This window comes from Lentzea sokolovensis (genome assembly GCF_033949975.1).
Lineage (GTDB): Bacteria > Actinomycetota > Actinomycetes > Mycobacteriales > Pseudonocardiaceae > Lentzea > Lentzea sokolovensis.
Genome location: NZ_JAXAVU010000007.1, coordinates 227,669 through 285,339 on the forward strand (window position 1 = coordinate 227,669; position 57,671 = coordinate 285,339).

Below are 57,671 nucleotides of genomic sequence, written 5' to 3' on the forward strand. Positions count from 1 at the left end.
TACGGCACGCCCACGCGGTGCGCGAGCACCACGTGCTCGCGCGTCTGCGGCATCGTGCCGTCCTCCGCGGACACCACGAGGATCGCGCCGTCCAGCTGCGCCGCCCCCGTGATCATGTTCTTCACGTAGTCGGCGTGGCCGGGCATGTCGACGTGCGCGTAGTGACGCGTCGGCGTCTCGTACTCGACGTGCGCGATGTTGATCGTGATGCCGCGGGCCAGCTCCTCCGGCGCCCGGTCGATCCGGTCGAACGCCGTGAAGGTCGTGCCCGAAGGGTCCTTTTCGGACAGAACTTTGGTGATGGCCGCGGTCAGCGTGGTCTTGCCGTGGTCGACGTGCCCCATGGTGCCGATGTTGAGGTGCGGCTTGGCGCGCACGAACTCTTGCTTCATTGCCCTGTGTCCCTGGGATGTGCAGCTGGAGGTTCAGAACCGATGGACCGCTACAACCCTCCTCCAGTGGTCCTGAAGGATGGACTGGAGAAGGGTCAGAGTCGGGCGCCGGCCAGCTGTGCCAGGACAACGGCGAGCGCGTCCGCAGGAACACCTGCGTACGTGTTGTGCTCAGCCGTCAGGAACATGCGTCGATGGTGACAGGCGGGCTAATTCGTTGTCACCTGGTTTTTCGCGAGCCCGATCAACGCCCGCGCGGCCGGGCTGTGCGGACCCTCCGCGCGCCACGCGAAGGCGAGCCTGCTGTGCGGCACGGGATCGGTGATCCGCACGGCGTGCAGATCCCCCACCATCGACGCCGCCAGGATCGCCGGACCGAGCCCGCGCTGCGCCAGCGTGATCACCATCGGCGGTGCGGAGGCCTCGAACGCGATCCGCGGCCGGCGCGATCCGCAGGCGGCGTCCAGCGCGCCGCGCAACCCCGTCCCCGGCGGCAGGCTGATCAACCCGCGCTCCAGCAGCTCGTCCAGCGGCACGGACTCCCTGCCGTGCCAGGGATCCGACGCGGAGACCGCGGCCACGAGCGGTTCGTCGGCCAGCACCCGGACCGACAACCCCTCCGGCTCCGGTCCCGCGTACCCGACGAGGGCGAAGTCCAGCCGACCGTCCACGAGGGACGAGATCAGCGTGTCGGAGTTGGCTTCCGACAACGTGATCTCGACGGCGGGGAACGACGAGTGGAACGCCGACAGCAGCTCGGGCAGGTCCATGATCCCGCAGGACACGACCATCCCGACGCGCACGGCGCCTCGCACCAATCCGGCCATCTCCTCCACGGTTCGCCGCGCCGCCTCCACCGACCCCAGCGCCGCCCGTGCCAACGGCAGGACCGCCGCACCGACGTCGGTCAGCGTCACGGTGCGCCCCGACCGGTCCAGCAGGTCGTGCCCGAGCTCCCGCTCCAGCCGCCGGATCTGCGCGCTGACCCCGGGCTGCGCGACGTGCGCCCGTTCCGCCGCCCGCGTGAACGAGCCCGACTCCACGACCGCGACGAAGTACTCCAGCTGCCGAAGCTCCATAACCAATGATTATAGAAAGCAGCACAACTAGATCTTGGACTTATGAGACCAGGCCAGCAACCCTGGAGACATGGAGATTTTCTACCCGGGAGACACCGGCTACGACGAGGAACGCAGCGGTTTCCAGACCGGACTCCGCCACGAACCACAGGTGATCTTCGCCGTGGAGAACGCACAGGACGTCGAAGAAGCCGTCGGTCACGCCAAGACTCACGGCCACGAGTACGCGATCCAGAGCACCGGCCACGGCCTGACCACGGCCACGACCGGCGTCCTGATCTCCACCAGGCGCATGAACAACGTCGAGATCGACGTCGAGACCAAGACCGCCAGGGCCGAGGCGGGCGCGGTGTGGCAGCAGGTGATCGAGCAGGCCGCCCCGCACGGCCTCGCCCCGCTCAGCGGCGACGCGAGCGACGTCGGTGTCGTCGGCTACACCCTCGGTGGCGGATTCAGCGTGCTGGCCAGGGAGTTCGGCTTCGCGAGCGAGCGCGTCCGCCAGACCGGCAGGGTGGGCGACGTCGTCACCGCGCTGGAGTTCGAACTCCTGCCGATCGACGAGGTCCACGCGGGCGAGATGTTCTTCGAGGCCCAGCACGCACCCGAGGTGTTCGAGGCGTTCCACGGCTGGGACCTGCCGGATCACGTCACCCCGGCGCTCACCACCCTCGGTGACGTCGTGCGCATCACCTTCGCGAGCACGAAGCCGTTCGACGTCAACCATCTCCGCGTCGCGCCCACGGTGAAGGAGGAGTTCAGCGCGAAGCCGTTCGCGCAGGCCGCCGGAAAACCACTGCCGCCGCACACCTACCAGGGCGACAACGTCCTGCTGAGCGACCTGCCACTGGAAGCGCTGCACAACGCCAGGGAGGCCGCCGCGCACTCCAGTGCCGAGATCTTCTTCGGGGTGCTGCCGCTGGGAGGAGCTCTCAACACCGAGGCCACTCACCTCATCAAGCTCATCTCGCCCCAGTTGGGCGTCGAGAAGCAGCACGAAGAGGTGTTCGACCAGGTGCGACCGTTCGTGGTCGGACGGTCGCGGAATTTCCGTTACGCCGTAGGCTGACCTGTATGACCAGTGTGGTTCTCGTGGAGGACCACGACATGGTGGCCGAGGCGATCGGGCAGGCTCTGGAACGGGCCGGGTTCACCGTGATCGCCCGTGCGTCCAGTGTCGCCACTGCTCTCGCGGAAATAGTCCGCGGGAGGCCCGACGTCGTCCTCCTCGACCGCAGACTGCCCGACGGCGACGGCACCGCGCTGATCCCTGAGTTCGTCAGGGCCGGCGCCAAGGTGCTGGTGCTGACCGGCGAGGCGACGGCGTCGGTCGCCGCGCGCGTCGCCGAGGCCGGTGGCGCGGGGCTGATCCTCAAGTCGGCACGGCTGGACGACCTGGTCGAGGCCGTGCGCATGGTCGCGGCGGGCGAGGTCGTGTTCGACTCGCGGCTGCTCGCGGGCGTGCTCGACCGGCTGACCGGCAGGGTCAAGACCGCCGGTGCCTCGCTCACCGCGCGCGAGCAGGAGACGTTGTTGCTGCTCGCGGACGGCGTGGGCACCGACCAGATCTCGACCAGGCTCGGCGTCGCCCGCAACACCGCGCGCAACCACGTGCAGCGCGTTCTCGACAAGCTCGGCGCGCGCTCGCAGCTCGAAGCCGTGTCGATCGCCCGCCGCGAGGGCCTGCTCGACTGATGCACCTGCACCAGACGGCCTGATCTGTCTGCGTCTGCCCTGACCAGCGCGGTTGGTGGACCGTGATGGAGTGGTCATGAGTCCGCTCACCGAAGCCGTCTTCTCCCTCCCGGAGAACGACCGGCGCGGCGGCGTGGCACTGGCCAGGGACTTCGCCCGCCGCGCCGCGCTCGTCTGCGGCTATCGCGGCAACCACGAGGACGTCGTGCTCGTCGTCAACGAACTCGCCACCAACGCCGTCCGCCACGGCAGCGGCCGCCCCGTCGTGCGCCTCTTCGTCGGCGAGTACCAGGTGCTGGTCGAGGTCGCGGACGACGCCACCGACCACGGACCACGTGCCGGCGGCTGGGGCCTGCAACTCGTCGCGACGCTCGGCGAGAGCTGGGGTGTCACCGAACGGGCAGGTCAGAAGGTCGTCTGGTGTGAGCTGACCGCGTAGCCACCATGATGAGGCCGTGCAACCGGAAGCGTGGCGCGACAGCGATCTCTTTCGGCTGCTCGTGCAGGGGGTGCGCGACTACGCCATCTTCATGCTCGACCCCGGCGGGCACATCGTGAGCTGGAACGCCGGCGCCGAGCGCATCAAGGGCTACACCGCCGAGGAGATCATCGGACGGCACTTCTCGGCCTTCTACCCGCCGGAGGACGTCAGCTCGGGCAAGCCGGAGTGGGAGCTGCGGGTCGCGAAGGCCGACGGGGCGATCGAGGACGAGGGCTGGCGGGTGCGCAAGGACGGCACGCGCTTCTGGGCGAACGTGATCATCACGGCGCTCCACGACGACGCCGGTGAGCTGCGCGGGTTCGGCAAGGTCACCCGAGACATGACCGAGCGGCGGCGCGCCGAGCAGCAGCTCACCGACCGGCGCCGGCTGCTCACCCACCTCGTGGAGGCGCAGGAGAAGGAACGGCAGCGCATCGCGTGGGACGTCCACGACGACACCATCCAGGCCATGGTCGCCGTCGACATGAGGCTGCAGCTGCTCGCCCGCAAACTGCCGGAGGAGCACCGCGAGATGGTCGGGCAGCTCGACGGAGCGGTCCGCGCCACCATCAGCAGGCTGCGCAACCTGGTGTTCCGCGTGCGCCCTCCGGGTATCGAGCGCCAGGGTCTGCGCGACTCGCTGGCCGCCTACCTCGCCGACACCTCCATGGTCGGGGAGATCCGGTACGGGCTCGAACGCGAGCCGGGCGACGACGCGGCCATCACGATCTTCCGCATCTGCCAGGAGGCGCTGACCAACGTCCGCAAGCACGCGCGTGCGTCGCTCACCGTCCTCGACCTGTCCACTGTGGACCGGGGATTCCTGGTCCGGGTGATGGACGACGGCGTCGGGATCCCCGGCCTCGACCAGAACACGAGTCACTTCGGCCTGATCGAGATGCGCGAACGGGCGGTGGCCATCGGTGGCTGGTGCACCGTGACGGCGCGCGAGGGCGGAGGCACTCTCGTCGAGTTCTGGCTCCCGGACGTGCGGCCGTGATCGTCCGCGTGCTGATCGCCGATGACGATCCCCTGATCAGGGACGTCCTGCGGGACGTGCTCGACGACGAGCCGGACCTGGAGGTCGTGGCGGTCGCCGCCGACGCCCGCGAGGCCGTCGAACTGGCCGAACGGCACGCGCCGGCGGTGGTCGTGCTCGACGTGCGGATGCCGTTCGGCGGTGGCTCGCACGCGGCGTCCGAGATCCTGCAGCGTGCGCCCGGAACGCGGATCCTGGCGTTCTCCGCCTACACCGACCCCGGCGCCGTCGACGAGATGCGCCGGGCGGGCGTCACGGACTACCTGGCGAAGGGTGTGCGCAACACCGAACTGGTCGCCGCCGTCCGGAGGTTGGGGGGACGATAGGTTGTGATGGGGAAGCAACGGCCGTAACGTCGGGGCGATAGCCGGGTTCAGCAGCGTGCTCGGAGTCCGAGTCTCGTGCGCCTTCGGCCACCGGGGAGTGCTGGTGAACGAAGAAGAGTTCAAGGAATCGCCGCTGCTCACGGTCCGTGTCGCGACTGTCGCCGGGATCGCGGTCATCGCGGTGGAAGGCGAGATCGACGTCGACACGGCCGACGAGGTGCTGGACGCGGTGCGTCGCGCCTTCGAGAGCGCAGGGCCCGCGCTGATCGCCGACCTGACGGAGGTCAGCTTCTTCGGCTCGACCGGCATCTCAACGCTGATCTCGGCCCATGAGCACGCCGACGAGCTGGGCAAGAAACTGCACGTCGTCGCGCCGCAGCGGGCCGTGAGACGACCGTTGCAGGTCACGGGGGTGGCCGACGTCCTCGCGCTGCACGACTCCGTCGAGGAGGCGTTGTCGGCGCTGAAACCGGTGCCCAGCGAGTAGGCACCGGTCCGCACGTCGTCAGCCGGCCAGTTCGGCCAGCTTCGGTACCACGTCGCCGGGGTGCGGCATGGCCGCGATCTCCGCGGCGATGGCGGCGTTCGCGGCCTGTACCTCGTTGTCCTTCAACAACTTTCGTGCGGTCTCGTGCACGGCGTCCGCTGTGAAGTCCTCGCCGACGAGACGGCCGCCCAGCCGGGTGTCCTCGACGATCTCGGCGTTGCGGAACTGGTCGGCTCCCTGCGGCAGCACCAGCTGCGGCAGGCCGTGCGTCATCGCGGCGACCGTGGTGCCGGCACCGCCGTGGTGCACGACGAGATCTGCGTGCGCGAGCAGATCCGCCTGAGGCACCCACGGGAGCACGTGCACGTTGCCCGGCACGTCGGTCAGCACGGACGGATCGACCTGCGGCCCGGTCGCGACCAGCACCTCGGCGTCCACGCCCGAGAGCCCGGCGATCGCGGTCCGCAGCACGTCCGGGTTCGAGAACGCGGTGCCGAACGTCAGGTAGACGAGCGGCCTTTCGTGCGCCACGACCCAATCGGGCAATTCGCCCGGCTCGGCGAACGGAACAGGACGCATCGGAATTCGATCCACGTCCGCAAGAAAGTCCAGGTTCTGCAAAGACGGCGGGAAGACGTCCAGATAAGTCGATCCGAGTCCGTAATGCTGCCCATCGGGCAACGTGATACCGAGTTCGGTGACGTACTCCAGAAGGAGGCCGCTCATTGCCTCCGGAATGAGGGATTCGTCCATCTTGCCGAATCCGTGGCACACCGTCGGAATCCCGGCGCGCATGGCGGCGAGGCCCGCGCCGGGGTTGATCAGCTCGAAGACGACCAGGTCTGGTTTGTCCCGTTCGAGCACCGGCTCCAGATCGTTCACGAAGGCCCTGGGCAGCACGGACCCGAACGCGTCGACGGCCGTCTGGCGCAACATGTCACGCCGGAACTCGCCCGTGCCGTGCAGCTCGTTGGCCTGGCGGAACGCCTCCCAGATGCTGATGCCCGCGTCGACCACCGTGAACCCCAGCTTTTCCACGGTCGCGTGGAATCCGGAGTCGACGGCGTAGAGAACGTCATGTCCTTGCGCTCGCGCGGCGATCGCGAGCGGAAGTATCGGGTAAACGTGTCCGTGTGAGCCTAGGCTCGAGAAGAGAATGCGCACCCGGCCAGATTAGGTGCTGTTCTATTGTTCCGGGAGTCGATCCCGCGAATCGTGACCCCGATGCCAGAGACTTTCCCACCGCCGGGCTACCTGGGCGGGCGACGGCATCGCCGCGATCTCGGCCCGCACCTCGCCCGCGGCCCGCTGCAGCTTCGAGTCCTCGATGAGCCGGGTGAGCAGCTCCGGCGTGATCTCCCGCGGCTCCGCCCGCAGCCCGGCCCCGCGCCCGGTGATCGCGGTCGCGTGCACGGTCCGGTCGCCCGGCCCTGGCTCGACGAGCTGCGGCACTCCCGCCGCGAGCGCGCCGAGCAGCGTCCCCGCGCCGCCGTGGTGCACGATCCCGTCGCAGAACGGCAGCACGCGCGGAATCGGCACCCACCCGACCGTCCGGACGTTGCCGGGCAGACTCTCGGTGCGTTCCGGGCGCACCAGCACGAACTCGGCGTCCACCCGCTCGGCCGCCTTGACCACGGCCGCCATCATCCGCCCGGCACCAGGACCGGGCGCGGTGCTCCGGCTGACGAGGATGCGCGGCTTGCCGGACGGTTCGGCCAGCCACCGCGGCACCTCGCCGTCACCGCTGTACGGGACGAACCGCATCCGTTCACCGCCGGGAAACTCCGCGAGCGAAGGCGGCGCCGTGCGCAGAACCGTTGCGGGAGAACGAACTCCGGCCTTCATCCGCGCGCCGACCGCGGCCGTCAGCTCCAGCCCGTCGAACAGCGACACGTCGTGCACGATCGAGGGCACGCCCAGCGCGGACCCGGCAGCGGCCAGCGGTTCGTGCACCACGACGTCCGGCTTCCACGTGCGGGCAAAGGCCTGCAGCGGCGCCGTCATCGCGTCGCCGACCGTGCCGAACAGCCGTGACACGAAGTCGAGCCGGCCGCTGCCACGCAGTTCCCTCTTGGCCACCAACGGATGCGTCAGCATGATGCGCAGCGCGATAGGTCCGAAGCGGACGTTCGCCGGGACCACGTCCTCGACGCGCAGACCGGAGTCGCGCACCCGCAGCGCCTCGCCGCCCGTGGCGACCACGACCTCGTGGCCCGCCTCGCGCAGTGCCAGGGCCAGCGGCATCAACGGAAAGACGTGACCCAGCAGGGGAGCGGCGACCACGAGAACACGCATAGTTCCAGGCTACGGCTCCACCAGCCGGCGCACGGCGTCCTCGACGGTCCGCCGCCGTTCCCCGTGATCGGCGCATCCCGCGGCGGTCGACCACATCGACGCGATCGCCAGCACCAGCTGCAACACGTGCTCGGCACTGAACCGCGACGACACCAGTCCGGCCTCCTGCGCGGAACGGATCGCCTCGACTTCGGCGACCCGGCTGACGCGGCCGCGCCGCTCCAGCCGTTGCCAGGTCGCGAGACGGGCGAACTCCGGGTGCCGGTGCTGCAGGTCGTACAGCCGACCGGCGTATCCGGGCAGGTCACGGGCGTCGAACTCCACGGCGACCGCGCTCACCACCTCGGACTGCACGGCGTCGAACAGCTCGTCCTTGCCGCCGTAGTAGGTGTAGGCGAGTCCCGCGGAACACCGCGCGATGCGGGCGATGCGTTCCATCCGCGCCCCGGCGATCCCGTAGGCGGCGAACTCGACGAACGCGGCGTCCAGCAACCGGCGGCGGGTGCGTTCCCGATCGCGGCTGGGCATGAAAACAGACTAGGGCCGCACCCCGTGAAGGGATGCGGCCCTGGAGAACAGGAACTACTTGGCCATGTCGAACCAGTTGAAGGCCTCGACCATCTGACGGGTGGTGTCGCTGACGTAGCGCGGGCCGGTCAGTTCCCAGCGCGTCACGGTGCGGTAGGTGCCCGGCTCCAGCGACTCGTCCTCGCGGGTGTTCTCGTCGTCCTTGACCGGCACGTACTCCTTGATGGACCGCTTGGTCAGGGTGACGTCGAGCGACTCGTACGCGGACTGGGTGTAGAGGTAGTTGCCCTGGCCGCTGTCACCGGCGCGGCCCGGGTCGGCCAGCTTCAGCTGGATCGTGTTGCCGCCGAACGAGCCGGTCGCGGACACCACCGTGATGATGTGGCCACCACTGCGCTGCAGCGAACCGGTGGTGGGGCCGGCCTTGTAGCGGCCGTACACGAGCTGCAGCGGGCCCTCGTTGAGCTTCTTCGCGAGCTCACCGGCGAAGTCCGGGTTCTCGTGGGTGCTCACGGCGCCGGTGGAGGTGGTCCACCCGGCGTCACGGGCGGGCTTGGTGGCGATGTTCCACGCGGTGCGCAGGTTGGTGAGGTTGGTGCCGCCGTTGTACTTGGCGTCGACGCCGATGCGCCCGATCGAGTTGGTGATGACGCTGTAGTCGGCGGGGTCCTTCGGGTTGAGGTTGCCGACCTTGGTGGTCAGCCAGCCGACGGGGGCGTCCTTCTCGTGGCCCCAGTAGTGCAGAACGTTGTAGAGCGAGGCCGGGCCGCAGTAGGCGCCACCGTTGTTCTCGAGGCCGGCCCGGTGCTGGTCCACGTCGCTGACGCCGCACTTCTTGACGTTGAACTCGCTGCCGGCCAGGTCGGAGGCACCGACGCACGGCGGGGGCGTGCCGATGATCGGGTCCGCCACGGCGGTGGCGGGAGCGACGACGGCGGTGAGAGCGGCGGCGGCGATCAGAGCGTTGCGGATCATTTCGGTTTCCCCTTTGAGTTCCTGTGTTCCCCTGCGGTGACACAAGATTCGCCGAGGCGAACCCCCAAAGGCATGAGGGGAGATCCCTCAACCCTTCAGCGGAAAAGATGGGTGTATCAGGGACACCCCCACGCTGCTCTGTCTTAGGCGAGGACGCTGGCGAGGTCCCTGCGACCTGCGATTCCGAGCTTCGTGTAGATCCGCCCGAGGTGGTTCTCGACGGTCTTGGGCGTCACGAACAGCTCCTGCGCGATCTCCCTGTTCGCCCGGCCCGCCGCCGCCAGGTCGGCCACGCGTCGTTCGGACGCCGTCAACGCCTCCGCGCCCAGGGTGATCTGGCGGCGCGGCCGGTCACCGAGTGCCTCCAACGCCTCGACCGCACGGGTCTGGAGCGCCGCCGAGCCGCAGTTCCCGGCCAGTTCGATGGCGCGGTGCAACGGCTCGCGCGCGTCCGTCCGGCGTCGGGCGACCCGCAGCGCCTCGCCCAGGTCCACCAGCGATCGGGCGAGTTCCAGGCGTGACGGCGAGGCTTCCAGCACGGTCACGGACTCGGTCAGCAGTTCCAGCCGCGCGTCCGCGTCGGCGTTCGAGAGCAGTCGCAGGGCCGCGCCGACTTCGGTCGCCGCGCCCCACTTGCGGGCCACGTCGAGCTGTTCGGTGGCCAGTTCCAACGCGAGTTCGTGCTGGTTGAGGAGCAACGCGGCGCGGGTGGCCACCGCGCGCCACGGGATCGTGGGCGGATCGACGTGCACCTGGTGCATCGCGTCGCGCTGACGGTAGGCCTGGGACATCGCACGCCGTGCGTCGCCTTCGGCCAGTGCGATCAACGCGCGCACCTCGTGCAGCCAGATCATCGGCATGGTCAGCCGGGCATCGGCGTGCTGGCTGTCGAACGCCGTGATGAACGCGCCGGCAGCCGCGACGTCGCCCCGTTCGAGCGCCGCGTAGACCGCGAAGTGCGTCGAGGTCGCGCGCAGGCTGATCACCTCGGACACCGGGTCCTCGTGCGCGACGGCGGCCAGCGCTCCCTCGGCCTCGGCCTCGACGACCTGCATGTTGCCGCAGCGCCAGTTCAGGAACAGCGACGCGTTCGCCACCATCGCGAACTCGATCGGCGAGCCGTGCGCCCGCACCTTCAGCCTGGCCCGTTCGATCTCGTGCCGCGCGGTGTCCACGCCGTCCGCGGCCATCAGCGCGAGCAACGCCACCAGCCACGCGACCATCGCGTCCGTGCTGCCCGTCGCGTCGTCCAGGTAGGCGCCGTTCGCGAGCGCGCGCGTCGCGGTCGTGGCGACCTCGTCGTGCGGCCACACCTCGTAGCGGCCCATCTGTGCGAGGAGACCGAGCAACGTGCGTTCGTCTGGAGTGCCGCCCGCCAGTCCCGCGTAGCCGCTGAGGTGTGCGGACGCGACCTGGCGTTGGTCAGGCAGGAACGAGCGGAACACCGCCAGCCGTGCTTCGAGGTGCAGCCGCGACTCGCCGTCCGGGCGGGCCTCGATGGCCTCGGTCAGTTCCGCGATCGCCGCCGCAGGGCCTTCCAGCGCGGCCGTCGCCGAGGCCGCCGCGGCCACCAGTTCCGCGTCCGGCAGGCCTTGGGCCGCGGCCTTCAGGTGCCGGTGCGCGTTCACGGCGTCGCCGACCCGCAGCAACGCGCGCCCGAGTTCAGCCCGCAGTCCCGCGTCGCCGGGCTTCTCGTCCACCGCCCGCGCCAGATGTCCTGCGGCGGTGCGGGGATCTCCGGCCGAGAGCAACGTCGCCGCGGCCTTTCTCAGCACCTCGGCGGCGTTCGGCAGTGTCCCTTTGGGAGCGTGGACGAGATGCGCGGCCACTCGGTCGGCCGAGGCGTGCGACTCCTGCAACGACTTCGCGGCGCGCGCGTGCAGCGAGGCGCGCGCGATCGGCCCGAGACCGGTCAGCACCGCCTCACGCACCACGGGGTGCACGAACTCCAGATGGTCGCCGGTGATCAGCACGTTCGCGGCCGTCAACGCCTCGACCGCGGACGGGAGATCGCCGACCTCCGCCAGTTCCGCCGCCTGCCACGGATCGGCGTGCGTGCCGAGCACGGCGACCGCTCCCGCGAGCGCCACCGCTTCGGCGGGCAGCCTTCCCAGCGTGGCGCGGAAGACGGTGCTCGGGCCGAGCGTGCCGACCTTCTCCGCCGTCGCGGCGTCGTCCAGCGGCAGCCCGAGCGCCGCGAGTTCGTCGACCAGGACGCCGGACAGGAACGGGTTCCCGCCGCTGGCCGCGTGCAGTGCGGTGATCACTTCGGGGTGCCCGCCGACCAGGGCGCTGAGCGCGTCCGTGGTGAGCGGGCGCGGCAGCAACCGGTCGGCGGACACGCTCAGCTGCGCGAGCGGCCCGAAGTTGTCCATCGGCGGCCTGGTCGCGACGACCAGCGCGATCGGCAGGTCCGCGATCCGGCGGGACAGGTAGACGAGGAACTGCAGCGACGAGTGGTCCGCCCAGTGCGCGTCGTCCACCGTGATCAGCAGCGGGCGGGTGGACGAGAGGTCCACCGCGACCCACCACAACGAGTGCAGCGTGCGGGCCAGTTCGGCCTGACTGGGGTCGAGCGCGGCGTCGTCCAGGGCTTTCAGCGCCGCCCCTGACGGCCCGGCGAGGATCTTCTCGCGCAGTTCGCCGGAGTACCGCGACACCGACCGCTCGACCATCTGCCGGACGACACCCCACGCCATGGCGCTCTCCAGAGCGTCACCAACAGCTTGCAGTCGCCCGAACCCGCGCTCTTTGGCCAGCTCGCGGCATTCGTGCACGAGCCTGGTCTTGCCGATGCCCGCACGGCCCTCGATGACGACGACGCGACCCTCACCACGGGTGGCTGCGTCCAGAGCTTCACGAATGTGCGCGATCTCGGAGTCACGTTCAAGTGGTTCACGCACGAATTGATCGTAGCGGCCGTCTCGCGGGCTACATGCAGGTCATCGACTGCGCAGAAGGGCGACTTGATGCTCCATCCGAGTGATCGTCAGTTGGTGCAGGCGCCTTCGTCGGCGTTGTCGCCCCCGCTGAGGGCCTTGTCGACGAACGCCTTGGCCGTGGCGGGGTCGACCTCGTACCCGAACCCGGTCTCCCGCTGGACGGGCGCGTCGGTCGGCAGCGTCGTCACGCCGATCCCCACCGGACCGGTGAACCGCTGCGCGAACTCCAGCACGTCCCAGCCGTCGTCCACCTTGATCGACCCGCTGACGCCGCCCGCGAGTGCGAGAGCCTTGTCCTTGGTGATCTGCGAGGCCAGCCCGACGAGGAACATCTGCTGCCGCTTGGCCCGGTCCAGGTCGCCGTTGGGCAGACCGTGGCGCTGGCGCAGGAAGGCGAGAGCCCGATCGCCCTGGAGCACCTGCTTGCCGGCCGGGAAGCCGACCTTGGTGATCGGGTCGTTCGTCGCCGCTTTCAGGCAGACCTCGACCCCGCCGACGAGCTGCGAGATCGGGCCGAAGTCCGACATCTTCACGGCGGCGTAGTGATCGACCTTCGCGCCCGTCGTCTTCTCGACGGCGGCGGTCAGCTTCTTCGGGTCCTGGGCGAACAGGCCGTTGATCTTCGCGCCGTCCACGTAGAGGTCCCGTGGCAGCGACACGACCATGACCGCCGCCCCGTCCCCCCGGAACCGCGCGAGCATCAACGCGTCGGTGTTCCCGACGTCGTCAGCGCCGATGAGCAGCACGTTCTGCGCTTCCGCGGCACCGGGCGACACCGCGGGCGGCGCGGCCTCGGTCTTCTTGATCGTCGTCGGGATGATGACGGCGGCGGCCGCGGCGGCGGCGGTCAGCGTCGCGACACCGACGATCAGGCCGAGCGGCTTGCGCTTCTTGGCCTTGTGCAGGTTGGCCAGCACGGTCCGGGAGTCGACGCGCTCCTCGGCCTCAGCGGCGATGGCCTGGCGGATCAGGTCGTTCATGAGTGCACCCCCAGGGTGGCGGACCGGGCGAGTTCGTGAGTGCGCAACGTCTGCAGCGCACGAGAGAGTTGGCTGCGCACGGTCGATTCCGTGCACCCGAGCACCTGTGCGATCTCCGCGTCACTGCAGTCCTCGTAGAACCGCAGCACCAACGCGGCGCGCTGCTTGCGAGGCAGGATGGCGATCCGTGCGCGCATGGCCTCGCGTTCAGCGTGCGCGTCGGCCGGATCGGCCATCGACGGCACGTGCCCGGCGAGCTCACTGCGTTCCATGGCGATCTCACGCGCAGCCTTGCGGTGCCGCCACGACAGGTAGTCGTTGGTCACCATGCGCTTCACGTAGAGATAGGGCACGTCCATCGCCCCGATGCGTTCCCACTTGCCCTGCGCGCGCATGAGCACGTTCTGCACGATGTCCTGCGCCAAGTGTTTGTCGCAGGTGATCGCGGTGGCGTACCCCAACAGCCGATCCAGCCGATCAGCGACGAACTGGTCGAACCCCACGCCGCCCCCTTCTCCTCTGTGGTCGTTTGCGGATCGGGAAACCCCTCTCGCCGCTCGATCCGCTGCATCGACTTGTGTGGTCCGGCCCACAGATGTCTCGGTTTGGACGGATTTCGGCGTGAATCCTTTTCATGTTCACGTCCGTGGGCGAGCCTTCACGTCATGCGCATCATCCCTGCACTCGCGCTGTTGTCGCTGCTCCTCGTCCCCGTCGACGCGGTCGCGGCCCCCAACGGCAACTACTACCTGCAAAGCGCCGTGACCGGCCAGAACGCCGCCGTCTCCGGCTCGTCAGTGGTCCAGCACCGCCCCAAGGGCAACGAGGACCGCCAGCAGTTCTCCTGGAACGGCAGCACGCTGTCCGAGGGCGGCCAGTGTCTCGGCCGCAACGGCGACGCTGCCCAGATGGTCAGCTGTTCGAGCGCCGAGGCCCAGTGGACCGGGCTCCTCGACGACCAGGACAGATACCGCTTCAAGGACCCCGGTGCCGACCGCTACCTGATCGCGTCCGGCACCGACCAGATCCGCGTCGGCACCGGCAACGACACGTGGTTCCTGACCCCGGTCACCCCGGTCCGCGTCCAGCCCCCGGCCGACCCGCGCCTGGACGAGATGACGTTCCTGACCGCGCACAACGCCTACGCGAACGGCGTCGACGGCGGCTTCATGTTCGCCAACATCGCCCCGAACCAGTCCCGCGGCATCGTGCAGCAACTCAACGACGGCGTCCGCGGCTTCATGCTCGACATCCACCAGACCCCCGACGGCGCCATCCTCTGCCACAACAGCTGCACGGCCGTCAGCAAGCCGGTGGCTTTGAACGTCGACGTCCAGCGCATCGTCGACTTCCTGAAGTCACGCCCCACCGAGATCGTCACGGTCTTCCTGGAGGACTACGTCTCGGCCGACGTCCTGCGTTCCGAACTGGCCCGCGTTCAGGGCCTGGGTGACGTCCTGTACCGAGCCGAGGGCGTGCGCGAAAACGGCTGGCCGACGTTGTCGCAGATGAGGGCCACCGGCAAGCGCTTGCTCATCTTCACCGACCACAGCCGCGACGGCCGAGAGAACTCCGGCGTGCTTTACCAGAAGGACTGGACCGTCGAGAACTACTGGTCGATGGGCTCAGGAACCGGTGCCTCCGACTGGTCCTGCTACTCCCGCTGGGGCGACAAGCCACTGACCGCGACCGAGGCGAACTTCCGCCCGCTGTTCGTGATGAACCACTTCCGCGACGTCCCGATGCAGGGCACCGTCGCCACCGACAACTCGAAACTCGTCAACCGAGCCCAGCGCTTCTGCGAACCCGCGGCCCGCAAGACCCCGAACTACCTGGCCGTCGACTTCTACCACCTGAACACGCCGTCACTCCCGGCCGAACGCCACCCGTCCGGCACGGGTTCCGTCGAACTGTCGGCTTCGTCGACGCTCTGCCTGGACAACAACGCCGGCGGCACCGAGAACGGCAACCCCGTCCAGATCTGGGGCTGCAACAACTCCTACGCGCAGAAGTGGCGCGTCGTCGCCGACGGCACCATCGCCATCTCCGGCAAGTGCCTCGACATCAGCAACAGCGGCACCACCAACGGCACGGCCGTCCAGCTGTGGCAGTGCAACGGCACGGGCGCGCAGCAGTGGCGGGTGCGGTCGGACGGGTCCGTGCAGAACCCGCAGTCGGGGCTGTGCCTGGACAACCCCAATGCGTCCACCACTCCCGGCACACGCCTGAACATCTGGAGCTGCAACGGTTCCGCGGCCCAAGCTTGGAAGTTCCGCTAGACCCTCTTGCCGATGCCCACGTAGACGTCCGCAGGACCGCCTTCTCCGGCCGGGCCGAGTTCCGGGTGCCACTGAGGCGCCGAGACGACGCCCGGCTGGAGGATCTCCATGCCGGCGAACATCGGCTCGAACTGGTCGTGCGAACGGAAGTACATAGGGTCGCGGCTGTGCTTCATGGCCTCGACGACGGCGCCCATCTCCTGCGGCTTGAAGTCCGCCGTGAGGTGCGAGAGAGCGATCAGGCTGCCGGGCGGCATGGCGTCGCGGTAGCGGGCGACGACCTCGGCCGGGCCCTTCTCGTCCGAGACGAAGTGCAGGACGGCGACCATGAGCAGGCCGACGGGCTGGGAGAAGTCGATCAGGCTCTTCACGACCGGGTCGGCGAGGACGTCGTCGGGGCGGCACATGTCCGCCCGCACGACGCCCGCGTTGTCGTTGCCCTCCAGGATGAGCTGGCTGTGCGAGACCGCCACCTCGTCGTAGTCCACGTACACGACCCGTGCGTCCGGGTTTGCCTGTTGCACGATCTCGTGGACGTTGCCGACCGTGGGGATGCCTGAGCCGAGGTCGAGGAACTGCGTGATGCCCTGCTCCATCATCAGCAGGACGGCACGGCGCATGAACGAGCGGTTCGACGAGGCGATGGCACGGCCGTCGCGCAGGATCTGCAGCACCTTGTCGCCGACCGCGCGGTCCGACGCGAAGTTGTGGCCACCTCCCAGCAGGAAGTCGTAGACCCGTGCCGCGCTGGGCACGTCCGTATTGATTCCCGCGGGCACCCAGGAGAAAGGCTCGGCCATGCCGAAGAACTTACTCGAATGCGCGCACGCGTGTAGCGGCCTGGATCGGGTGAGAGCGTCATCCAGAACGCGCGCACCGGGCCGAAACCTGCTCTGCCAGCACAGATGCGCCGGCTGAGCGGGCTTCCCGACCCAGTCGGCGCAGCTGGTCGTCGGCGCGTGCCGAACGCAGGTTCTGGGCGGACGCCACGGCTTCTCCGGCGAGCTCGGTCGCCACCGCTACGTCACCTAGCGCGAGATGATTGCGGGCCAGCGCCGTCAACGCGAGCGTGCGAGCCCGACCTTCGCCATATGTGCCAACCCTTGTGGTGAGTGAGGCGATGGCCTGCTCGGGATCGTCCAACGCGCACCGGTCGGCCCACGCGTTGTGCGCCGCCACCACACCGAGCTGGAACGCCTTCAGGGCGTCGTCGGGTGCGTTGTGGTGCAGGAACATCCGGCCGGCCCGTGTCAGCACGGAGGCGATCAGCGACTCGTTCTCCGCCTGGCGCGCCAACGTCAGCGCCTTGGCGAAGTGCGGCAGCGCGACTCCGGGCTGTCCGCTGTCGAACGCCGTCCAGCCCGCCAGCTCGTAGACCTCGGCGACGGCGGTCCACGTCGGAGCGTCGCCGACGACGATCATCGGTTCGACGGCGGCGAGGTGCTCCAGAACCGCCGTGTGGCAGGCGATCCCGCCATAACGCTGGTCCAACGCCCGCAACGCCCGGGTGCGCGCCGCGATCACCTCGGGCGAAACGAGAACCGACGGCATCCCGGACGGCAGCCAGTCGAACGTGGGCGCGCCGACCATGATCCGGGCCGCGTGCTCCAGAAACCGTTGCCGCTCCTCGGAGTTCTCCCTGATCAACTCCGCTGCCTCGGGAAATCCGTCCGCCACGGCGGCCAGACACCACTGCGAGGCCTCGGCCGTCTCGCCGAGTGCGAACAGGACGTGCGCCAGCCGCACGGCCGCGTCACCGAGGCGTTGGTCGGCAGCGACCCGGAAGTGCACGGCCGCCTCGCGCAGGCGCCCGGCCCGTTCCGCTTCCTCGCCCAGGCGGTACAGCCGCTCGACGGCCTCGTCGAGCTCGAACTGGCTCAGCAGCTCACTCATCACTGCCTCCGAGAATCCGTCGCAGCTCGGCCCGGCCGCGGGTGAGGTGCGTGCGCACGGTGGACTCGCCGACCATCAGCACCGCGGCGATCTCGCTGACCGAGTACCCGAGCAGGTGATGCAGCGCCAGGGTCTCGCGGTGCCTGGGGGACAGGTCACGCAACGCGGCGTGCAGCGCCTCCACCTCGTGCACGGGCTGCACGACCTCGGGCACCTCGGCGAGCGGCGTTTCGTGTCCGTAGCGTTGCTGCCACCGCCGCATGAGCCGTATCGCGACCTTGAGCACCCACGCCTCGGGCTTGTCGTACGCGTGGATGTCACTCCATCGGTGCCGCGCGATCACCAACGCGTCCTGCGCGATGTCCTCCACGACGCGAGTGTCGCCGCTCAAAGCCGTCAGCGTCTTCGTGACCACGGGCAGGCACCCGCGGAAGAACTCGGCGAAGCCCTGATCCGGCTCCGGTGTGCTCAACGGCCTTCCCTTCAGCGTCCGCTCACGTCGTTCACCGCACTGAGGCGACCTTCAACGGTTACAGGCGCTGAAACCAGCCAAGGCTGACAGCGAGGAGTGAATTCACCCGATCGGAGGCCTAGGGGAGGAGATGACGGAAGGCGTTGACCAGCAGCATGCGTTGCTGGTCGACGTCGAGACCCTCCTCCGGCAACGGCCGGAACTCCTTGTTGCCCTGGGAGCCACGCGGGCCGAACGACTCGACGCGGACCGCGATGTCCACGACGTCCGATGTGAGCTCCACAGTGGACTGATCGTCCGGGATCGGCTCGTTCTGCTGGTAGAGCTCGTAGGTGAACCGCATCTCGATCGCGCCGTCGAACGTGGCCTGCTCGGTCGGCAGCTGCATCGCGTCGAACACCGACCGGTACAGCGCGGCGCCGGTGAGGTGCAACGGCGTCATCACGACGTGCGTGGTGCCGAGGTCGTGGCTGCGCACGGAGATCGCGACGGTCGGGCCGTCCGGCGTCGGCGGGACGGGCTGCGGGAAGACCGGGAGCTCCGACTTGCGGTCGGAGCGCCAGATCGCCACGAGGCGGTCGGCGGCGTCCACGAGGTCGATGTGCTTGCGCGGCGCGAGAAGCGCGGGCAGGGGTTCCTCGTCGAGCCGCACGATGAACAGGAACGCGCGCCGCCGCGTCATCTCCAGGTTGAACGCCCCCGTCCACTCCTTGGCCACCCACTCGCGATGCGGGGTGTTCGCCGACCACAGCAGGACGTAGTAGTCGGAGGTGGCCAGTGCCTCGTCGATCGCGGCCATCACGTTGTCGCCGGGCGCGATCTCGTTCTCGTCCAGGTAGGCGTTGACGTTGCGCGCTTCCAGTTCGGCACGGAGTTGCTCGGCGTGCGGACGGTCCTTGCCGGCGAACGACAGGAACACCTTGGGGCGGGTTTCGAGCGGCACGGGGTCTCCGTTCTTCCTGAGTCTTCTGCGCAGCGGGCCCGCTGAGGTCTGAACGCCCGCGTCGCCGTGCAGGGACCAGCACGCCCAGTCGGCCGGGTGCCGGTCGGCGACTTCTCTCAGTGCGTGCTGCAGAGCGCGATCTCTCGGGAGCTTCGCGAGGTGGTGGTCGAACGCGTCGAGCACCTTCCGCGCCACCTCGTCGCCGGCCTTCCACCGGGCCGCGACGACCGATGCGGCGCCCGCGGTGATGGCCGCGCGAACGAAGCCGGTTCCCCTGTCGTGGCCGCGTCGCTGGGTCATGCCGGATTCGCAGGCGCCGAGCACGACCGTGCCACACGCGCTGAAGTCCAGCTTTCCCAGCGCTTCCACGGACATCCGTTCGTCGCGGAACTCCAGCCACGACTGGCCGGGGTTCAGGCGATCGTTCGTGCCGTGCGCGTCGATCCGGACGCGGTGGAACCGGCCCTCTTCCAGAGTCCGTTGCAGTTCAGCGGCTTTCCGGAAGATCGCCGTCTCGTCGCCCCTCTGCTCGCGGGAGCGGCGCCGCAACGGGCGCAGCGCCGACAGGCAGGGCAGGCTGGACAGCGCGTGGGTCACGCCGAGGTGGTGGTCCGTGCCGGGGACGGGCAGGCCGGCGAGCGGCACGTCCGCGAGGACGTCACCTGCCACCACCGCGAGGCGCGTGACCTTGGGCGGCAGAGCCCTGATGACGTCGTCCAGCGCGATCAGGCGGGTCAGCTCGCCGAGCAGGGTGCCGAGGATCGCGTTGTCGTACTTGGGTTTCCACGACTTGAGGCGGCGGATCGTGTCGGTGAGCTCGCCGATGTGGACGTCGGTCGTGACGTGCGTGATCTTGCGGCCGATGATCACGTGGTGGAGCTGGTCCGGCGTCGCGTGCATCATCCACACGACCTGGTCCTTCGGCAATCGCCTCGTCGCCCTGGCGAGCCAGCGCCTGGCCGCGCGCAGGTCGACGAAGCTCGGGAGGTCGCGGGGCTCGGTGAGGATCGCCGTGCTCCTGGCCGCCTCGACCGCGACCACCAGTCCCGCCAGCGCTTTGCCGCCTTCACGCCGGACGCGGCGGACCGCGGCGCGCACCCGGCCGTCGTGTTCGTCGGGGGCCGCGCGCAGCATCCGGAGCTTGCCGCTGGGGCCGTCCTGGTGGTCGGTGCTGTTCTCCTCGATGCGCCGGGACTCGGACCAGTGTTGTGCGGCGAGGTCTTCGTGGCCCGCGTCGGCGAACGTGTCGCCGAGTTTGCGCAGTGCCAGCGCGGTGAGCTCGGCGTGACCCGATCGGCTCGCGACCTCGAAGTGCTGTGCCGCCTGTTCGAGCCGGCCCTGGGCGTACGCGAGCTCGGCGGAGGTCAGGTGCCACAGCGGGGAGTTCCCCTCGCCCAGCATGCCTTCCGCCTTGAGCAGTTCGTCCTCGGCGATCAGGCGGCGGACGTGGCTGAGCCGGCGTTCCGGCCGCAGCGTCTGGGTGGCGTCCGGGAGCTGCGCGATCACCTCCGGCCCGGCCGCGGCGACCAGCAGTGGGAAGAGCCTGCGGGCCGCGCCCGCCTGCCGGGTCATCACCAGCAGCACGGTCAGCTCGTAGAGGACGGCGAACCTCAGCGCGGCCTCGATCTGGTAGCTGGTGAGGCATCTCGTCATCAACGCCAGCGCTTCCTCGTACCGGACCTCGCGCCTGAGCGCGGCTGCCCGTCGCAGGAAGTCGGCCGGATTCCGGGGAGCCTGACCGCTGATCTTCGTGACGCGGGTGCCCCTGCGCACGTCCAGCAGGACCCGGTCCCGGCCGATGTGCTCCAGGTGCTCGGGGCGTCCGGCGCGGCGGAAGTGGCGTTCGGCGGCGTCGAGCTCGCTTTCCGCGGTGGGGTAGTCGTAGCGGTCCGCGGCGGCCAGCGCGGCCACTCGCGCGAGCTTCGCCTGCTCCAGTTCGGTGAGCTTGAGCTTCCGGAGTGCGCGCACGTCCTGCTCGGCCGCGGTGTGATCCGTCGCGGCACTGCGGATCTGGGCCCGGAGGACTCTCAGCGTGATGTCGTTGCCCGCGCCCAGATACTCGTCGCAGCGCTGCGCGGCCTTGGCGATCGCGCCGAGGTTGAGCAGCGTGGCGCAGTGGTCGTGGGCGACGAGCGGGCTGATCTTCGCGGCCTTCGCGTAGGCCAGGTCGACGCCGAGCACGTTGCCGCGCAACGCGGCGGACCGCGCGGCCTTGACCGCGTCCGCGAGTGGGGTGCCGGGTTCTATCTGCATTCAACGCCCTCTGCGGAAGGCATAGCGGGGTTGTATGTCGCCCATTGCTCCGTCTGATCTGGAGAACGGACGGGCGACCACGATGCCCGCGGCCGCGATGGAATGCGTTCGTTGGCGCATGCACGATCCTCCGTGCGTCGCAGATTAACGATCCAGACGGCCCACAGATCGTTTGTCCACTTTCTGTCAACGAACTGCTCAAACGATCTTGTCGGTGCTCCTCGGCACACTGGATCCACCACCGATCCGAGGAGACCGCCATGTGCTGGGACTGCGACCACCCCGCCGACCGCATGGAAGAACACCTGGCCACGTTGCGCCGCTGCATCGACGCGCGAGGCTGGGCCGTGCAGGCGATAGAACGGGACCGGGCTCACCCGCCCTGGGCCTACACCGTGGGCCTGACCCCGCGCGGCCTGCCGGAGCTCGTCGTGACGGGCATGCCCGTGCTGGAAGCGGGCCGCCTGCTCGACGACATGGCCGAACACCTCGCGCACAGCTGCCTGCCCGCTCCCGGCCGCCGCTTCAGCGTGCCCGGCGGCCCGCTGCTGGAAGTCGTCCGCGTCGCGCGTCCCTGGGCCCACCTCCTGGTGTCCGCGCGGCTTTACGGCGAGGGCATCGAGGCCCTGCAACTCGTGCACGCCGACGAGTCCGGGCACTGGCCGTGGGACCGCTCTTATGAAGGCGTGGTGGGAGGTCAGCCGGTGCTGGGCGTGAGAGCGGGACCACCGGGCGGCTGAGCCTCGCCCACCGAGCGGCTGATCCGCTCTCCCAACCCCCGCAGGTGCTCCACCAGTTCGTCCGGCCCGTGCACCGCGAAGTCGCAGCCCAGCAAGGTCAGGCGGAACGCGAGGTAGTCGATCGTGTCCTCGACGCTGTGCCACGAGCACGAACCGTCGTCGAGGGCGGTCAGGTCGCCCGCGAAGTCCGCCAGCCGGGCCCGCGCCAGTTCCACCGGTAGCCGCAGGGTCGCACTGGCCCGGAAGGTCGGCGCCGAGTCGTACATCTTCCGCGTCACGAACTCCGTCGCGTCCCCGCCAGGCGGCACGCGCGGAGCGAAGCGCGCCCCGGTGGCGAGCGCGGAGGAGACGCGGTCCAGCCGGAAGATCCGCCAGTCGTCCCGTTCCACGTCGAAGGCGAGGAGGTACCAGCGCCGGCCGAGCGCTACCAACTGAACAGGCTCCACGTGCCGCTTCGAGACCACGTTCTCGTTGGCGACGTAGGCGAACCGCACCCGTTCGCGGGCGGCGACCGCGCCGGCGACCACGGTCAGCTGGCCGGGGTCGACCAGCGAGGCGTCCGAGGGCGCCGCGGGCGCGGTGGCCGAGGTCAGCGACGCGACCCGCCGGGCCAGCCGGGGCGGCAGCACCTGCTGCAGCTTCGCCAGGGCGCGCAGCGACGCCTCGGCGATGCCCGCCACCGGTTGCCGCGCGGCGGTGCGCAGGCCGACCGCGATGGCGACGGCCTCCTCGTCGTCGAGCAGCAGCGGTGGCATCGCCGCGCCCGCGCCGAGCCGGTACCCGCCGAGCGCGCCCATCGAGGCCTCGACGGGATAGCCGAGGTCGCGCAACCGGTCGACGTCACGCCGCACCGTCCGCGGCGTGACCTCCAACCGGGCAGCCAGTTCGCTGCCGGGCCACTCGCGGGGCGTCTGAAGCAACGACAGCAGGCGCAACAACCGGGCCGCATCACTCATGCCGCAAACCTAGGCCAGAACTAGGACCGAACTCGTCCTACATGCGCCATACGGTCACCCCAACGAGCAAAGGGGAGACCGAATGAACGTCGTGCCCGAGGGCTATCACACCGTGACGCCGTGGCTGATCACCGCCGGCCGGACGGCCGAGCTGATCGACTTCATCACGGAGGTGTTCGACGCCACCGAACTCGGCCGCGTCGGCGAGGCGCCGCTGATCGGCCACGCCGAGGTTCGCATCGGCGACTCGGTCGTGATGCTGTTCGACGTGCCGGACTGGCCGTCCACGCCCGCGTTCCTGCGCCTCTACATCGCCGACGACGCGACCACGCTCAAGCGTGCCGTGGAACTCGGTAGCAGGATCGTCACCGAGCCCACCGAGCTGTTCTGGGGCGATCGGGTCAGCCGCTTCGCCGACCCGTTCGGCAACCTGTGGTGGCTGCACCAGCGCGTCGCGGAGCCCACCGAGGCCGAGCTGAACGCGAGGATGCAGGACCCGGTCTTCGTCGAGGCCATGAAGTACGTGCAGAGCGCGGACTTCACTCCGCGGAGGTGACCCAGTCCTCGGTGTCGCGGTGCCGGCCGAGCCCCACGGCGTCGAACTCGTCGTGGTGCTCGCCCTTCACGACGCCGAGACGCCGGAGCGCGCGCGAGATCGGGGAGACACCTGGCGCCGGGTCGTCCTCTTCCCGCACCAACGGCCCGAGCACGCTGCGGCCCTGTTCCCAGACCTGAGCCCGCTGCGAGCCCGTGCCACCGAAGAACTCCGCGTCCACGAACGCGACCGGCCCGCGCAGCGACCACGCCACCAACTGCTCGAAGTCCGGCTCGGCGGACAGCGGCAGCAGCACCAGGTCCTGCGCGAGCGGAACGACACGATCGCCCACCAGCACCCCGGCACCGGCGATGACGGCCTGAAGGCGGTACACGTCAGCCGGTGACCCGATCGCGTTCGTCCGCTGTCAGCGTCGGTTCCGGCGAGGCTGACCGCGGCCCGCGCAGGGTCGCCCACACCATCTTGGGACTGACCAGATTCGCCATCGGGGCGGACAACGTGAACGCGTCCAGGAACGCCCGAGTCACTGCGGCCTCCGTGGTGGCCGTGCGCACCAAGCGGTCCACATAGCGCTGCAGAACCCGTGCGGCCAGCGGCAACGGCTTCCCGACCGCGCCCGGATAGAGGATGTCCTGGTTGGTCGCCATGGCCCAGGCCCCGTCGACGACCTTGCCGATGCCGCGCTGGATCTGCTGCGCACCGTGCCCGGCCTTGAGGCCCGCGTCCAACGCCTGCGCGCTCTGCGCCGCGATCGACATCCCGTGCCCGTAAACGGGGTTGTAGGTGGCCACCGAGTCGCCCAGCGCCACGAGCCCGGAGGGCCAGGACTTCAAGCGCTCGAAGTACATCCGCCGGTTCGCGGTGCTGTGCGACCCGTACACCGGCGACAGCGGCTCGGCCGAGGCGATCAGCTCACCCACGACCGGATTGCGCACCGACCGGGCGAAGCCGACGAACTCCGACTCGTCGGTCGACGGCTCGCCGCCACGCGTCCCGGACAACGTGACCAGCCACTTCCCGTCTTCGATGGGCAGCAGGGTCGCGGTGCAACCGGGATGCGGATCGCGCGGGTTCGCCTGCACGTTGACGATCGGGAAACCGGAGGTCGCGGTCGGCGGTGCCTGGAAGATCCTGGTCGCGTAAGCAAGTCCGGAGTCGACGCTCTCGGAGTGCACGGCAGGCAGTCCCAGGTCGACCAGCCAGGCGGGCAACCGGGAGGCGCGGCCGGTCGTGTCCACGACCAGGTCCGCCTCCAGCGACACCTGCTCGTGCGAGATCCGGTCCTCGACCAGCACTCCGGTCACCGCGTGCCGGTCACCGAGCAACGACACCGGTTCGGTCCCGGTCAGCACGGAGATCTTGTTGTCCCGCAACGCCTGGCCGCGCACGACCCAGTCCAGCAGCCCGCGGCTGCACGAGACGATGAACTGCATCTCGGGGAACCGCGGCACCCAACCCTGGGCGCTCAGCGACACCAGGTCGTTCGGCACCCCGATCCGGTGTGCGCCGGCCGCGAACAACGCGTCGAGCGTGCCCGGCAGCACCGACTCGATCGCCCGCGCGCCACCGGACATCAGCAGGTGCGCGTGCCGGGCCTGAGGCACGCCGGAACGCGGCGCGGGGCCGTCCGGCAGCTTGTCGCGCTCCACCACGGTGACCTCGTCCACGTGCCGGACGAGGACGGACGCCGCGAGCATGCCCGCGAGTCCTCCGCCGAGCACAACGGCGTGTGTGGGTGCCATCTAATCCATTCCCCCTGCTGCTTCCACGCGCGCTGCGTCGGCGACGGCGGCGTCGACTATCGGCGAGTGCTGGTACGCACGCGAGATCCGGACCCACCTCTCGTGCTCGGCGGCGAGGTCGGTGCCGTCGACGATCTCCGCGGCGGGACGGCGTTTGGGCGCCCGGGAACGGCCACCCGACGAGCCCGCGGCCCGCAGCTGGGCGGCCTCCACGACGGCGGCCACCTCGTCCTTGGCCAGCGAGGCGTTGCGCGCGAGCGAGGTCGCCGCCTCGCCGACGGTCAGGTCGAAGTACGGCGTGAGCGCCCAGCGCCAGTCGTTGAGCTCGATGATCTGCCGGCGCACGCGGTGGTGCGGGTTGAGGAACTTGCCCGGTGCCACCAGCACGATGCCGGGGTTCACGTGCAGCAGCGCGCGGTGCAGCGGCCGCAACGCGAAGTACGTGCGCCAGCGCCGCACCCACAGCGAGGGCGACGGGCGGCGCGGGCCGAAGACCGGCAGGGCCATCGCGATCACCAGCGGGAAGATCGCCAGCGACGCCATCAGCGGCGCGCCCGTGCTCAGCACGTCGAAGCTGCGCTCACCGAACCAGTTCATCAGCAGCACGAACAGCTTGATGACCGCGAACGCCACCGGGAACAGGCCGGTCGCGCTGTACCAGCGCAGGCCGCGGGCGAGCCAGGGACGGGCGGAGATCGCCTCGTCCCGGGCACCTTGCCAGCAGTGGTAGGCCTGACCGCCGCAGCCGACCGCGGTCGCCACCAGGTAGATGAACAGGAACACCGCCACCGTGGGCTGTGTCGCGTAGAACGTGTCGAAGTCGACCTGGCGTTCCTCGTCGACCTCGGACTTGAAGAACAGCACGATCATCGCCGCGATGATCGAGCCGTAGCTGACGACGATCAGCCGGACCCGTTGCCACGCCTGGACCACCGGATAACGCCAGAACAGCACGAGAGCGAACGACGACCCGGCGAAGCCCACCACGAGGCTGTAGACGAGCAACGCGGCGAAGTTCGGCACACCGCTGACCCAGTTGATCCAGGTGATGTTCGCGGGTGCGGCGAAGAGGATGGCGAACGCGGAGGAGGAGACCGTGGAGATGAGCGCGACGACACGGGGGCTGCCCCAGCTCGACCGCAGTGCGCGGATCTTGTACGCGAGGAGGAGCAGACCGACCATGCCGCACGAGAGGTAGATCAGGTTAAAGATCGCCACGACGCACCCAGCGAGATCTTCCTTCGAGAGACTCGGCCACCCGGCGCACGTGCGCGGGCTCCTCGGTGGTGGCCGTGTCGGCCCACACCCGGTGTTCCGTCAGTCGTTCCAGCAGGTGGTCGGCGAGGTTCTCGGCCTCGCGTTCCTCGTCCTCGGTCAGCGTCGTGCGTCCGGCGATGATCTTCGCCATCCGCGGCAGCAGGTGCGGTGCGAGCTTGCGCATGCCCTCGTCGCGGGTCAGCGCGACGGGCTGGTGCTTCAGCAGGACGTGCGCGAACTCGTGCAGCAGCACGTGCAGGCGGTGGTACCAGGACGGCGAGTCCGCGCAGATGACGAGGTACGTGCCGTTCTCCAGCAACGCGGTCGCGCCGCTCAGGCAGACCGCGTTCGTGATCGCGGCGAAGCGGACGTCGACGGGACGATCGAGCCGCTCACCCATGAGCTCGCAGACCCGGCGGCTCGCCTCCTGGTGCGTGGCGTCGGGCGGCAGGTCGAGATCGCGCGCGACCTCGTCGACCAGCTTGCGCAGTTTCCTGCGGTTCACCCGTCGCCTCCTCTCGATGTCGTCTGCAGCGGTCCAGGCCGAGATCTTCACGCCGGTGTCGTCATCAAGTGTGGTCCGCGGAGCTGCGGCGGCTGTTCAACGGGAACGACCACCCTTCGCCGACTTCGAGCGCCTGCCGGAACCCTTCTACCGCAGCGGCCCTGGCCTGAGGGGACAGATCGCCCGTGCGTTCGGCCAGACGGGTGACGAACTCGACGACGCCGAGTTCGCGCAGTGCCAGGAAGTCTGTCAGCTCCGAGTCGACCCGTGCGGCCAGGTCGTCGTCGAAGAAGTACGCCGGGTCGGCGCCGAAGTGGTCGGCCAGGCCGAGGATGTGCTTGAGGCGCGGGTTGTCGCTGGTGTTGCTCAGCAGTTCGCGGATGTAGCTGGCGGAGATGCTGCCGAACTGGCCGGACGAGCTGATCGACGCCGCGACCTCCTCCGGCGACCACGGCCCGCGGTCCGGCGGGTGCACGGCCTCGAAGAGCGTGCTCACGGCCGTCGGACGCCACCCCGGCTGTTCAGCCGGGTGCAGTTCGCGGCGGCCGCCGAGGAACACCGCGGGGTGCACGCCGAGCGCGCCGGCGAGATCGACGATGGCCTGGCAGGTCGGATTGTCCTTCACACCGAGCCGCAGCTGCGAGATGTAGCCGTGCCCGATGTCCCCGCCCTGGGACTTCACCGCGGCGGCGAGCGCTACGTTGGTAACCTTGCCCCGTCCGTCGGGCGGGTTGTTGCAGAGCTCGTTGAGGACCTCGGTGAACGGCCTCACGCCACACCTCCGCTGGAGCGACTCAGGGCCAGCGATCATTCCACTGTTGTGGAACCAAGAGAGCATATGACATCACAGGGGTTGAATCCACCTGTCCGTAGTTCTATGATCACACTCCGCCTGTTGCACTGATGTGTCGCGTTTGATCCGAACGACGTCACTTCAGTTGAAAGAGGCAGATCGAGCCAGTCAGAGCTGCAGTCTGGGGGGACTCATGGCGACTGTGCGAATGGGGTCACCGGTGGACCACGGTTCTCTGCGCCTGCACGACGAAAGCGCTCCCACGCGCTGTGGTTCGTGCGCACAACCAGTCGGCGCCTGGGCGACGGACCGCCTCACGGGCCTCCTCGGCCGCTGGGGCTGGGACGACCAGGCACCCGCGACGTACCGCCGCGCCCAGCGCCGGTGGGAGCAGGTCGCGCTGCTCGTCATCGACCTCGACCGCTTCAAGAAGATCAACGACGAATACGGCCACCCCGCAGGCGATGTGGTGCTCACCGACGTCGCCGCGGTGCTGACGGCCCACACGCGCCCGACGGACCTCGTGTGCCGCTACGGCGGCGATGAGTTCCTCGTGCTGCTGCCCCGCACCCAGGGCGGAGAAGCGGCGATGGTGGCCGAACGAATCCTGCGCGGCATCCGCGCGCTGCAGACCGAGATCACCACGAACGACGGCTATCACCTCACCCTGCACGGCCAGACGGCGTCCATCGGCGTCGCGGCGCACGTCCCCAGCGCCGAGGGCACGCTGATCGACCTGGTCCGCGACACCGACGCCGCACTGCAACGCGCCAAGCGGGCAGGCCGGGCCCGCGTCCAGCTGCACGACCCGAGCACGTTCGCCGCCGAACGCGCCGCCGACTCCTCGGCCCTGCACCACCTGCTCGCGTTGCAGGACCTGATGAGCAGCGACCAGCTGCCGCAGGTCCTGGTGGCGCTGTCCGACGGCGCCAAGGCGGCGGAGGACCTGGTCCCCGCCCTCGGCCCGAAGGTCATCAGGACGCTGGAACGCCTGCAGGACAACGGGTTCGTGCTCCGGCGCGCGGCTCGCTACGAACTCACGGCCGCCGCCCGCGAGTGGATCACGGACGTGCTGCCGGCCGTCGCCGCGTGGACGAACCGCCATCACGGCCTCGTGCACTAGCTGATCAGTCCCACGACGTCGCACGACTTGGCCGGCGAATACCGTTCGTGTTGTTCGCGACACCCCCGGTGAGCGGCTGCTTTGGAAGCAGAAGAAGTCGTAGCGTGGGTCGTGAGGTGATGTCGGGTGGCCAGAGTTGAGAACACCGTGTCCGGGACCTCGTACGGGAACGTGGTGCAGGCCGGGTCCATCGGAACGGTGCACGTGCATTCCGGATCGCCTGGAAATCTTGTGCCTCACCAGCTACCGCCCGCGCCCAGGCTGTTCGTCAGCCGTGCGGACGAGCTGACCGAGCTCGACAGGTGGCACGAGCGCGAGGATCAGCAGTTGCTCGTCGTGGTCAGCGGGCCCGGCGGTGTCGGCAAGACCTCGCTCGCGCTGAGATGGCTGCACGACACGCGCGACCAGTTCCCCGACGGGCAGTTGTACGTGGATCTCGGTGCCCACGCGGAGGCGGCGCAGCCGGACGACGTGCTCGAGTGGTTCCTCGGTGCGCTCGGGGTCGAGGTGGTGCCGCCACACCTGTCGCAGCGGCAGGCGCTGTTCCGGTCGCTGACCGCCGACAGGTCGTTCGCGATCCTGCTCGACAACGCGGCGAGCGCGGCCCAGGTCAGGCCGTTGCTTCCGGCGTCGGCGAGCTGCGTGGTGGTGGTGACGAGCAGGTGGCGGCTCAGTCCACTCGGGATGGACGGCGCCCGGTTCATCGAGGTCGATCCGATGAACCTGCGGGATTCGGTCGAGCTGCTCGAACGGGTGGTGGGGGAGCCGAGGCTCGCGGTGGAGGCCGAGGCCGCCCGCGAGCTGGCGCGGTTGTGCGGCGGAATGCCGATCGCGCTCGGGGTGATCGGCGCGCGGCTGTCCCGGCGGCCGCGGCGCACGCTCGCCAAGGAGGTCGACGAGCTCAGCGCGGAGAACCACCGGCTCGCCGGGCTCGACCTCGGCGAGTCCGTCTCGGTCAGCGCGGTCCTAGACCTGTCCTATGTGGACCTTCCGCCGCGGCAGGCGCGGCTCTACCGCCTGAGCTCGTGGCACCCTGGCGCCAGTTTCGGAGTCGGAGCCGTGGCGGCGATGCTCGCGGACGACCTCGGTGAGATCGAAGATGATCTCGACGACCTGGTGGAGAAGAACCTCCTCATCGAGGTCGGTGACGACCGCTTCCGGTTCCACGACCTGCTGCGCCTGCACGCACGCGAGCAGGACGACGCCGAACGTGAAGACGCGGTCCAGCGGGTCGTGGAGTTCTACCTGGACAAGGCGGTGGTCGCGGCCGCGGCCGCGATCCCGGGCCGTCCGTGTGTGGGCCCGCGCTTCAAGACCGCGGATGCTGACGTGTTCGGCTCGCGGGCGGAGGCGCTGGACTGGCTCGACCGCGAGCGCGACAACCTCGTGCAGGCGTTGCGCGCCGCGGACGGCCACGGCCGGCCGGACCTCGTGTGGCAACTCGCCGAGGCGATGTTCGCGTTGTTCCAGCGGCGTCACCACTACTCGGACTGGCTGTTCACCCACGAACTGGCTGTGCGGGCCGCGCGATCGTGCGGAGAACCGATCGCGGAAGCCCGGCTGCGCAACCAGCTCGCCGTCGCGTTGCGCAACCTGGGTCGGCTTGACGAGGCGACCGCCCAGGTCCGCGCCGTGCTCGAACTCGCGGGCGACCACGACCCCGGCAGCCGCGCGACCGCGCTCACCGTGCTCGGCACCACCTATCGGCTCCAGGGCGAGTTCGACGTCGCACTCCGATATCTCCGCGAGAGCGTCGACGTGGAAACCATTCATCGACGCCCGCGTGGCATCGCCCTCGCGCGCCGCCGCGTAGGTGAGCTGCTCGTGGAGATGGGCCGTCTCGACGAGGCGGTCACCGAACTCGAGGAATCCGAGACGTTGCTCGACAACGTCATCGACAAGGCGCGTGCCCGGATGTTCCGGTCACGCGCGGTCCTCCATCTCGGCCGGCCCGACGAGGCCGCGCGTCTCGCGGACAGCGCGCTCGCCGACGTCCGCGACGCCGGATCACCCCTGCACGTGGCGGACGTCTTCGAGCTGATGGGCGAGATCGCCGAACGGCGGAGCGAGCTCGTGCACGCTCGCGACCACTACGGCTCCGCCCTGGCCTGCTACGGCGAGTCCTTCGACCCCAGCGCCGACCGCGTCCGGGACAGGCTCGCCGCGCTCGATCGGCACGACGACGAGCGAACACCCGACGTACCGCCGCAGCAACGCCCCGGCGACCGCGAGCGCGGCCTGCGCTGACCGTTCCGGCGCGGCCAGCAGCACGTCCGCCAGCGTCCACCACCGCGGCGCGGCCCGGTCGCCCCGGACGAACAGCACCCCGTTCCGCCGGACCACGCCCTCGTCAACGACCATGGCGGACCGGCGAGATCGGCGCGGCGTGCGCGGGCTCCGGGATGCCGAGCAACCGGTACATGGCGGCCCGCAGGATCGCACCGGACCGGTCGAGACGTGAACTGATCAGATGCGCGAACTCCGGCACGGTGACGGCGTCCGCGAGGTCACCGGTGTACAGCGGCACCGCTTCGCTCAGCGCGTGCGCGAGGCTGCCGGGGCGGACGTCGGGACAGGTGGCGAGCAGCACGCGGGCACCGACGGCGGCGGCGTACTGCGTCGTCGAACCGTGATCGCCGACGACGACGTCGCTCGCGATCATGGCTGCGCGCCAGCCCTCCTCCGGCGGAACGACGATCACGTCGCAGTCCGCGAGCCAGGACCTCACCTGCCACTCGCCGTGCGCCGCCCAGATGTTCGGATGCAGCACCGCGGCCACCCGTGCGTGCCTGGCCAGCTCCCGGTACAGCTCAGGGCGTTGGTAGAACGTGGATTCCGCGGTCCACGTCGAGCTGATGGTGACGAGCGCGTCGCCTGCCTCCACCCCCAGCGCCCGCCGGTACTGCTCGCGGAACGGCAGGCTGGCCCGCATCCGGTCGAGGCAGATGTCGCCCGCGACGACGGCGGCGGGCAACGCCTCGGGACAGGACTCGGCGAGCACGTCGAGTTCTTGGTCGTGTGACAAAGCGATCACCGACGCGGGCACCCTCCCGTCGCGCATGAGCAACTGCCGGTCGAGCCCGTGCACGGCCCGCGCCGCCTGCCCCGCCGCCCGAACCCGCGGCCGCGACTTCAACGCACCTGCCCCGTGCGGCAGCACGAGCACGGGCCCCGGCGCCCGATCGATGAACCTGTAGCTGGCCGTGAGCACGAGGTCGAACTCGTGCTGTGCCGCCATCTCCCACGGAATCACCAGCCCGCCGACCTCGCGAGCGAAGCGCGCGGTGGCCTCGTCCTGCTCGGGCAACGTGAAGTAGGTCTGGACCCGGAAATCGCTGTCCAGCAAGGGCAACAGGTCGAGCAGCCGCGCGCCCGCCACCAGGCTGGGCACGATCACGAGCACCTTGCGGCATCCGGGCACCGTCACCCGGTGCGCGCCTCCCACGCCGAGCGGGGTGATGAACCAGTTCATCCAGGCCTCCATCGGTCGAAGCGATGAGAAGACCGTCCCGTCCCGAGTGTTCATCGAGCTGTCAAAAGCTCTCCGCGCACTTCAGCGCGCTTTCGATCAAGCCTCCTGTCCTGTTCCGCTCGCAATTCACGTCCAAATGTCAATGGACTGTCACTGAACTGTCATCTCAGGTTGGGTGAGTGCATTGCATTGCCGCTGAACTGGGAGGAGACTCTTTGGTCGGGGACGCGAGGGGTGGCGCCGGTGACTGCGCGATTCACGATTCTGGGACAAACGGGAATACGTGTCGGTGACGCGATCGACACGCAGTGGGGCTCGCTCAAGCTGCGGGCCATGCTCGGCGCGCTGCTGGCGCAGCCGCGAGTGTCGGTACCTGCGGCGGAGCTGGCCGACTGGGTCTGGTCGGACGGCGGCGACCTTCCGCTGAACCCCGTGCAGACGCTGTACTCGTATTCGTATCGGATCCGCCGCGCCCTCGATTCCATGCAGGACCGAGTGGAATTGGTTGTCGCGAACGGTGCTTATCGGCTCGACGTCGACCGCAAATCCGTGGACTACTTCCAGTTCCGCGACCACCTCGACCGAGCTCGTGCGCTGGTGCGCCGCGGAGATCATCAACAGGCCCTGGACGTCATTCGCGGCGCATTCGGCATCTGGCGTCATCAACGTCCGCTCGAAGACCTCAGGTCCAGTCGGGCCGACGCCTGGCGGCACCGGTTCCGGCTCAACGTCCTGCTCCCCGCGTACGACCTGCTGTGCGGCGAGTACCTGGTCCTGGGCGACTACGCCGAGGTCCTCGAAGTGCTGGAGGACCTGGACCACCACGAGCACCCGGTGTTGTTGAAGCGACGTCTCGAGGCGCTGTACCGGCTCGCCCGCGTCGAGGAGGCCACCGAACTGTTCTTCAGCGCTTACAAGGCCTACAAGGCCGACGTCAACGACGCCGCGGCCGACGACCTGCGCGAGTTCCACGACCAGCTGAAGGAGAACGGCGTCGCCGGGAGCCGGCCGCGGGAAGGAACCGCGGGTGTGCTGGTGCCAGAACAACTCCCGCTCGACGTGCCGATGTTCGTGGGGCACAAGGAGAAGTTCGCGGAACTGGATGCCGTGGCCGCGAATCCCGGCGTTGTGATCATCGACGGCGTCGGTGGTGTCGGCAAGACCGCGTTCGCCGTGCGCTGGTGCCACACTCGGCGGCAGAACTTCCCCGGTGGCGTGCTTTTCGCCGACCTGCAAGGGTTCTCCGACGGGGCGATCGTGGACGCGTCGTCCGTTGTCGATCGATTCCTGCAGGGGCTCGGCGTTCCGCCCGATCGCATCGCGAACCCGGATCACCGCACCGCGAAGCTCCAGTCCGTGCTCTCCGGGCGCAAGGTGGCGGTGGTGCTGGACAACGCCCGCAACGCCGCGCAGATCCATTCCCTGCTGCCGTTGTTCTCGTCGTGCGTGGTGATCGTGACGAGCCGCTCCCGCATGTCCGGACTGGCTGCCCGCTTCGCGCCACAACGGATCTCGATCGGCCCACTCGGTCTGGGGGACGCGAGTGAGCTGCTGGCGGACCGCATCGGCGAGCGCGCACGCGGCTGTGGGGCACTCGGTGAGCTGACGAGAGTGTGCCAGGGCCTGCCGATCGTCCTGAAGGTGCTCGCGAACCACATTGCTCAACGGCCCGCGGTGCCGCTGAACGAGTTCGTCAAGCACTTCCACGAACGCGGAGTGCTCGACCTCGATGCCACGCACGGTCCGCGTGCGGTGTTCATGCAGTCGTTGCGTGCCTTGGAACCCGAGGCACGAGTGCTGTTCCGGACGATCGGCGCGCATCCGGGGCCGAGCATCACGGTCGGAGTGGCCGCCGCGATGACGGGGTTGCCCAAGAGAAGGGTTCACGAGGCGCTGGACGCCCTGACCGAGGCCCACCTGCTCGACCAGGCAGGAGAACTGGACCGTTTCAAGCTCCACGACCTGCTACGCGAGTTCTCCGCGGGGCTGCTCGATGACGCGGAGCAACGGGGTGCGATCGAGCTCCGCATGCTGGACCACTACCTGCGCACCGCCGAGCGTGCGGACCAGTTGATGCTGCCGACGATGGTCAGGGTGCCCACGCCGGACGACGAGCAGGACGCCGGCGCGCTCGAGTTCGAGAACGTGACGTCCGCGCGTCGCTGGTGTGAGGCAGAAGCGCAGAACCTCCTTGCCTTGGTGCGCCTCGCCTTCCACACGGGGTACTACGAGCACGCGGCGACGATTCCGCAGCTGGTCGGTCAGATCTTGCTGCGGAAGGGGAACACGGCGGAGGTGCTGAACCTCCTGCACACCGGGCTCGCCGCAGCGAAGTTCCTCGGTGCGTGCGCCGAGGAGGAGACCTCGGCGTTGTTGCTGCAGATCGGTTACACCTACCTGCTCCGCCAGGAATACCGGCGGGCGGAACACCACGTGCACCTGGCGCACTTGGGATTCGCCCGTGCTGAGGGCGATCAGACCGTGGCAATTGCCTCGTGTCTGCACACCGGTGCTCGGATATTGGTCGAGACCGGCAGTGTGATAATGGGAATAGACTCGCATGAACGTGCCTTGCTGATGTTGCGCCAATCTGATCACCCCGCTCCAAGCATGGAGATCGGGTTTCTCTATCGCGCTGGCGAGGCGTATAAGAACGCTTTTGAATACGCGCGCGCCGCGACCTATTACCACCAAGCCCTTGCGCTCGCCTGCGAGATCGGCGACGAGACGTCCGAAGCGACAGTTCTTCATCTGCTGGGCGCGTTGAGTTTTGCCCGTGAACGCACGGCGGAGGCCCGTGAGTTCGCGGAGGCCGCGCTCTTCAAACACGCGAGGCTCCATGCCATCGGCAACGCCGGAGAAGCCTGCGCCCTGCTCAGTGAGATCGAACTGGAAGACGGAAGGTTGTTTGACGCGAAGCAATATGCCCGTCAGGCGATCCGGCTCTGCGGCAGGGCGGGTGCGTCGCTCCACGAGGCAACTGCCCTGCACGTGCTCAGCAGGATCCTCGAACGGGAGGCGCAGTTCGACGGTGCCGTCGAGGCGCTGGAGCGGGCGCACGTCATCTTCGCGGATCTGGACCGCGGGCGTGCCGAACTCGTCGCCGCTGAACTGAGGGAACTCCAGGTGGAGCTCGCCTTGCCGGCTGCCCGTTCTGAGTCGCCGGTGCTTGATCTCGACCGCTGATCTACCTGAAAGTGGTACTACTGGTGGGTAGTTGAATCGTTGGCTACCTCGACGGGTGTCACCTGTTAGCAGGACGTTTGACTTCTGCGGCTCTTCTCTGTGAGCATTCCATCTCGCTCAGGAATCTCCCCGAGGATGCAGGAGTAAAACCAGTTGAAGAACGTCCTGCGCCGCCTGCTGCCCGTGATCGGCATGCTCGCGGTCGCCTTCGTTTTGGTCTACACCAATTCACCGGACGCGATCGAGGCCAGCCGTTTCTGGATCAGCGTGATCGAGCAGTCAGGCCCGTTGAACTGAGTTCGATCGACGCCGGGTGTTCCCCCGCCCCGGCAATCGAATTCACTTCAGGTTGAATGTTTCCGGGTGGGCGCCTGCACGCCCACCTGGGGTCAACTCGCGAACTTCTCCGTCAGCGCGTTCGACCTGTAGGCCAGACCGAATCGCCGCAGGCAGCGACGCGACGCGTCCTCGCTCAGAGCACAGGCCCGCAGCGAGTCGACCATCCGCCGGAACGGCTGAACGTCGTCCTCCGACGTGATCACCACAACGCCCGGCATCAAGGTGAGCACCACCTGGCGGTCGTCGTGGATCTCGAACCCGTGCAGAAGTGCGGGCGTGACACCGGCTTCGCGCGGAATCACGCGCACGACGGCATCCGGATGGCGCTCGCCGACGGTGGCGAGGTCCAGCATCTGCTCGCTCATGATCCGAGCGGAACCGACGTGAGTGCGCATCGCCTGCTCGAACACGAAGAACTCGAACCGCAGGCTCGACGTGGCCATGAGCCTCCGCCGCTTGCGCTGCAACGCGGTCGCTGCCCTCATGTTGCGTTCGGACAGCGGGCCGGCTGCCGCGAGCAGGTACTCGCGGGTGCGCAGCCAATCCGGCACGACGGCGGGGTCGGCGGCCACGACCCATCCGGCTTCGCTGAACTTGGCCAGCAGTGCGGCGTGCTCGGTGAGTGCTCCGCGGCGCACCACGATGCGTCGCGCCGCCGAATCGTCCTGCAGGCGGTCGATCAGCTCAAGGGCATGTGCCGTCGCGTCGGGATCCATGTCGAGTGACGTCGTCAGCAGGCGGACGTCCTGCGGTGACGGCAGCAGCACGCCGTTCTCGATCTTGGACAGCTTCGACTGCGTGAACCCGGCCCGCCGCGCCGCCTCGGTACCCGTGAGCTGCGCCTTCTTGCGATGCACGCGGAGAAGTGCACCCAGGTCGTCCAGATCGTGCTGGGCGTCGTCGGAGCGGGCCATCGAGGTTCCTGTCGTTCGATTGGCCGCAAACGTACCGCCGGACGGTCTACGCCGTCGAGCCGACACCCTTGATCCGGCCGTCCCGGAACGCGTCCACGAACAGCCGGTGGTCCTCCCGCGTCTGCCGCGCGTAGTCGAGGGCGAACTCGACGATGGCGTCGGTGAAAGCCTCTTCGCGATCCCCGATGACCGCGGTGATGGCCTCCTCGCACTGGAAGTCCACGAGGGTCTGCGACGAGTCCGAGTCGGCCACGCAGTGCATCTTCGCGGTGGCGCGGCCCAGGTAGCCGAGCACGGGGAGCATGTCGGCGGGCTCGGTGAGGTCCGACCAGTCCAGGTCGGCCTCGTAGGGCGAGAGTTCGGCGACGACGTACCCGACGCCGTCGATCTCGGTGTGGCCGAGCCACGGGTCGGCGTGGGCTTGCAGGGCTCGCTGCGACACGGCGGTCCGGTGCCCGTGGTCGGTGAAGTACTCGCGAATCCGCTCATCGGGAACGATGCGGCTGGGCGCGGCGATGTTGGCCTGCTTCATCGAGAGCACCACGTCGTTCTCCAACGCCTGGGAGCGGCCCTCGACCAGGATGTTGTACGCGTGCAGGCCGGCGGAGCCGATGCCGAAACCGCTGCGGCCCACCGCGTCCTTCACGGCGTAGGTGCGGCTCGACGCGCGTTTGCCGGTCGGGATGGTGTCCAGGTAGGACGCGAAGGCGCGGGCGACGGACTCGAGGACGTCGGCGGACAGTTCGTGGATGCCGTCGCGGTCGCGGCGGAAGCGGCGTTCGTAGTCGACGATCGTGGTCTTCTCGTCCAGCAGGCCGATCCGGGTGGCGAGGCGCGCCCTTTGCAGGACGCGGTGCAGGGTGCCCTCGGTGCTGTCCAGGCGCAGGCTGAAGAGCTCGTCGTTCGGGTGCTCGGCGAACGAACGGACCTGGGCGACGTACGCGGCGACGTAGGTGCGGATCAGTTCGGTGATCACGCTGTCCGGGAATGCCTTGCGCCAGCCCAGGAGGGCCATCGAGGCGGCGAAGCGGCGGAGGTCCCAGGTGAACGAGCCGAGGTAGGCCTCGTCGAAGTCGTTGACGTCGAACACCAGCGTGCCTTCGGAGTCCATGTAGGTGCCGAAGTTCTGCGCGTGCAGGTCGCCCTGGATCCAGATGCGGCTGGTGCGCTCGTCGGTCCACTCGTCGGGCAGTTCGGCCATGTCGGCGTAGAACAGGCAGGCGCTGCCCCGGTAGAACGTGAACGGCTCGGCCGCCATCCTGCGGAACTTGTGCCGGAACGCGGCGGGGTCGGCGGCCATCAGGCCGGCGAAGGCCTCCTCCAGCACGCTCACGATGCGGTCGCCGCGATCAGTCATGGTGCATCCCAGCACGCGAATGGCCGCGAGAGAAGGCGGGCGCGCGCAAATTCGCCGGCAGTTCGGTCCGGGTCGGCCGCGAAACCTGGCCAAACCGGAAGAGCGAGCAGGAATCGAGAAGCCCGCACGAGGACGGCACGCCTACCGTCGCAGGCATGTGCTTCATGTTCGGTGCGAGCGAGGAACAGCGGCGTCGCGTGCTCGCGGACGAAGCGAGCCGTGAGGAGGAGGTGCCGGTCAGCGTTCCCGCGGCCGAAGACTGGTCGCGGGACTAGGGATCGCGTTCATGTCCGGGGCAAGACTCCGGACATGAACGGATCGATGTCGCGCCGGAGCATTCTCGCCGCGGGTGTGGCGGGCTCAGCGGCGGTTCTGCTCGGCACCGGGAGCGCCTCCGCGGCGGCCCTCGTCACCCAGAGCGAGATCAACTCGCAGCCGACCTTCTACGAGGTGAACGGCGCCGCGTCGCCGTTCCGCTACGAGCCGGCGTTCTACGCCCGGCTGGAGACCTGGCACGTGCACTGGCGGAACTGGACGCCGTACCACTGGACCGCGCCGCACAAGATCTACTCGTACGGCGCCTACGTGAACAAGGAGGGCATGCACGGCGAGGGCAGGGCGTTCGACCTCGCCCGCATGCTCATCACGAACCGCGACACGGGCGCGACGTTCACCGCGTTCAACGGCCGTTACGACCAGTGGAAGAACTCCACCGGCGACGCCCTGCGCACCGCCCGGATCCGGTACTGGGGAACGATGGCGTCCCTGCACCACCACTTCCGGCACGTCATCTCGTACCTGGACAACGCCGAGCACCACAACCACGCCCACATCGACAACGCGATCTCGGGCAGCGGCGACTCCAGCTTCAACACCGGCTCGGCGACCCAGACGTACTTCGTCCAGGCCGCCTGCCAGTACATCTGGGGCATCTCCACCGGCATCGACGGTGACTGGGGCCCGCAGACGCAGAAGAACTCCTCAGCCGCCCTCGCCCGTGCCGGTTCCGACGGCGCGATCACCACCCAGAGCCGCTGGCTCGCCTTCTGCAAGGCCAGCGCGCAGCAGGCCTGGGCACTCGTGCCCTGACCTCACGCACGGCACTCCAGCAGCTCCAGTCCTGATCCGCCACCGTAGGCGCTCGGGTCCACTGTGGAGCAATGCGCGGTGATCCACTCCTGGCGGCCGTTGTCGCCGCGGCCGCCAGGACCGCGACCACCCATCTGATCACCGCCGCCGAGCACGAACTTGAGCTTGCCCTCGCTCACCCAGGACTGCAGCTGGTCGACCGACGGCGCGTTGTCCGAGCCGGAGAACCCGCCCATGCCGATCACGACCTCGTCGGAGCCCATGATGAACGGCGACGCCATCTGAGCCGAACCGGCGACCGCGAGGGTGATCTCCGCGCCGTTGCCGTTCTTCTTGGCGTAGTCGAGGATTCGCTTCTGCTCGTCGGTGAGCGTGGTCTGGCCACCAGGGCCGCCCATCATCGGCCCCCGGTTTCCCCGGCCGTTGGGCGGCTGCGCCCCGTTGGGCAGCTGCGTGCCGTTCGGTGGTTGCACCCCGTTGGGCGGCTGCTGCCCGTTGCGGAAGATCTGGAAGCCGCCGTTGCCGCGCTCGTTCGGCCCGGCAGCGGGCATCACGCCGTTGGAACTGGCCGTCGCGGCGACAGCGGTCGACCACACGGCAGGCACCAGCAGCATCGCGACCACCGCCGCCACCAGCCCGGCCCGGCGCAGGCCCACCAGCAGCACCACGACGGCGACCGCGGCGACCCCGAGCACCGCCCACCGCGTCCAGCCGTGGAACGACGTGTCCCGCGAGACCAGCACGAACGCCCACCCGGCCGTGATCGCGACCGACAGCGGCAGCAGGAAGCGCACGAAGCTCTTGACACGCCAGAACATCACGATCCCGGCGGCACTGATCGCCGCGACGGCCGGCGCGAGCATCGTCGTGTAGTACGGGTGGAAGATGCCCTGCGCGAGGCTGAACACCAGCGCTGTCACCAGCAACCAGCTGCCCCACATGAACCAGCCCGCGCGTTCGGCCGGAACACCCGGAACCCCGCGCCGCCGGCGCAGCACGCCCGCCACCGCCACGGCGCCCAGGACCAGCAGGCACAACGGCAGCAGCCAGGAGATCTGCCCGCCGACCGAGGCGTCGAACATGCGCAGGACGCCGGGCTGACCGCCGAACATCGCACCGCCGGGACCCGCGAACTCCATCGGCCCTTGCCCGGTGGGTACCGCGCCGCTGGGAAGAGGCATGCTTCCGCCGCCCCGGTTGCCGTCGCCGCCGAACACGCGCCCCAGGCCGTTGTACCCGATGATCAGGTCCCACGCGCCGCCGTCCGTGCTCCCGCCGATGTACGGCTTGGACCCCGGCCAGAACGCGTGCAGCGCCACCCACCAGAACGACGACGCCACCAGCACCCCGCCGGCCGCCAGCAGGTCGAGGATCCGGCGCTTCACGGGAGCCGATGTCCCCACCAGGTAGGCCAGCGCGAACCCGGGCACCACGATCCACGCCTGCAGCATCTTGGTCAGGAACCCGCAGCCGATGAAGAAAGCGCACCACAGCAACCACTTCGTCCGCGGCCGGCTCTCCGCGGACTGCACCGACCGGGTGAAGGCGTAGGCGGCAGCGACGAGCAGCAACACCAGCAACGTGTCCGGGTTGTTGTCGCGGTTGATCGCCACGGTGATCGGCGTCAGCGCGAGGATCAGCGCGGCGAGCAGCGCCACCTTCTCGTCCGCCCACAACCGGACGGTGCGGTGCAACAGGAACACCGCAGCCACGCCCTCGATCACCTGCGGCAGCAACACCGCCCAGCCGTGGAACCCGAAGATCCACACGGCGATCGCCTGGGGCCACAACGACATCGGCGGCTTGTCGACCGTCACCACACCGGCGGGATCGAACGAGCCGAACAGGAAGTTGCCGAACGAGGTCGACATCGACTTCGCCGCGGCCGCGTAATAGGAGTTGCCGACCTGTCCGGCGCCGATCGCCCACACGTACAGCGCACCGGCCAGCACGCAGATCGCCACGAGAGCCCATGCGGGCCAACGGGGAGAACGCGATTCGGTCGGCACGTCGGCGGGGGCGGCCACTTCGGCCGTGGCGGTCATGCCTGGTCCTTTCGGTTGTCCCGGCGGAACACCCAGCTCCGCAGCAGGAAGAAGCGCCCCGCGGTGCCCAGCGCGGAAGAACCGAGCAGCACCACCAGTTCGAGAGCGCGGGGAGGGTCGGGGTAGACCGCGGGCAGCACGAGCAACGCGGCCGAGGTGAACGCGTAGTAGAGCCCGAACACCACGAAGCCCTGCAGATGCGTCTTGCCGCGGGCGGTGTTGCGAGCCGTGAAGGTGAAGCGGCGGTTGGCCTCGGTGTTGAACAGGGTCGTGATGATCAACGCGACCAGGTTGGCCACCAGCACCGGCCACCACAGCCGGAAGACGCCGTACAGGGCCAGGTTCGCGAGCGTGGAGATCACGCCGATCACCGCGAACGACAGCACCTGCCAGGAAAGCCCGCCCTCACTGCGGCTCAGCACGGCGTCCGGGTGGATGGCACGGGGCTGAGGCCGTTGTGGCAGCCCGTTCACGCGAGCCGTGCCGTTGGCCTTCGCACGAGCTACGCGGATCAACCCCTTGATGTCGTCGATGGCCGTGCCGACGACGTCGACCCGGCTGTCCACGTCCTCGACCCAGTCGACCGGTACCTCGTGCACGCGCAAACCGTTGTGCTCGGCCAGAAGCAGCAGTTCGGTGTCGAAGAACCACGCCTCGTCGCGGGCCTGGCCGAGCAACGGCCGGATGACCTCCGTGCGCGCGGCCTTGAAACCGCACTGGGCATCGCTGAACTTCGCGCCGTGCGTCAGTCTGATCAACGCGTTGTAGGCGCGCGACACCAGTTCACGCCGCGGTCCGCGCACCGTGCGCGAACCCGGTGCGAGCCGGGAGCCGATCGCCAGGTCCGAATGGCCGTTGAGCAACGGCGCGACCAGCGGCAGCAACCCGTCCAGACCGGTCGACAGATCGACGTCCATGTAGACGACGACCGCGGCCTCGCTGGAGCCCCACGACTCCCTGAGCGCCAGCCCGCGACCCTTGCGGTCGAGGTGGTGCACGCGCACCCGCTCGTACTTCTGAGCCAGCTCCCAGGCGACCTCCATGGTCGAGTCCGTGCTCGCGTTGTCCACGACCACGATCGACCAGTCGAACGGGAACTGCTCGGTCAGGAACGCGTGCAGCACGTCGACGCAGCCGGGCAGTGCGCGTTCCTCGTTGTAGACGGGGATCATGATGTCCACCGTCCCCGTGGCCTGTGCGGTGCTCACCGCCATGTCATCTCCGTTCCACTGTGGACACAGCTGTGACCGTTGTGCAACCGAGCCTGCTGACGTTGTCGTGAGAACGTCCTTGGCTTCTGCTGAGAGAATCGTTAGAGCGCATACACACAGCTCGCTCACAGCGAAGAGCCCTACCGTCTTGCACATGCGACTGCTCGTGGTGGACGACGACCCGGACGTGCGGGACAGTCTGCGGCGCAGCCTGGAGTTCGAGGGCTACGAGGTCACCACCGCCGCGGACGGGGCGGAGGCACTGGTCCGGCTCGCGGGCGCCGACCTGGCGATTCTCGACCTGATGATGCCGAACCTCGACGGTTCGGAGGCCTGTCGGCGGTTGCGCGCGGCCGGGGAACGCCTGCCCGTGCTGATGCTCACCGCCCGCGACGCGCTGGGCGACCGGGTCACCGGCCTGGACGCCGGCGCCGACGACTACCTGGTCAAACCGTTCGCGCTGGAAGAACTGCTGGCCAGGGTCCGCGCACTGCTCAAGCAGAACCGGCGGCGCGCGGTCCCGCGCACGCTCCGGTTCGCCGACCTCGTGCTGGACCCGGACGCCCGTGAGGTCGTGCGCGGCGGCGAGTGGCTCGACCTGACCCCGACCGAGTTCGACCTGCTCGCGGTCTTCCTGGGCAACCCGGAGCGGTTGCTGACCAAGCAGCACCTCAAGCACGCCGTGTGGGGCCAGGACAACGGCACGAACAACCTCGACGTGTACATCGGCTACCTGCGGCGCAAGACCGAGACCGGCGGCCGCCCCCGGCTGCTGCACACCGTGCGCGGCATGGGTTTCATCCTGCGCGAGTCGCCATGAGCCGTCCGGTCCTGCTGCGCAGCAAGCTCGCGCTGATCACCGCGTGCGTCGTGGCGGTCGCCATCGCCGGGATCAGCGTCGTCACCTGGCTCGCCACCGAGCACAACCTGCGTTCCCAGCTCGACAAGTCGCTGCTCGCGAGCGTGCCGCCGCGGATCGGCCAGCCGCTGGAACCGGGGGAGCGGCGCGAGTTCAAGATCCGTTGCGACCAGGGCGTTCCGACGGAGGGACTGCAACAGGTCCTGCAGGGCATCCAGACCCTGAACGCCGACGGCAGCACCTGCGCGCCGCCCGGCGTCGACCCGGTCGTCAACGTCGCCGGCGACTTCGTGAAGACACCGACGTTCCGCGACGGCATCACGAAGTCCGGCGCCGAGGCACGCGTTCTCCTGCAACCGATGGACACCGGCGAGGTGCTGATCCTGAGCCGCAGCACGGCCGAGATCGACACCACGCTGACCACGCTCGGCGGAGTCCTGGTGGCCGTCTCGATCCTCGGCGCGCTGCTCGTGGCCGGCACCGGTCTCTGGCTGACCCGCCGTGCGCTGGCCCCGATGGAACGCCTCACCGAGACCGCCGAGCACATCGCGCGCACCCAGGACCTGGCGACCGCGATCACGGTCGACGGCCAGGACGAGGTGGGCCGCCTGGGCCGTGCCTTCACGTCCATGACCGCCGCCCTGGCGGAGTCCCGCCGCCGTCAGAAGAACCTCGTCAACGACGCCGCGCACGAGCTGCGCACCCCGTTGACCAGCCTGCGCACCAACATCGACCTGCTGGTGCGCAGCGAACGAACGGGCCGCGACCTGCCTCAGCGGCGCGAGGTCCTCGACCGCCTGCAGGCCCAGAGCCAGGAGTTCGGCGACCTCGTCACCGAACTGGTCGTCCTCGCCCGCGACGACCGCGAACTGGCCAGCGAGCCCGTCGACGTGGCCGCGGTGATCGACCGGGCCGTCGAACGCGCCCGCAGCCGGGCCCACGACCACCTCTTCGACGTCGATCGCGACGGCTGGTCGGTCGTCGGCGACGCGAGCGCGCTGGAACGCAGCGTGCTCAACCTGCTCGACAACGCCGTGAAGTTCTCGCCCGCGAGCTCCACGATCACCGTCCGCTCGAAACCGGGCTGGCTCACCGTCAGCGACGAGGGCCCGGGAGTGCCGTTCGAGCACAGGAACTCGGCGTTCGAACGGTTCTGGCGCGCTCCCGACGCCCGTGGCCTGCCCGGATCCGGCCTGGGGCTGGCGATCGTGGCGGACGTCGTGGCCGTGCACGGCGGCAGCGTGCGATTTGTGCCGAGACCACGCGGTGCGTCGGTGCGAATCGAGCTGCCCGCCAACTGATCAGACGATCGGCGCTGGTTCGCACGGGTCGCTCTGCACCACGGTGGTGGTATGGACCGCAGACACCGGCGCCCTGCCCTGCTGATCACCGCGTTCCTCTCGGTCGCGATGTTCACCGCCGGCAACTCCGCCGCAGCTCCCCCGGAAGAACCGTCGAACCACTGGCAGTACAAGCACTGGCCGCAACAGCAGCCGTGGCAACAGTCCCGGGACACCGCGCGAGTGCTGGCGCAGAACGGGTTCCCCGGCCCGATCGACCCGCAGAACTGGGTCAACCCCGACCACATGACGTGGGAACGGGACTACAAGAAGATCCCCGGCACCAACTGGGCCGACCCGGCGGTCAAGGGTTCCGTGCGCACTTTCAAGGGCGCGCTGGTCCTGCTGGACTACCCGAACCAGCCGTTCGTCGTCACGCAGGCCAAGAACTCCACGGTGTTCGGCAACCCGAGCGCCGAGGCGAGCAACGTGCCGCGCGCCGAGGTCGGGCAGTTTTACCAGGACTTCCTCAACAAGCCGAACGGCCTCAACCGCGGCCACACCGTGCACGAGTACTGGATGGAGACCTCCGGCGGGCGCTACGGCGTCGACCTGAAGGCGTTCGGCCCGTACACGATGCCGGGCAAGGACCACGAGTACGCCATGGAGTTCCAGGGCGGAACCGGTTGTCCCGCAGGCGACTCCTGCAACCGCAACATCCGCACCGACGGTCGTGCCGCGTGGGTGGCCGACGTCGGCGCGGAGGTGCCCGCGGGCTACGACTTCACCTACTACCTGTCGGCGGGCCAGGACGAGTCCGGCACGTGGCAGGAGTTCGGGATGATGAAGTTCCGGACCAAGGAGGACGTGACCGACGCCTTCGGCCCGCCGGACCCCGCGCTGCCGAACTGGTCGAGCACCCGGTACGTGGACTGGACGTCGTGGGCGGCGGGCTCGTCGATCTGGCCCAACGCGGGCGGCGGCTCGTCCACCCAGGCCGAGAGTTCCGGCCAGGGCGTGTACGCGCACGAACTGAGCCACATCCTCGGCATCGGCGACAACTACAACAACCCGTACGGCAGCCCGCCACGCCGTGACTACAGCGGCCCGTGGGACATGCTGTCGCGCGGCTCGTTCAACGGCCCTGGCGGCCCGCACTCCCGTTGGACGATTCCGTCGACCGGCGGCGGATCGCTCGGCGCGCAACAGACCCTGCGCAACAAGATCAAGCTCGGCATCGTGGACGAGAAGAACGTCCTGCGGCTGTCGCGCGAAGCCCTGGCCGGCTCCGGCACGGTCATCGCGAAGATCACCGCGCGCGAGGTCAACCCCGGCGCCACCGGCCTGACCGGCATCAACCTCGCACTGGGCACCGGCGACAAGTCCCCGTCCTGCAACGTCTCCACCAACCCGTTCTGCGACGGCGGCGGCTACAACAACTACACGCTCGAAGTCGTGGACCGGATGGGCGCCGACTCGTTCACCCCGGACTCCGGCGTGATGCTGGCCAAGACCAAGAACGCCGACGCGGCGCCGTTCACGTGGGTGATCGACGCGAACCCGCAGGACATCGGCATGACCGACTACGTCCTGCCCGACGGCACCAAGGTTCCGATCACGATCGGCGACTACCGCCAGCTGTCCGACGCGCTGCTGCACGCGGGCACGAACTCCGGCAGCGAGTTCGAGTTCGTCGACACGGCCAACCGCCTGCACTTCTACGTGCTGGACCTGCAACGCGACTCCCGTGGCGTGCTGTCCTACACGGTGGCGGTCCGGTCGCTGGACGGTGCGGGACCGCAGCAGCGCGGCGTGCGGGTCAACCCGACCGCCGCCCGTGCTGACTCTTCAGGTATCGCGACGTGCCGTTTCCCGTTGACCAACACCGGCCGCACGGCCCCTCCCGGTGGACAGCACCCGGAGCCCGTCGACCAGTACCTCAACGGTGACGTCTACCGGGTGACGGCGAAGGCCGAGAACGGCTGGACCGTGTCGGTGCCCAACGCGCTGGCCACGGCCAAGTTCGGCGGGACGGTCGACGTTCCGGTGCACGCGCAGCGGGGCAGTGGGCCGATCATGTCCAAGGTGACGCTCACGGCTGTGTCGGAGAGCAACCCCGGCAAGTCCGCGACCGCCACCTGCACGGTGACCGGCCGCTAGCGGTGACGGCTCCGGACCGGCCTGCGCCGGTCCGGAGCTTGCCGCTGCGGAACCGGCCCTGACGTCAGCATCACGAAGCACGTCAACAGCAAGATGGCGCCGCACGCCAGCCACGTCAGCGTCTGGACCGTGGAGACCGGTGCGATCACGCCGATGCTGAACAGCAGCAACGGCATGCCGAGCGAGTAGCAGACCCCGGCCGCGAACGTCCGGCCCGACGCGTTGACCAGCAACGGAACCGCGGCGATCCCGGTCAGCACCGCGAACAGCAGCCACGCGTACGTCAGCCCGGTGTGCAGCGCGATCGTGACGTCCAGGCCGTCCTTCGCGCGGATCGCGGCCTCCGACTCGGCGGCGTGACTGAACCCGACGGCGGCCCGTGTCCCCGCGGCGACGGCTGTGAGCAGCAACGACGCCCCCAGGATGGTGCGACCGCGCCGGACGGGATCGACTCGCTTCCTGGTGTCCACGAACCCAGTCTGTTGGCAGTCCGCGGCCGCGTGGCGCCGCACACGCCCAAGTGCACTCAGTGGTGGTACGGGATGCGGGCCATCGGCTCGACCAGTTCGCCCTCCTCGTAGGACAGATGCGACAGCAGCGTCTCCGTGAGCAGATCGACCGCTTTCTGCACCTCGCCGATGCGGTGCGGTTCCGCGACCGTGGCCACCAGCGCCGCGTCGAGGCGTTCGAGCACCTCGTGGATGACCTGGTGCTCCTCGGTCAGCCGGTCGAGGACCGGTCCGAGCCGCGCGTCGCCTTCCCTGAGCTGCGGGTACAGGCTCGTGTCTTCCAGCGTGTGGTGGAGGGTGACGAGCCGGCAGTAGCTCTCGCAGTACGCGCCCATCGTCCAGTTGTTCTGGCGCATGGTCATCGTGTTGATCTCGGACCGCGCCTCGCCGACGTCGAGGATGCCGTCCGCGACCTGGTCGACGATCGAACGGACCTTCGTCAGCTCGTCGCGCAGGTGGTTGTGGACCCCGATCAGCTGACGGCCCATCGCCCTGCCCGAAGCGGTGTAGACGGCGTCCGCTTCAGGCGCCGGGCCTTTTGGGCGCGTGGACTCGTCCCACAGGAGCGTTGAGCCGCGTTCCTTCTGCACGATTTCGCGCACGGCCGGTGCGATCTCCTCTGCGAACGTGCGCAGTTCGTCGTCGGTGTTGACCATCAGGATGAATCCGCTCATGCCGTCATTGAGCGCCAGTTCGGCGAGTTGCTCCGCGGTGAACTCGGATCCGATGTTGTAGATCCGGCGGATGTCCTTGGGCTCACGTCCAGCTTCTTGCGCGGCCTCGTCGATGATGGCGTTCATCGCTTTGAGTTGTTGTGGTGGCGCATATGGACTCGACGGCAGCCAACCGTCGGCGAGGCGACCGGTGAGCTGGAGCATCCGCTTCTTGTAGGCGCCCAGCCAGATGCCGATGTCGTGCGCGGGAAACGGTCCAGGACGCGCGCCGCTGAGTGAGTAGTGCTTGCCCTGCAACCGAATTCCACGACCGGGTGTCCACAGTGCCCTGATCACCGCGATGGCCTCTTCGAGCGCCTCGACCGACTCGGCCGGCGTGCGGTGCGGCCCGTCCATGGCGGCGATGGCGTCCCAGAACGCGCCCGCGCCGAGCCCCAGCTCCACGCGCCCACCGGTGATGACGTCCAGACTCGCCGCCGCGCGCGCAAGCATGGCCGGCGGCCTGAGGGGCAGGTTCGCGACGTTGGGGAACACACGGACGTTGGTGGTGGACGCGGCGATGACCGACAGCGACGTCCACGTGTCGAGATTCGCCGCGTTGTACGGGTGGTCCTGGATGCTGACGAGCTCCAGTCCGAGCACGTCAGCGGCCTGCGCGAGCCGCAGCGTGTCGTCGAACCGCGCGGCGTCGGGCGGCAGGAACACCCCGAACTCGAGTGGGTGGCCGTAATCTGTCATGCCGAAAGTATGCCACGCAGATGTTCTGCTTCACAGACGTTCTGTCCGGGCTATCATTGGCCGGGTGACCGCGCTTGAGGACGACTTCGGCTGGACCCTCGGTGTGGTGTTCCGCGCCTACGTCAAGGCGACGAACCAGGCCGTGGGCGACCTCCCCGGCGGCCACCGCGGCTACCAGATCCTCACCGCCGCCACCCGCGACCAGCCGGAAAGCCAGTCCGCGCTCTGCCAGCAACTGGGCATCGACCGCACCGTCATGACGTACCTGCTCGACGACATGGAACGGGCGTCACTGGTCGAACGCCGCCCGGCGCCCACCGACCGCCGCACCCGCCTGGTCGTGGCGACCGACGTGGGCCGGGCCCGGCTGGCGGAGCTCGATCTCCGGCTGTCGCACGCCGAGGCGCACGTGCTGTCCGGGTTGTCCGCGGGGGACCGGGAGACGTTCAAGGGGCTGCTCTGCCGGCTGGCCGGGCACGTGAACGAGCTGGACCCGGTGCCGAGCGCCTGCCAGGCCGTGCAGGACATCGCCGCGAGCACGTCCTAGTGGTGCGTCTCGGAACGTTGGCGAGGTGATCCACGCTCAGCAGGGCACCTCGCGGCGCCGCTCCCACGCCCACGTACAACCAGTACGAGGACGTGGGAGCGACACCACGATGCACCCGTCTGACCGCGAATTCCCCCGGCAACGTTCCGAGCCACATGTCCCTCGCGATCGACGAGCTGAACAAGCGCGCGGCGGCGAGGGCGGAGGCGAACGGCACGACTCACACGCCGTTCTCCGCCGCGGACATCTCAGGCGATCTCCGCATGGTCGTCGACCTGCCGTCGGCCAAGCGCGACGGAACCCCGGCCGAGTTCCAGATCTGCATGTCGTGCCAGAAGATCATGCTCGCCTACGAGCGCGTCTTCCCGAACATGCGCCTGGAAGTCGTCAACCGAGCTGGAGCGAGGCTCTACCCGCTGTGAACCATCCGACCGACAACCCGAGCGAGCGCATCGACGCGATCTTCGAGCGCGTGTGCGCGAACGGTCTGCGTCGCGGGTCCGTGGCAGGCGCGTCCGACGACCAGATCGACCAGATGGCCGCGGACCAGGGCGTGGAACGCGTTCCCCAGGCGGTGCGCCAGGTGTTGCGCATCATGGGTGTCCAATCAGGACTGTGGCTGGCCGGTACCGCGTTCGGGGTCGACGCGATGACCGCCGAACGCAAACGGCACGTCGTCGCCACGCTCAACGGCCTCGACCACGAGCTGGCCGACCCGCGCGGTCTGCTCGCGCTCACGGCGCACCAGGGCTACGCGTACCACGTCGTCGACGGCGCCGACCTGGATCAGGACGACCCACCCGTCTGGGACGTCGTCGAAGGCGAGGGCGCGCGCAAGGCCTGGGACAGCGTCAGCGACTGGTTCGCGGGCACCGCGCCGAACGTCGCCGATCTCCGCGACATGCTGGAGATGATGGAGGAGATGGGCAAGCAGCCGCCGAAGTGGGCCGAGTTCGTCGAACCGCGCCAGTCGTGACCGTTTTTCCGTTGTGCGGCAGGGAGTGAAGCACGTGCAGTTCGACATCGCGATCGACGGGAACAAGGCGTTCCGGATCGAGCCCGGCACGGACGCGACGACCGCGCAGTTCGAGACGGTGCTGGGCGCCGAGGTCTGGCGCGTCACCGAGGAAGGCGCGGCACCGACCGAGCTGGATCCGTTGCAGGGCCACGTGAGCGCCGAACGACTGGTCCTGCTCCGCGAGATGCCACCGCTGCCCGGCGCGTGGCCGCAGTACCCGTCGCTGCCTCCCGGCGACACCATGCCGCGCACCAACACCTCGATCCTCGGCCAGGTCGAGGAAGCTCTCGTCGCACACGCTCCGGACGGCTGGCAGCAGGTCGAACTCCGGTGCCACGCACTCGGCCGCCGCATGGAGGTCGAGGCGACGGTCACCATCGACGGCGCCACCCACGTGTGGGCACCGCCGGTGATGGTCAGCCAGTGGCTGCACCGGCTGCGGATGCGCGACTTCCGCAACAGCCTCGGCACGTGGTTCACCGCGGGCCTCACGTTCGTCGCTGGCGGCGAGACCACGCGCCGGTTCCTGATCGAGGGTCAACCGGAATGGGCGCTTGAGACCAGCGGAGACCAGCACGCTGCCGACGAGCTGAGGTTGCTGCCGAGGCGGCCGGAAGCGGTGCCGGACTGGATGTGGCATGCGACCGGCAAGATCCAGCAGCGGGGACGCGCCAGGGCGTGGAACCCCCTGCCGGAGGAGGCCCGGCTCGAACTCGTGCGCGCGTTCGACGTGATCGAGAACGGCAGGGGAACCTGGTACCGCCCGATGGTCGGTGCCAGGGAACATGATTTCCTGCTGCGCTACCTGGAGAGCGCTCCGGTCGTCCTGTCGTCGCGCGGCTCGGCGACGGACCTCTTCACCGGTGGTGACGAGAAGGTCGTCCCGCTCGGCTACCACACCGACGGCCGCCGGGTGTGGCCCGCGAGCGTCGCGTACCACCTGCGCACGCACGAGATCCCGCCGTCGATGGCACTGGTCGACCACATCCGCCAGCAGCGCTACGAGGTCCCCGCAGTCCCGGAGATCGCGAAGGCCCGCGCGGCGGCGCTCGCGATGGGCAGGCCGTTCAGCGAGAAGCAGGTCGAGGCGGCGTTCCACAAGGCGCTGGAACCGCTTCGCCTCGTGATCACGCGCGTCCAGACCAGCCCGCGCTTCTACAGCCTGGAAGGCCACCGCGACCAGGCGTGGTGCCTGGTCCGCGACGCCGACTGGTACGAGGTCTACCGGGCCGACGGCGAGCTGAAGGAGAAGCACGAGAGGTTCGCGGACGTCCGCAACGCGGTCACCTACCTGATCGGCCAGCTCATCGAGAACCAGGACGCGCTGCGGTTCGAGCTCGACGAGGAACTGCCCGCATGGCAGTCGCCGTACCAGGTGACCTCGGAGCTGGACCCGTCGCTGGACACGATGACCGGCGTGCGGCTGACCAAGGTCGAAGACCTGTTCGTGCACCGCTACGGCGCTCCAGACGGCAACCTCGCCTACGAGAGCGAGATCCAGTCGGACCGAGAGCACCACCTGTACCGGCTCAAGGGCCCGTGGACACTGATCACCGCTGTAACCGCGGACGGCGCCCGCGCCTACGTCCTGCCGAAGCCGTTCGTCGAGTACCCGGACTACATCGACGACTTCACCCTGCACCCCGGCCTGCCCCCGGCCACGGAGTCTCTGCGCGAACAGGCCCGCCGCCAGGTCCCCGACGCCTGGCTGTGGTGCGCCGACCCGGAGGTCAACCCGAACTACATCGAGGGCATCCCGGACGCGACGCTGTTCGGCGCCTACGCGGCGGGCGCGGACGGTGAGCTGACAGGCGAGACGTACCTGAATCCGAACTACCGCCCAGGCCCGCAACGGCGCGGCTTCCCCGAGCCCCTGGCGGACCTGGACGTGGTGCTGGGCTACGTCGCGGCCGGCTGGGCACCGCAGGAACGCCTGCTCACGGCGACCCTCGAGGCGAACCTGATCGCGGAGACCGACGGTCAGGGCAACCTGCGCATGGGCGTCACCCAGGACGGACGCAGCTTCATCGCGGTGTGGTCCGCTCCGGGCCACCTCCCGCAGGAAGCCGCGTCCCCGATGGAGACGACAGGCCGTGAACTGGCCCCGGTGCTGGCCGGCGGCGTCCTGCTGATCAACCCAGGCGGCCAGCTGGGCGTAGAACTGCCAGGCGACGACCTGATAGCCGCGCTGAACGCCTGAGCACCCGCCCGATCGCGTCACGTCAGGAGCCGCAGCCAGAACATCAGGAGGGGTCGCGACCAAACCGCCCGCGGCCCTTCCTGAACAACGCCTGGTCAAAGCGAGCAGATCCGCGCCACCTCACCCGGCGTGCGAACCCACCCGCCTGGCCATGCCCACACGGCCAACCACGAGCACTTGGTGCGGGCCGGGACACCTACGGCGGTCCGGGGGCTTCCCCGCGGCTGGGGTCTGGGGGCTACGCCGGGTTCTCCGCGACGGCGAGGTAGTCCGTGTAGATCTGCGGCGAGCCCGAGAACGAGGCCAGCTGCTTCCACTCCTCGTACATCTGCTTGGTGTCGCGGTGGGCGGCCGCGAACTCCGCGGCCTCGCCGGTGGCGATGTCGGGCTCGGGGTAGAAGACGTCCAGCGCGTCCAGGCTCGCGATCTCCATCATCATCACGTACTGGTCGAGGCGGTTGCCCCGCTCGCCCTTGAGCACGTGGAACCGCCAGTCCGGGTAGTCGTCGATCCGGTGGTGGTTCTCGGCGATGAAGCGGTCGAACATCTCCTCGGTCGCACCGGCGCGCAACGCCAGGTTGTGGATCCCGACGACCCTGGCGACGGGCTCCTCTCCCGGGCGGTCGCGGTAACGGGGGCCGGGCGTGACCGTGCTCCGCGGATTGTCGGCCAGCAGCCGGTAGTCGGTGAACAACGTGGGCAGCTCACCGAACGTGCCCAGCCGCCGCCATCGCGCCAGCACAGCCTCCGCCTCGGGGTGCCGCGCCCAGAACAGCCGGGCCGGCTCGGTCTGCTCACCCCGGGCTGTGACGTAGCGGTCGCGTTGCTCGGCGCTCTCGATCTCGTACAACATCAGGTACTGCCCGGTCCGCTCTCCGCGCAACCCGCGCAGCAGAGTCCACCGCCACCCCGGGTACAAGGGCAGGTGAACGCCTTCAGCACGCACGAAGGTCTCGAACTCCTCCGGCGTGACACCAGCCTCCGTGTCGATGGCGATGTACTGGAAGGTGAACACCGGCGAGCGTCCCATTGCGTCCAATCCTCGGGCCGGGAAAGGGAACGCGCGTCCACAAGCACGACTCCCCGCACCACATCGTGCCAGCTCCAGAGAACGGGCCCTGTGAGCCCAAGAAGGCCTACCGGCCCGACGGGCGAGGCCGTGAACCCATGCCTGCCCATCGCCGGGTCCACCTAGACCTCCAAAGCGCGCAACTCCACCCGGCCTGACCACGCGCATGCTCACGGGCTGGGCAACCTACGGGGGGTCCGGGGGCTTGCCCCCGGCTGGGGTCTGGGGGCTCGGCCCCCAGAAAACGCCCGAAGGCGATTCGTGTTCGCGCTTTCCGCGAACACGAATCGCCTTCGACTTCGGTGCCCCCGGCAGGGCTACACACAGACGGTCCCGCGTCTGACCAGCGGATTTCCAGCGGCATGCTGGTGATTGAAGGCAGCTTTCTGGTTGACAACCCAGGCGGTGATACCTGATGGCGTCTTCAGGCCACGGTTCGGCACTGGAGCTGTCGAGCGACGCGGCGGCCATCGTGCGGGTTGTCACGATCATCATGGGCACGGTCGTGGGTCTCACGTTCATGTTCGGCTTCGGTAACGTGCTCAACCTTGCCCTCCGTCTGGGAGTGCCAGTCTGGGTGGCGCCGCTCGTCGCGCCCGCCGTCGACCTTTCGATTCTTGGTCTCCTGCTCGGTACGAGGCACCTGGCTCTCAGTGGTGTCTCCCCCGATGTGCTCCGTCCAGCCCGCCGGCTGCTGATCTTCGCGAGCGTTGTCACGCTGGCGTTGAACGTGGCCGATCCGGTCATCGCGGGTGAATACGGGAAGGCGGCGTTCGATGCCGTGGGGCCGCTCCTTCTGGTTGGCTGGGCTGAGGTGGGCCCCGGCTTTCTGCAAGCGATCGGTGCGACCAGGCATGCGACAGGGAAGATCCAAGACATCGTTGGTGCCGACGAATCCGGTGTGATGAAGCGGGATGTGTCCGAGGATGGATCTTCGAGGAACTTTGCCGAACAGCAGGAGATCTGTGCGCAGTCGCATACTCGACCACGGAGTCAGAAGGTCTCGCCGGAGAAGCTCTTGGAGAAGGCAAGGCAGGAAGACGCGGTGCACCGCGCACGTCACCAGAGGCCGATCTCGGCTGAAACGTTGCGGGTCCGCATGGGAATCGGAGCAGGCCCGGCCCGCCAGCTGGTCCAGATCGTCCGCACGGAATTCGAGCACCAGCTCATGCGAAGGACGACCGATGGGGAACTTGCTCATGAGATCCCGAGCTGCGAGGAGGAGATCGTGGTTTGACGTTTAAGGGTTGTCGCGTGGACCAACTTGAGCGCGAAGGCCTGCTTCGAGGCTGTGCAACGCGGCGCCGATGGCCGCGGCGGTGATCTCGAAGATCTCGTCCCCGCTGGTGCCGTAAACCTTCAGGTCTGCGACGCCGGTGTCGGTTGCCCAGAACGCTCCATAATGGACCTCGCTGCATACGACGCCAACGACGCCAACGACGCTTCGCAAGGATCACCGCTTGTCGTAGCGTCGGCGGATCGCCGGGTCGGTCTTGCTGGGTGAGTCGCATACCGCCGTGCGTAGGTTGATGGCCAGTCGGTCGTGACGGTCAAGGGTCGTGGCGGCGTTGGTGCCATCGGTGAGGAAGCCAGGAAGCGGTAGCCGACGCGGTGCAGCGACGAACGGGCAACTCGCCGGAGTCACCGCCGCGCTGGCGATCGCTGGTTGGGCTCGTCGTGCACCTGGGGCCGAGGCGACGTTCTGGGCCGGCCCTCCTCTTCGCGAAACGGTGGACGCGTTTCCTCACCTTGGTCTCTTGCCGCAAAGGGTTGTCGCCCCTCTGCGAATTCGGAAGAAGGGTGACGCGTACACGAGTCACTCGAAAGTATTTGATCAGGTCGCGGTGGCCTGGAACTGCTCGAGCGCCTCGATGTCGGCATCGGTGACCTTTCCGCGGAGTGGAGCCCCGGTACGCGATTGGGATGAAATAGAACATGTCCGATCTCATGAGGTAGGTTGAACCAGAACATGTCAGGTTTGCGGTGTCGTTCGGCGATGCCGATAACTGGTCTATCATTGCCGATCCACCATGTGGCTCCGCAAACACGTGTACCTGGAACTTCCCGCATGAACGTCAGTGCGACACCCGCATGTGCAAGCGCCTTCTGTGCTGCAAGAAATCCAACGCCGAAGAACCTCAGAATCTTCTCGAAAGGTCCACGCCGTTGGCCTCGTCCTTCGAGCCACGCAGTGACGTGGACCTCAGCGTGGACGTGGACCTCAGCGAACCGTCGGCGGCCCGCGCCTACGACTACTTCCTGGGCGGCGCCTGCGGCAGCAACCGGCCGCGAACGGCCAGGTTGACGTAGGTGAACTCCGGGTCGGCGCCCCCCAGTACGTCGGCGACGCGGTCCGCGCACGCCGTTCGGACGACTGGCGCCGTCGCCCAGCCCCTTCGGTGAACGAGTCCCCAACGCCACAAGACGCTTGCTCGTGCTCAGGACTTTAGGTCTCGAGGTCGGGCTCGGGTTGCGCGGAGTTGGATAACGGTTTGATAACGTCGAGGTCTCGAACTGAGGCGCGTTCCCATTACTGGCCGTATCCCCGTTTGTGCGACTCCCCATGGACTTGGCAACGCCGATGCGACTCATCGTCGCGCTGGCAGGCTGTGTGCTGGCCGTGCTGGTCAACACCGGGAGCGCGATCGGCCAGCCCACCACTCCCTCGACCCCCATCTCGACCCCGCCGCCCGGTAGTGGCGGGACGGGCGACGAGGTCGTGCAGACCCAGTGGGGTCCGCTCGGGCCCGCGGACCGGGACTTCATGAACCGGGTCAAGCAGGCCGGGTTGTGGGAGAAGCCCGCCGGTGAGAAGGGCAAGGCCAAGCGGCCGGACCAGCCGAAGATCCAGGAGGCCAGTAAGCACCTCATCGAGGGGCACACCCTGCTGGACAACGTGGTGAACCGGGCGGGCGTGCTGCTCGGAGTCACGTTGCCGCGGGAGGCCACCGACGAGCAGAAGGGCTGGCTCGCCGAGATGGACGCGGCCAACGGCGACGAGTTCGACTCCGTCTTCGCCAACCGGCTCCGCGTGGCTCACGGCAAGGTCTACGCCTATGCCGCACAGATCCGGGCGGGCACCAAGAACGAGCTCGTCCGCATCCTCTCCACGCAGGCGATGATCACCGTCTTCGAGCACATCAAGGCGATGGAGGACACCGGACGCGTCGACTTCGGCGCGATCGAGTCACCACAACCGCTCGCTCCTCCCACGAACAGCATCGGGGCACCGGATGCCAGTGGAGATCAGCAGGGAGCGGACGCCTCGGCCAACCCGACCGACGGCGTGATCCCGACTGTGCCGGAGGGCACCAGGTTCACCCGCACCGCCGAACAAGGCGTATTCGGTGAGAACAACGGCGTCTTCTTCGGCGCGATAGCGGTGCTCGCGCTCGCACTGGTCGGAATGCGAATGATATCCCGGTCCAAAAAGAATACGAGACGTAAATCCCGGTCGTACTAACCGCACACCGAAGTTCAGCCCGAATGACACGGCTAACCGCCGTCAGCTTCGCCATGCCGTTTTATTGGAATACACGAGGTGGCAAATGGCTTTTCACCGGAGGAAATCCACGATCTGGCTGACCGCCGCAGCAGCGGCGATGGCCTTGGTCGCGGGCGGTGCCGCGGTGGTGGCTGTCGGTTCGGCCGACGGCACGGCGCTTGCCGACGGCGCTCTGGACGAAGGCTTGTTCGTCGACATCACCAAGGTGAAGCCGAACGTCAAGAAACCAAAACCGGAGAACGACGCCACTACAGGTACGTTCACCGTCGACTGCGGCCGGAACGAGAACGGGCACTTCAACCCGGACAACTTCATCGCGCAGCCTGGCGTTCGCAATGGTGCGCAGCACTTGCACGACTACGTCGGCAACCTGTCGACCAACGCGGACTCCAACAACAAGTCGCTGCAGAAGGCCGGCACGACCTGTAAGAACGGTGACAAGTCCGCTTACTTCTGGCCCGTCATCCGCATCAACAAGGCCGAGGACGACGAGGAGAAAGCACCGCCGAAGAAGGACGACAAGGCGCAGCAGGACAAGGACAAGGCCGACAAGGCCGCGCCTACCGTCGAATGCCCGGACGTCGCCTCCGCGTTGCCCGAGGACGTCCCCGACAAGGCGCAGGCCGAGATCAGCCGCGAGCTCGAGAACATCGAGAAGCAGATCGACGAGGCCGACAAGCGCATTGCCTCGTCACAGGGCCAGGGCGGCCCGAACTTCGTGCAGAACGCCATTCTCGGCCCGCTGAAGGACAAGCGCGTCGCGGCGCTGGA

51 protein-coding genes (2 of these 51 running past the window's edge) are annotated in these 57,671 nt (G+C 68.7%); 24 read left to right on the forward strand and 27 right to left on the reverse strand.

The window, feature by feature from the left end; genetic code table 11:
* Together tuf and SK854_RS13345 are read right to left on the reverse strand one after the other, a co-directional pair.
* Positions 1–392, reverse strand: partial view of an elongation factor Tu gene (gene tuf, locus SK854_RS13340; protein WP_319975388.1) — the beginning only. It extends 790 nt beyond the left edge of the window; the window shows 392 of its 1,182 coding nt (coding positions 1–392); its start codon is at positions 390–392; its stop codon lies off the left edge, out of view.
* Positions 393–601: 209 nt separating this feature from the next.
* Positions 602–1,471 carry a LysR family transcriptional regulator gene (locus SK854_RS13345; protein ID WP_319975389.1) on the reverse strand — a complete coding sequence of 290 codons (870 nt, stop codon included), beginning with the start codon at positions 1,469–1,471 and terminating at the stop codon, positions 602–604.
* Between the two features lie 70 nt (positions 1,472–1,541).
* Between SK854_RS13345 and SK854_RS13350 the strand changes: the two genes are divergently transcribed.
* From SK854_RS13350 to SK854_RS13375, 6 genes are all read left to right on the forward strand, one after another.
* On the forward strand, positions 1,542–2,537 hold the full coding sequence (locus SK854_RS13350) for an FAD-binding oxidoreductase (protein WP_319975390.1): 996 nt from the start codon (positions 1,542–1,544) through the stop codon (positions 2,535–2,537).
* 5 nt (positions 2,538–2,542) lie between these two features.
* Positions 2,543–3,163: a response regulator transcription factor gene (locus SK854_RS13355; protein ID WP_319975391.1), complete on the forward strand. Its 621-nt coding sequence runs from the start codon at positions 2,543–2,545 to the stop codon at positions 3,161–3,163.
* Positions 3,164–3,239: 76 nt separating this feature from the next.
* A complete protein-coding gene (locus SK854_RS13360; protein ID WP_319975392.1) occupies positions 3,240–3,602 on the forward strand; it encodes an ATP-binding protein in 363 nt (120 codons plus the stop codon).
* Between the two features lie 16 nt (positions 3,603–3,618).
* Positions 3,619–4,644 carry a PAS domain-containing sensor histidine kinase gene (locus SK854_RS13365; RefSeq protein WP_319975393.1) on the forward strand — a complete coding sequence of 342 codons (1,026 nt, stop codon included), beginning with the start codon at positions 3,619–3,621 and terminating at the stop codon, positions 4,642–4,644.
* Positions 4,641–5,009 carry a response regulator gene (locus tag SK854_RS13370; RefSeq protein ID WP_319975394.1) on the forward strand — a complete coding sequence of 123 codons (369 nt, stop codon included), beginning with the start codon at positions 4,641–4,643 and terminating at the stop codon, positions 5,007–5,009. The genes SK854_RS13365 and SK854_RS13370 overlap by 4 nt, the downstream gene beginning before the upstream one ends.
* Before the next feature lie 103 nt (positions 5,010–5,112).
* Positions 5,113–5,496, forward strand: a complete 384-nt coding sequence (locus tag SK854_RS13375) for an STAS domain-containing protein (protein WP_319975395.1) — start codon at positions 5,113–5,115, stop codon at positions 5,494–5,496.
* Between the two features lie 18 nt (positions 5,497–5,514).
* Here the strand turns inward: SK854_RS13375 and SK854_RS13380 are convergent, their stop codons facing one another.
* The 7 genes from SK854_RS13380 to SK854_RS13410 form a co-directional block, all read right to left on the reverse strand.
* The gene (locus tag SK854_RS13380) at positions 5,515–6,660 is read right to left on the reverse strand and encodes a glycosyltransferase (RefSeq protein ID WP_406601771.1); all 1,146 of its coding nucleotides are present in this window, start codon (positions 6,658–6,660) and stop codon (positions 5,515–5,517) included.
* A gap of 21 nt (positions 6,661–6,681) precedes the next feature.
* Complete coding sequence (locus tag SK854_RS13385; RefSeq protein WP_319975397.1) at positions 6,682–7,791, reverse strand: nucleotide disphospho-sugar-binding domain-containing protein; 1,110 nt, start codon at positions 7,789–7,791, stop codon at positions 6,682–6,684.
* Between the two features lie 9 nt (positions 7,792–7,800).
* Positions 7,801–8,319 carry a TetR family transcriptional regulator gene (locus SK854_RS13390; protein ID WP_319975398.1) on the reverse strand — a complete coding sequence of 173 codons (519 nt, stop codon included), beginning with the start codon at positions 8,317–8,319 and terminating at the stop codon, positions 7,801–7,803.
* Positions 8,320–8,373: 54 nt separating this feature from the next.
* Positions 8,374–9,294 (reverse strand): hypothetical protein, encoded by a 921-nt coding sequence (locus SK854_RS13395; RefSeq protein ID WP_319975399.1) that lies wholly within the window; start codon positions 9,292–9,294, stop codon positions 8,374–8,376.
* Between the two features lie 143 nt (positions 9,295–9,437).
* Positions 9,438–12,197, reverse strand: coding sequence for a helix-turn-helix transcriptional regulator (locus SK854_RS13400; RefSeq protein WP_319975400.1), 2,760 nt, complete (start codon positions 12,195–12,197; stop codon positions 9,438–9,440).
* An 86-nt stretch (positions 12,198–12,283) separates the two neighbouring features.
* Positions 12,284–13,216, reverse strand: a complete 933-nt coding sequence (locus tag SK854_RS13405; RefSeq protein WP_319975401.1) for an LCP family protein — start codon at positions 13,214–13,216, stop codon at positions 12,284–12,286.
* The gene (locus SK854_RS13410) at positions 13,213–13,719 is read right to left on the reverse strand and encodes a SigE family RNA polymerase sigma factor (protein WP_319975402.1); all 507 of its coding nucleotides are present in this window, start codon (positions 13,717–13,719) and stop codon (positions 13,213–13,215) included. The genes SK854_RS13405 and SK854_RS13410 overlap by 4 nt, the downstream gene beginning before the upstream one ends.
* A gap of 162 nt (positions 13,720–13,881) precedes the next feature.
* On the opposite strand from SK854_RS13410, the gene SK854_RS13415 reads away from it, so the two are divergent.
* Positions 13,882–15,495, forward strand: coding sequence for a ricin-type beta-trefoil lectin domain protein (locus SK854_RS13415; RefSeq protein ID WP_319975403.1), 1,614 nt, complete (start codon positions 13,882–13,884; stop codon positions 15,493–15,495).
* Here SK854_RS13415 and SK854_RS13420 read toward each other — a convergent pair.
* The 4 genes from SK854_RS13420 to SK854_RS13435 form a co-directional block, all read right to left on the reverse strand.
* Positions 15,492–16,295, reverse strand: a complete 804-nt coding sequence (locus tag SK854_RS13420) for an SAM-dependent methyltransferase (RefSeq protein WP_319975404.1) — start codon at positions 16,293–16,295, stop codon at positions 15,492–15,494. The genes SK854_RS13415 and SK854_RS13420 overlap by 4 nt on opposite strands.
* A 58-nt stretch (positions 16,296–16,353) precedes the next feature.
* Positions 16,354–17,388, reverse strand: coding sequence for a tetratricopeptide repeat protein (locus SK854_RS13425; RefSeq protein ID WP_319975405.1), 1,035 nt, complete (start codon positions 17,386–17,388; stop codon positions 16,354–16,356).
* Positions 17,381–17,860: a sigma-70 family RNA polymerase sigma factor gene (locus SK854_RS13430; RefSeq protein WP_319975406.1), complete on the reverse strand. Its 480-nt coding sequence runs from the start codon at positions 17,858–17,860 to the stop codon at positions 17,381–17,383. The genes SK854_RS13425 and SK854_RS13430 overlap by 8 nt, the downstream gene beginning before the upstream one ends.
* 118 nt (positions 17,861–17,978) lie before the next feature.
* Entirely contained in the window at positions 17,979–21,056 is a 3,078-nt protein-coding gene (locus SK854_RS13435; RefSeq protein WP_319975407.1) for a TIR domain-containing protein, read from the reverse strand.
* A 260-nt stretch (positions 21,057–21,316) separates the two neighbouring features.
* Between SK854_RS13435 and SK854_RS13440 the strand changes: the two genes are divergently transcribed.
* A complete protein-coding gene (locus tag SK854_RS13440; RefSeq protein WP_319975408.1) occupies positions 21,317–21,796 on the forward strand; it encodes a DUF4262 domain-containing protein in 480 nt (159 codons plus the stop codon).
* Here the strand turns inward: SK854_RS13440 and SK854_RS13445 are convergent.
* A complete protein-coding gene (locus SK854_RS13445) occupies positions 21,754–22,752 on the reverse strand; it encodes a helix-turn-helix transcriptional regulator (protein WP_319975409.1) in 999 nt (332 codons plus the stop codon). The two genes, SK854_RS13440 and SK854_RS13445, sit on opposite strands and share 43 nt — an antisense overlap.
* A gap of 82 nt (positions 22,753–22,834) precedes the next feature.
* On the opposite strand from SK854_RS13445, the gene SK854_RS13450 reads away from it, so the two are divergent.
* The gene (locus SK854_RS13450; protein WP_319975410.1) at positions 22,835–23,308 is read left to right on the forward strand and encodes a VOC family protein; all 474 of its coding nucleotides are present in this window, start codon (positions 22,835–22,837) and stop codon (positions 23,306–23,308) included.
* Here the strand turns inward: SK854_RS13450 and SK854_RS13455 are convergent.
* The 5 genes from SK854_RS13455 to SK854_RS13475 form a co-directional block, all read right to left on the reverse strand.
* On the reverse strand, positions 23,292–23,681 hold the full coding sequence (locus SK854_RS13455; protein ID WP_319975411.1) for a hypothetical protein: 390 nt from the start codon (positions 23,679–23,681) through the stop codon (positions 23,292–23,294). The two genes, SK854_RS13450 and SK854_RS13455, sit on opposite strands and share 17 nt — an antisense overlap.
* Position 23,682: 1 nt before the next feature.
* Positions 23,683–25,050, reverse strand: a complete 1,368-nt coding sequence (locus tag SK854_RS13460; protein ID WP_319975412.1) for an NAD(P)/FAD-dependent oxidoreductase — start codon at positions 25,048–25,050, stop codon at positions 23,683–23,685.
* A complete protein-coding gene (locus SK854_RS13465) occupies positions 25,051–26,268 on the reverse strand; it encodes an MAB_1171c family putative transporter (protein WP_319975413.1) in 1,218 nt (405 codons plus the stop codon).
* Positions 26,255–26,812, reverse strand: coding sequence for a hypothetical protein (locus SK854_RS13470; protein WP_319975414.1), 558 nt, complete (start codon positions 26,810–26,812; stop codon positions 26,255–26,257). Before SK854_RS13470 ends, SK854_RS13465 begins: the two co-directional genes overlap by 14 nt.
* Before the next feature lie 64 nt (positions 26,813–26,876).
* Positions 26,877–27,584 carry a hypothetical protein gene (locus SK854_RS13475; protein ID WP_319975415.1) on the reverse strand — a complete coding sequence of 236 codons (708 nt, stop codon included), beginning with the start codon at positions 27,582–27,584 and terminating at the stop codon, positions 26,877–26,879.
* 214 nt (positions 27,585–27,798) lie between these two features.
* On the opposite strand from SK854_RS13475, the gene SK854_RS13480 reads away from it, so the two are divergent.
* Both SK854_RS13480 and SK854_RS13485 read left to right on the forward strand, forming a co-directional pair.
* Positions 27,799–28,728: a GGDEF domain-containing protein gene (locus SK854_RS13480; RefSeq protein WP_319975416.1), complete on the forward strand. Its 930-nt coding sequence runs from the start codon at positions 27,799–27,801 to the stop codon at positions 28,726–28,728.
* Between the two features lie 126 nt (positions 28,729–28,854).
* Entirely contained in the window at positions 28,855–30,975 is a 2,121-nt protein-coding gene (locus SK854_RS13485) for an ATP-binding protein (RefSeq protein ID WP_319975417.1), read from the forward strand.
* Between the two features lie 103 nt (positions 30,976–31,078).
* On the opposite strand, the gene SK854_RS13490 is transcribed toward SK854_RS13485, so the two are convergent.
* The gene (locus SK854_RS13490; RefSeq protein ID WP_319975419.1) at positions 31,079–32,200 is read right to left on the reverse strand and encodes a hypothetical protein; all 1,122 of its coding nucleotides are present in this window, start codon (positions 32,198–32,200) and stop codon (positions 31,079–31,081) included.
* Positions 32,201–32,443: 243 nt separating this feature from the next.
* Between SK854_RS13490 and SK854_RS13495 the strand changes: the two genes are divergently transcribed.
* Both SK854_RS13495 and SK854_RS13500 read left to right on the forward strand, forming a co-directional pair.
* Positions 32,444–35,386: an AfsR/SARP family transcriptional regulator gene (locus tag SK854_RS13495; protein WP_319975420.1), complete on the forward strand. Its 2,943-nt coding sequence runs from the start codon at positions 32,444–32,446 to the stop codon at positions 35,384–35,386.
* Between the two features lie 153 nt (positions 35,387–35,539).
* Positions 35,540–35,683 carry a hypothetical protein gene (locus SK854_RS13500; RefSeq protein WP_319975421.1) on the forward strand — a complete coding sequence of 48 codons (144 nt, stop codon included), beginning with the start codon at positions 35,540–35,542 and terminating at the stop codon, positions 35,681–35,683.
* A 92-nt stretch (positions 35,684–35,775) separates the two neighbouring features.
* Here SK854_RS13500 and SK854_RS13505 read toward each other — a convergent pair whose 3' ends face one another.
* Together SK854_RS13505 and SK854_RS13510 are read right to left on the reverse strand one after the other, a co-directional pair.
* On the reverse strand, positions 35,776–36,639 hold the full coding sequence (locus tag SK854_RS13505) for a Scr1 family TA system antitoxin-like transcriptional regulator (RefSeq protein ID WP_319975422.1): 864 nt from the start codon (positions 36,637–36,639) through the stop codon (positions 35,776–35,778).
* A 46-nt stretch (positions 36,640–36,685) separates the two neighbouring features.
* Positions 36,686–37,996, reverse strand: coding sequence for a DUF2252 domain-containing protein (locus SK854_RS13510; protein WP_319975423.1), 1,311 nt, complete (start codon positions 37,994–37,996; stop codon positions 36,686–36,688).
* 309 nt (positions 37,997–38,305) lie between these two features.
* Between SK854_RS13510 and SK854_RS13515 the strand changes: the two genes are divergently transcribed.
* Positions 38,306–39,085 carry a hypothetical protein gene (locus SK854_RS13515; protein WP_319975425.1) on the forward strand — a complete coding sequence of 260 codons (780 nt, stop codon included), beginning with the start codon at positions 38,306–38,308 and terminating at the stop codon, positions 39,083–39,085.
* A gap of 2 nt (positions 39,086–39,087) precedes the next feature.
* On the opposite strand, the gene SK854_RS13520 is transcribed toward SK854_RS13515, so the two are convergent.
* Entirely contained in the window at positions 39,088–41,130 is a 2,043-nt protein-coding gene (locus SK854_RS13520) for an ArnT family glycosyltransferase (protein ID WP_319975426.1), read from the reverse strand.
* Positions 41,127–42,344 carry a bifunctional glycosyltransferase family 2/GtrA family protein gene (locus tag SK854_RS13525; protein WP_319975427.1) on the reverse strand — a complete coding sequence of 406 codons (1,218 nt, stop codon included), beginning with the start codon at positions 42,342–42,344 and terminating at the stop codon, positions 41,127–41,129. The genes SK854_RS13520 and SK854_RS13525 overlap by 4 nt, the downstream gene beginning before the upstream one ends.
* Before the next feature lie 151 nt (positions 42,345–42,495).
* Here SK854_RS13525 and SK854_RS13530 point away from each other — a divergent pair, with 151 nt between their 5' ends.
* The 3 genes from SK854_RS13530 to SK854_RS13540 are packed head-to-tail and all read left to right on the forward strand — an operon-like array spanning position 42,496 to position 46,640.
* Complete coding sequence (locus SK854_RS13530) at positions 42,496–43,161, forward strand: response regulator transcription factor (RefSeq protein ID WP_319975428.1); 666 nt, start codon at positions 42,496–42,498, stop codon at positions 43,159–43,161.
* Complete coding sequence (locus SK854_RS13535; protein WP_319975429.1) at positions 43,158–44,501, forward strand: HAMP domain-containing sensor histidine kinase; 1,344 nt, start codon at positions 43,158–43,160, stop codon at positions 44,499–44,501. The genes SK854_RS13530 and SK854_RS13535 overlap by 4 nt, the downstream gene beginning before the upstream one ends.
* A gap of 51 nt (positions 44,502–44,552) precedes the next feature.
* Positions 44,553–46,640 carry a M6 family metalloprotease domain-containing protein gene (locus SK854_RS13540; RefSeq protein WP_319975430.1) on the forward strand — a complete coding sequence of 696 codons (2,088 nt, stop codon included), beginning with the start codon at positions 44,553–44,555 and terminating at the stop codon, positions 46,638–46,640.
* Here the strand turns inward: SK854_RS13540 and SK854_RS13545 are convergent.
* Both SK854_RS13545 and SK854_RS13550 read right to left on the reverse strand, forming a co-directional pair.
* Positions 46,637–47,110, reverse strand: a complete 474-nt coding sequence (locus tag SK854_RS13545) for a hypothetical protein (protein WP_319975431.1) — start codon at positions 47,108–47,110, stop codon at positions 46,637–46,639. The genes SK854_RS13540 and SK854_RS13545 overlap by 4 nt on opposite strands.
* A gap of 56 nt (positions 47,111–47,166) precedes the next feature.
* Positions 47,167–48,561 carry an LLM class flavin-dependent oxidoreductase gene (locus tag SK854_RS13550; protein WP_319975432.1) on the reverse strand — a complete coding sequence of 465 codons (1,395 nt, stop codon included), beginning with the start codon at positions 48,559–48,561 and terminating at the stop codon, positions 47,167–47,169.
* A 64-nt stretch (positions 48,562–48,625) separates the two neighbouring features.
* Here SK854_RS13550 and SK854_RS13555 point away from each other — a divergent pair, with 64 nt between their 5' ends.
* The 4 genes from SK854_RS13555 (at position 48,626) to SK854_RS13570 (ending at position 52,326) form a co-directional block, all read left to right on the forward strand.
* Entirely contained in the window at positions 48,626–49,108 is a 483-nt protein-coding gene (locus SK854_RS13555; protein WP_319975433.1) for a MarR family winged helix-turn-helix transcriptional regulator, read from the forward strand.
* A gap of 155 nt (positions 49,109–49,263) precedes the next feature.
* Positions 49,264–49,530: a hypothetical protein gene (locus tag SK854_RS13560; RefSeq protein WP_319975434.1), complete on the forward strand. Its 267-nt coding sequence runs from the start codon at positions 49,264–49,266 to the stop codon at positions 49,528–49,530.
* Entirely contained in the window at positions 49,527–50,084 is a 558-nt protein-coding gene (locus SK854_RS13565) for a hypothetical protein (protein WP_319975435.1), read from the forward strand. The genes SK854_RS13560 and SK854_RS13565 overlap by 4 nt, the downstream gene beginning before the upstream one ends.
* Before the next feature lie 34 nt (positions 50,085–50,118).
* Positions 50,119–52,326, forward strand: a complete 2,208-nt coding sequence (locus SK854_RS13570) for an SseB family protein (RefSeq protein WP_319975436.1) — start codon at positions 50,119–50,121, stop codon at positions 52,324–52,326.
* A 238-nt stretch (positions 52,327–52,564) separates the two neighbouring features.
* On the opposite strand, the gene SK854_RS13575 is transcribed toward SK854_RS13570, so the two are convergent.
* Complete coding sequence (locus SK854_RS13575) at positions 52,565–53,356, reverse strand: hypothetical protein (protein ID WP_319975437.1); 792 nt, start codon at positions 53,354–53,356, stop codon at positions 52,565–52,567.
* A 454-nt stretch (positions 53,357–53,810) separates the two neighbouring features.
* Here SK854_RS13575 and SK854_RS13580 point away from each other — a divergent pair, with 454 nt between their 5' ends.
* The 3 genes from SK854_RS13580 to SK854_RS13590 form a co-directional block, all read left to right on the forward strand.
* The gene (locus SK854_RS13580; RefSeq protein WP_319975438.1) at positions 53,811–54,632 is read left to right on the forward strand and encodes a hypothetical protein; all 822 of its coding nucleotides are present in this window, start codon (positions 53,811–53,813) and stop codon (positions 54,630–54,632) included.
* Positions 54,633–55,976: 1,344 nt separating this feature from the next.
* Positions 55,977–56,858, forward strand: a complete 882-nt coding sequence (locus SK854_RS13585; protein ID WP_319975439.1) for a DUF4142 domain-containing protein — start codon at positions 55,977–55,979, stop codon at positions 56,856–56,858.
* Between the two features lie 85 nt (positions 56,859–56,943).
* Positions 56,944–57,671: the start of a DUF1996 domain-containing protein gene (locus tag SK854_RS13590; RefSeq protein ID WP_319975440.1), read on the forward strand. The gene runs 736 nt beyond the window's last position; 728 of the gene's 1,464 nt are visible here — the first part of the coding sequence; its start codon is at positions 56,944–56,946; its stop codon lies beyond the right edge, outside the window.

Coding starts and splice junctions, on each gene's coding strand:
- SK854_RS13415 (WP_319975403.1), top strand. CDS start 13,882: ATGCGCATCATCCCTGCACTCGCGCTGTTGTCGCTGCTCCTCGTCCCC.
- SK854_RS13550 (WP_319975432.1), bottom strand. CDS start 48,561: ATGACAGATTACGGCCACCCACTCGAGTTCGGGGTGTTCCTGCCGCCC.
- SK854_RS13450 (WP_319975410.1), top strand. CDS start 22,835: ATGAACGTCGTGCCCGAGGGCTATCACACCGTGACGCCGTGGCTGATC.
- SK854_RS13360 (WP_319975392.1), top strand. CDS start 3,240: ATGAGTCCGCTCACCGAAGCCGTCTTCTCCCTCCCGGAGAACGACCGG.
- SK854_RS13585 (WP_319975439.1), top strand. CDS start 55,977: ATGCGACTCATCGTCGCGCTGGCAGGCTGTGTGCTGGCCGTGCTGGTC.
- SK854_RS13445 (WP_319975409.1), bottom strand. CDS start 22,752: ATGAGTGATGCGGCCCGGTTGTTGCGCCTGCTGTCGTTGCTTCAGACG.
- SK854_RS13510 (WP_319975423.1), bottom strand. CDS start 37,996: ATGACTGATCGCGGCGACCGCATCGTGAGCGTGCTGGAGGAGGCCTTC.
- SK854_RS13425 (WP_319975405.1), bottom strand. CDS start 17,388: ATGAGTGAGCTGCTGAGCCAGTTCGAGCTCGACGAGGCCGTCGAGCGG.
- SK854_RS13540 (WP_319975430.1), top strand. CDS start 44,553: ATGGACCGCAGACACCGGCGCCCTGCCCTGCTGATCACCGCGTTCCTC.
- SK854_RS13385 (WP_319975397.1), bottom strand. CDS start 7,791: ATGCGTGTTCTCGTGGTCGCCGCTCCCCTGCTGGGTCACGTCTTTCCG.
- SK854_RS13535 (WP_319975429.1), top strand. CDS start 43,158: ATGAGCCGTCCGGTCCTGCTGCGCAGCAAGCTCGCGCTGATCACCGCG.
- SK854_RS13575 (WP_319975437.1), bottom strand. CDS start 53,356: ATGGGACGCTCGCCGGTGTTCACCTTCCAGTACATCGCCATCGACACG.
- SK854_RS13420 (WP_319975404.1), bottom strand. CDS start 16,295: ATGGCCGAGCCTTTCTCCTGGGTGCCCGCGGGAATCAATACGGACGTG.
- SK854_RS13480 (WP_319975416.1), top strand. CDS start 27,799: ATGGCGACTGTGCGAATGGGGTCACCGGTGGACCACGGTTCTCTGCGC.
- SK854_RS13525 (WP_319975427.1), bottom strand. CDS start 42,344: ATGGCGGTGAGCACCGCACAGGCCACGGGGACGGTGGACATCATGATC.
- SK854_RS13490 (WP_319975419.1), bottom strand. CDS start 32,200: ATGAACTGGTTCATCACCCCGCTCGGCGTGGGAGGCGCGCACCGGGTG.
- SK854_RS13395 (WP_319975399.1), bottom strand. CDS start 9,294: ATGATCCGCAACGCTCTGATCGCCGCCGCCGCTCTCACCGCCGTCGTC.
- SK854_RS13345 (WP_319975389.1), bottom strand. CDS start 1,471: ATGGAGCTTCGGCAGCTGGAGTACTTCGTCGCGGTCGTGGAGTCGGGC.
- SK854_RS13520 (WP_319975426.1), bottom strand. CDS start 41,130: ATGACCGCCACGGCCGAAGTGGCCGCCCCCGCCGACGTGCCGACCGAA.
- SK854_RS13560 (WP_319975434.1), top strand. CDS start 49,264: ATGTCCCTCGCGATCGACGAGCTGAACAAGCGCGCGGCGGCGAGGGCG.
- SK854_RS13440 (WP_319975408.1), top strand. CDS start 21,317: ATGTGCTGGGACTGCGACCACCCCGCCGACCGCATGGAAGAACACCTG.
- SK854_RS13460 (WP_319975412.1), bottom strand. CDS start 25,050: ATGGCACCCACACACGCCGTTGTGCTCGGCGGAGGACTCGCGGGCATG.
- SK854_RS13530 (WP_319975428.1), top strand. CDS start 42,496: ATGCGACTGCTCGTGGTGGACGACGACCCGGACGTGCGGGACAGTCTG.
- SK854_RS13350 (WP_319975390.1), top strand. CDS start 1,542: ATGGAGATTTTCTACCCGGGAGACACCGGCTACGACGAGGAACGCAGC.
- SK854_RS13515 (WP_319975425.1), top strand. CDS start 38,306: ATGAACGGATCGATGTCGCGCCGGAGCATTCTCGCCGCGGGTGTGGCG.
- SK854_RS13435 (WP_319975407.1), bottom strand. CDS start 21,056: ATGCAGATAGAACCCGGCACCCCACTCGCGGACGCGGTCAAGGCCGCG.
- SK854_RS13580 (WP_319975438.1), top strand. CDS start 53,811: ATGGCGTCTTCAGGCCACGGTTCGGCACTGGAGCTGTCGAGCGACGCG.
- SK854_RS13355 (WP_319975391.1), top strand. CDS start 2,543: ATGACCAGTGTGGTTCTCGTGGAGGACCACGACATGGTGGCCGAGGCG.
- SK854_RS13505 (WP_319975422.1), bottom strand. CDS start 36,639: ATGGCCCGCTCCGACGACGCCCAGCACGATCTGGACGACCTGGGTGCA.
- SK854_RS13405 (WP_319975401.1), bottom strand. CDS start 13,216: ATGAACGACCTGATCCGCCAGGCCATCGCCGCTGAGGCCGAGGAGCGC.
- SK854_RS13390 (WP_319975398.1), bottom strand. CDS start 8,319: ATGCCCAGCCGCGATCGGGAACGCACCCGCCGCCGGTTGCTGGACGCC.